39 protein-coding genes (1 of these 39 running past the window's edge) are annotated in these 57671 nt (G+C 72.5%); 6 read left to right on the top strand and 33 right to left on the bottom strand.

Features of this window, described 5'->3' with window-relative positions:
- The 22 genes from ACIGJO_RS30645 to ACIGJO_RS30540 form a co-directional block, all read right to left on the bottom strand.
- A protein-coding gene (locus tag ACIGJO_RS30645) for an ATP-binding cassette domain-containing protein (protein WP_399963804.1) crosses the window boundary here: on the bottom strand, positions 1 to 170 show its beginning. 772 nt of this gene lie to the left of the window's left edge; only the first 170 of its 942 coding nucleotides appear in the window; it begins with the start codon at positions 168 to 170; its stop codon lies off the left edge, out of view.
- 249 nt (positions 171 to 419) lie between these two features.
- Positions 420 to 1166: a 3-oxoacyl-[acyl-carrier-protein] reductase gene (fabG, locus tag ACIGJO_RS30640; RefSeq protein ID WP_399963720.1), complete on the bottom strand. Its 747-nt coding sequence runs from the start codon at positions 1164 to 1166 to the stop codon at positions 420 to 422.
- Between the two features lie 25 nt (positions 1167 to 1191).
- On the bottom strand, positions 1192 to 1677 hold the full coding sequence (locus tag ACIGJO_RS30635; protein ID WP_399963718.1) for a 3-hydroxyacyl-ACP dehydratase FabZ family protein: 486 nt from the start codon (positions 1675 to 1677) through the stop codon (positions 1192 to 1194).
- Entirely contained in the window at positions 1674 to 2072 is a 399-nt protein-coding gene (locus tag ACIGJO_RS30630; RefSeq protein ID WP_399963716.1) for a 3-hydroxyacyl-ACP dehydratase FabZ family protein, read from the bottom strand. Before ACIGJO_RS30630 ends, ACIGJO_RS30635 begins: the two co-directional genes overlap by 4 nt.
- On the bottom strand, positions 2069 to 2332 hold the full coding sequence (locus ACIGJO_RS30625) for an acyl carrier protein (RefSeq protein WP_399963713.1): 264 nt from the start codon (positions 2330 to 2332) through the stop codon (positions 2069 to 2071). The genes ACIGJO_RS30630 and ACIGJO_RS30625 overlap by 4 nt, the downstream gene beginning before the upstream one ends.
- 40 nt (positions 2333 to 2372) lie before the next feature.
- The gene (locus tag ACIGJO_RS30620) at positions 2373 to 3488 is read right to left on the bottom strand and encodes a beta-ketoacyl synthase N-terminal-like domain-containing protein (protein ID WP_399963802.1); all 1116 of its coding nucleotides are present in this window, start codon (positions 3486 to 3488) and stop codon (positions 2373 to 2375) included.
- A 19-nt stretch (positions 3489 to 3507) separates the two neighbouring features.
- Positions 3508 to 4485 (bottom strand): beta-ketoacyl synthase N-terminal-like domain-containing protein, encoded by a 978-nt coding sequence (locus ACIGJO_RS30615; protein ID WP_399963711.1) that lies wholly within the window; start codon positions 4483 to 4485, stop codon positions 3508 to 3510.
- Entirely contained in the window at positions 4482 to 5621 is a 1140-nt protein-coding gene (locus ACIGJO_RS30610; protein ID WP_399963709.1) for a beta-ketoacyl synthase N-terminal-like domain-containing protein, read from the bottom strand. The genes ACIGJO_RS30615 and ACIGJO_RS30610 overlap by 4 nt, the downstream gene beginning before the upstream one ends.
- A complete protein-coding gene (locus ACIGJO_RS30605; protein WP_399963707.1) occupies positions 5618 to 6874 on the bottom strand; it encodes a beta-ketoacyl-[acyl-carrier-protein] synthase family protein in 1257 nt (418 codons plus the stop codon). Before ACIGJO_RS30605 ends, ACIGJO_RS30610 begins: the two co-directional genes overlap by 4 nt.
- A 147-nt stretch (positions 6875 to 7021) precedes the next feature.
- Positions 7022 to 7279: an acyl carrier protein gene (locus ACIGJO_RS30600; protein WP_399963705.1), complete on the bottom strand. Its 258-nt coding sequence runs from the start codon at positions 7277 to 7279 to the stop codon at positions 7022 to 7024.
- 168 nt (positions 7280 to 7447) lie between these two features.
- Positions 7448 to 9217, bottom strand: coding sequence for a phytoene desaturase family protein (locus tag ACIGJO_RS30595; protein WP_399963703.1), 1770 nt, complete (start codon positions 9215 to 9217; stop codon positions 7448 to 7450).
- Positions 9218 to 9288: 71 nt separating this feature from the next.
- Positions 9289 to 10008, bottom strand: coding sequence for a 2-hydroxychromene-2-carboxylate isomerase (locus ACIGJO_RS30590; protein ID WP_399963701.1), 720 nt, complete (start codon positions 10006 to 10008; stop codon positions 9289 to 9291).
- A 29-nt stretch (positions 10009 to 10037) separates the two neighbouring features.
- Positions 10038 to 11039, bottom strand: a complete 1002-nt coding sequence (locus ACIGJO_RS30585) for a hypothetical protein (protein ID WP_399963699.1) — start codon at positions 11037 to 11039, stop codon at positions 10038 to 10040.
- A 15-nt stretch (positions 11040 to 11054) separates the two neighbouring features.
- The gene (locus ACIGJO_RS30580; RefSeq protein WP_399963697.1) at positions 11055 to 11840 is read right to left on the bottom strand and encodes an alpha/beta fold hydrolase; all 786 of its coding nucleotides are present in this window, start codon (positions 11838 to 11840) and stop codon (positions 11055 to 11057) included.
- Between the two features lie 309 nt (positions 11841 to 12149).
- A complete protein-coding gene (locus ACIGJO_RS30575) occupies positions 12150 to 13424 on the bottom strand; it encodes an NAD(P)/FAD-dependent oxidoreductase (RefSeq protein ID WP_399963695.1) in 1275 nt (424 codons plus the stop codon).
- Positions 13421 to 15217, bottom strand: a complete 1797-nt coding sequence (locus tag ACIGJO_RS30570; RefSeq protein ID WP_399963693.1) for an amino acid adenylation domain-containing protein — start codon at positions 15215 to 15217, stop codon at positions 13421 to 13423. The genes ACIGJO_RS30575 and ACIGJO_RS30570 overlap by 4 nt, the downstream gene beginning before the upstream one ends.
- Before the next feature lie 50 nt (positions 15218 to 15267).
- Entirely contained in the window at positions 15268 to 18357 is a 3090-nt protein-coding gene (locus ACIGJO_RS30565) for an amino acid adenylation domain-containing protein (protein ID WP_399963691.1), read from the bottom strand.
- 30 nt (positions 18358 to 18387) lie between these two features.
- Positions 18388 to 19212 (bottom strand): mycofactocin-coupled SDR family oxidoreductase, encoded by an 825-nt coding sequence (locus tag ACIGJO_RS30560; protein ID WP_399963689.1) that lies wholly within the window; start codon positions 19210 to 19212, stop codon positions 18388 to 18390.
- A gap of 47 nt (positions 19213 to 19259) precedes the next feature.
- Positions 19260 to 19961, bottom strand: coding sequence for a thioesterase II family protein (locus ACIGJO_RS30555; protein ID WP_399963687.1), 702 nt, complete (start codon positions 19959 to 19961; stop codon positions 19260 to 19262).
- 56 nt (positions 19962 to 20017) lie between these two features.
- Positions 20018 to 28867 (bottom strand): amino acid adenylation domain-containing protein, encoded by an 8850-nt coding sequence (locus tag ACIGJO_RS30550; RefSeq protein WP_399963685.1) that lies wholly within the window; start codon positions 28865 to 28867, stop codon positions 20018 to 20020.
- On the bottom strand, positions 28864 to 36654 hold the full coding sequence (locus ACIGJO_RS30545) for an amino acid adenylation domain-containing protein (protein WP_399963683.1): 7791 nt from the start codon (positions 36652 to 36654) through the stop codon (positions 28864 to 28866). Before ACIGJO_RS30545 ends, ACIGJO_RS30550 begins: the two co-directional genes overlap by 4 nt.
- A complete protein-coding gene (locus ACIGJO_RS30540; protein ID WP_399963681.1) occupies positions 36651 to 44354 on the bottom strand; it encodes an amino acid adenylation domain-containing protein in 7704 nt (2567 codons plus the stop codon). The genes ACIGJO_RS30545 and ACIGJO_RS30540 overlap by 4 nt, the downstream gene beginning before the upstream one ends.
- Positions 44355 to 44676: 322 nt before the next feature.
- On the opposite strand from ACIGJO_RS30540, the gene ACIGJO_RS30535 reads away from it, so the two are divergent.
- The 3 genes from ACIGJO_RS30535 to ACIGJO_RS30525 all read left to right on the top strand — a co-directional run bounded on the left by ACIGJO_RS30535 (position 44677) and on the right by ACIGJO_RS30525 (position 47028).
- Positions 44677 to 45900 (top strand): cytochrome P450, encoded by a 1224-nt coding sequence (locus ACIGJO_RS30535; RefSeq protein WP_399963679.1) that lies wholly within the window; start codon positions 44677 to 44679, stop codon positions 45898 to 45900.
- Between the two features lie 5 nt (positions 45901 to 45905).
- The gene (locus tag ACIGJO_RS30530; RefSeq protein ID WP_399963677.1) at positions 45906 to 46106 is read left to right on the top strand and encodes a ferredoxin; all 201 of its coding nucleotides are present in this window, start codon (positions 45906 to 45908) and stop codon (positions 46104 to 46106) included.
- A gap of 124 nt (positions 46107 to 46230) precedes the next feature.
- The gene (locus ACIGJO_RS30525) at positions 46231 to 47028 is read left to right on the top strand and encodes a hypothetical protein (protein ID WP_399963675.1); all 798 of its coding nucleotides are present in this window, start codon (positions 46231 to 46233) and stop codon (positions 47026 to 47028) included.
- A gap of 88 nt (positions 47029 to 47116) precedes the next feature.
- On the opposite strand, the gene ACIGJO_RS30520 is transcribed toward ACIGJO_RS30525, so the two are convergent.
- The 5 genes from ACIGJO_RS30520 to ACIGJO_RS30500 are packed head-to-tail and all read right to left on the bottom strand — an operon-like array spanning position 47117 to position 49527.
- Complete coding sequence (locus tag ACIGJO_RS30520) at positions 47117 to 48085, bottom strand: hypothetical protein (RefSeq protein WP_399963673.1); 969 nt, start codon at positions 48083 to 48085, stop codon at positions 47117 to 47119.
- The gene (locus tag ACIGJO_RS30515; protein ID WP_399963671.1) at positions 48082 to 48495 is read right to left on the bottom strand and encodes a hypothetical protein; all 414 of its coding nucleotides are present in this window, start codon (positions 48493 to 48495) and stop codon (positions 48082 to 48084) included. The genes ACIGJO_RS30520 and ACIGJO_RS30515 overlap by 4 nt, the downstream gene beginning before the upstream one ends.
- Positions 48495 to 48908 carry a hypothetical protein gene (locus ACIGJO_RS30510; RefSeq protein ID WP_399963669.1) on the bottom strand — a complete coding sequence of 138 codons (414 nt, stop codon included), beginning with the start codon at positions 48906 to 48908 and terminating at the stop codon, positions 48495 to 48497. The genes ACIGJO_RS30515 and ACIGJO_RS30510 overlap by 1 nt, the downstream gene beginning before the upstream one ends.
- A complete protein-coding gene (locus tag ACIGJO_RS30505) occupies positions 48908 to 49276 on the bottom strand; it encodes a DsrE family protein (RefSeq protein ID WP_399963667.1) in 369 nt (122 codons plus the stop codon). Before ACIGJO_RS30505 ends, ACIGJO_RS30510 begins: the two co-directional genes overlap by 1 nt.
- The gene (locus tag ACIGJO_RS30500) at positions 49276 to 49527 is read right to left on the bottom strand and encodes an acyl carrier protein (protein ID WP_399963665.1); all 252 of its coding nucleotides are present in this window, start codon (positions 49525 to 49527) and stop codon (positions 49276 to 49278) included. Before ACIGJO_RS30500 ends, ACIGJO_RS30505 begins: the two co-directional genes overlap by 1 nt.
- Before the next feature lie 244 nt (positions 49528 to 49771).
- On the opposite strand from ACIGJO_RS30500, the gene ACIGJO_RS30495 reads away from it, so the two are divergent.
- From ACIGJO_RS30495 to ACIGJO_RS30485, 3 genes are read left to right on the top strand one after another with little or no spacing between them, the layout of a single operon-like run.
- A complete protein-coding gene (locus ACIGJO_RS30495) occupies positions 49772 to 50929 on the top strand; it encodes a beta-ketoacyl synthase N-terminal-like domain-containing protein (protein WP_399963662.1) in 1158 nt (385 codons plus the stop codon).
- Positions 50926 to 51942, top strand: coding sequence for a beta-ketoacyl synthase N-terminal-like domain-containing protein (locus tag ACIGJO_RS30490; protein WP_399963660.1), 1017 nt, complete (start codon positions 50926 to 50928; stop codon positions 51940 to 51942). Before ACIGJO_RS30495 ends, ACIGJO_RS30490 begins: the two co-directional genes overlap by 4 nt.
- Positions 51943 to 51990: 48 nt before the next feature.
- Positions 51991 to 52953 (top strand): hypothetical protein, encoded by a 963-nt coding sequence (locus ACIGJO_RS30485; protein WP_399963658.1) that lies wholly within the window; start codon positions 51991 to 51993, stop codon positions 52951 to 52953.
- A gap of 96 nt (positions 52954 to 53049) precedes the next feature.
- Here the strand turns inward: ACIGJO_RS30485 and ACIGJO_RS30480 are convergent, their stop codons facing one another.
- From ACIGJO_RS30480 to ACIGJO_RS30455, 6 genes are all read right to left on the bottom strand, one after another.
- A complete protein-coding gene (locus ACIGJO_RS30480) occupies positions 53050 to 53808 on the bottom strand; it encodes a thioesterase II family protein (protein WP_399963655.1) in 759 nt (252 codons plus the stop codon).
- A gap of 26 nt (positions 53809 to 53834) precedes the next feature.
- Entirely contained in the window at positions 53835 to 54053 is a 219-nt protein-coding gene (locus tag ACIGJO_RS30475) for an MbtH family protein (protein WP_399963652.1), read from the bottom strand.
- Positions 54054 to 54185: 132 nt separating this feature from the next.
- On the bottom strand, positions 54186 to 54455 hold the full coding sequence (locus ACIGJO_RS30470; RefSeq protein ID WP_399963650.1) for a LysR family transcriptional regulator: 270 nt from the start codon (positions 54453 to 54455) through the stop codon (positions 54186 to 54188).
- A gap of 342 nt (positions 54456 to 54797) precedes the next feature.
- Positions 54798 to 56954 (bottom strand): MMPL family transporter, encoded by a 2157-nt coding sequence (locus ACIGJO_RS30465; protein WP_399963648.1) that lies wholly within the window; start codon positions 56952 to 56954, stop codon positions 54798 to 54800.
- A gap of 121 nt (positions 56955 to 57075) precedes the next feature.
- Complete coding sequence (locus ACIGJO_RS30460) at positions 57076 to 57252, bottom strand: acyl-CoA carboxylase epsilon subunit (RefSeq protein WP_399963799.1); 177 nt, start codon at positions 57250 to 57252, stop codon at positions 57076 to 57078.
- A 26-nt stretch (positions 57253 to 57278) separates the two neighbouring features.
- On the bottom strand, positions 57279 to 57671 hold a 393-nt coding region (locus tag ACIGJO_RS30455), incomplete at its 5' end, for a carboxyl transferase domain-containing protein (RefSeq protein ID WP_399963646.1).

Raw genomic sequence — 57671 nt, 5'->3', positions numbered from 1 at the left:
GAGCCGCCGGACGGGGGCAGCAGCGTGGACAGAATGTGCACCAGGGTGGTCTTGCCGGCACCGTTGTGGCCGAGCAAACCGTGGATCGAACCTTCGGGAACGGAAACGTTCACCCCGTTCAGCGCCTTGACGTCACCGAACGACTTGATTACGTCGATTGCCTCGATCATGGGTTTGGCCACGTGCTGGGCCTCCGTTGCTATTTCCGGTGGCCCGGTGGCAGGCCCCGGTTCGGATGTGGGCTCGGAATAGCCACCGGCGCCGGGTGGCCATAGTAAAAGTGCCCGGCCACTGAGAACCGGTGCGCTGCAGGTTGCGGAAATCCACTCACGCTTTCGGGGAAAACGCCGGAGGGATATCCGGAAGGACGCCATGGATTTCGCGGTCCGGGGCCGTTCGGACCGGCCCCGGGCCGGCGCTCAAATGGTGATGCCGCCGTCGATCTGGAGGACCGAACCGGTGATGTAGGCGGCGCGCTCGCTCGCCAGGAACGCGACGAGGTCGGCGACCTCCTCCGCCTGGCCGAAGCGGCGCAGCGGGATCTGCTTCGCCGCGTCCTTCTTGACCTTCTCGGCCAGTTCGGCGGTCATGTCGGTCTCGATGAAGCCGGGCGCCACCACGTTGGCGCGGATGCCGTACCGGCCGACCTCCTTGGCGAGCGCCTTGGAGAATCCGATGATCCCGGCCTTGGAGGCGGAGTAGTTGGACTGGGTGGCGTTGCCGTGGACACCCGCGACCGAGGAGATGTTGATGATCGAGCCGGACTTGCGCTTCATCATCTCGAAGATCACCGAGCGGCAGACGTTGTAGACGCCGTCGAGGTTGGTGTCCAGAACGCTGTGCCAGTCCTCGTCGGACATCAGAAGCAGCGGATTGTCACGGGTGATGCCCGCGGAACAGACCACCACGTCCAGCGGCCCGAGTTCGGACTCCGTCCGGGCGACCCATTCCTTGACCGAGGCGGCGTCGGTCACGTCGGCGCGTACGGCCAGCGCGCGTACGCCGAGTTCCCCGGCCTCCTTCTCCAGCTCCAGCGCGGCCCGCTCATTGGACTGATAGCCGAAGCCCACGTCGTAGCCCTCGGCGGCGAGCCGCAGTACGACGGCCCGGCCGATACCGCGCGATCCCCCGCTCACCAGGGCGACCGGCGCTTTCCTGTCTGTCATGACTTCTCTCCTCACTGGCTGCCGGTCAGCCGGACGCTGGGCCGGCGTGTTCGGGGTCGAGCTGCTCCTCGGGGCGGAAGGCCACCGTGACGGAGCCGATGGTCAGCACCGGTTCACCGCCGACCCGGCTGCTTCCTTCGAAGATCACCGTGTCGTTCACCGCGCGTTGCAGCCGGGCGTGGTGCTCGACCACGTCGCCGGGGAACACCCGGCGGTGCAGGACGACATCGCGCATGGAGCCGAACAGCATGGTCAGGCCGTCGGCCGGGCCGTCCGTCAGCCGCATGGCCAGGAGCCCCGCGGTCTGGGTCCAGGACTCGACCAGCAGGAAGTCCGGATAGGCGAAGTCCTCCTCCGCGGGCCGCGGGCCCAGCCGGGCGTACCACGGTTCGTTGAGGGTGACGGCCTTGACCGAGCGGATGCCGTCGTCGTCCGCCGACAGCACGCGGTCGACCAGCAGCATCGGGTAGCGGTGGGGCAGCAGGGCGCGGATGCCCGCCGAAGTGATCACGACGTCTCCTCCCGGCGGTAGCGGCAGCGGACCGTCGCGGCCCGGCCGCGGGCGGTCGCCGCCTTCGCGTCGCAGCGCCAGTCGTCCCCGTACGGCACCCAGGTCAGCTCGATCTCCAGTACGTCGCCGGGATGGACCGACGACAGGAACCGGGCGGACTCCACGACGGCCAGCCGCAGTTCACCCGCCCCGGGCGGCATCGCGGACCGGGCCGCGTCGCGCACGCACTCCAGCACGCACACCCCGGGGAAGATTGGGAAGTGCGGGTAGTGCCCGGCGAAGACCGGCTCGTCCCCGGTGATCGCCACCGCGAAGGACGCCGACCATTTCCCGGTGCGCGGGTCGGGTCCGGGCTCGCGCACCACGTAGTGGCCCGCCAGGACCGGACTGGTCACGGACGCTCCCGCAGCTTGCGGAGCACCGTGTCATGGGCGCTGTTCAGCGTCCGGACCGAACGCATCTCCTCCTCGGCGAACTTGATGCCGTACGTCCGCTCCAGCACCACGACGACTTCGAGGGCCATCAGCGAGTCGACACCCAGCTCCTCGACGAAGTCCGTGTCGTCGCCGACCTCGCTCGCATCGGTGTCGATGGTCTCGGCCAGCAACGCCCGCAGCTCCTCACGGTCGAGCCCGGCCACCGCGTCGATCGACATACTTTTCCTCACTCTTCCTGGTCAGCCGAAAAATGCCCGGTCAGGCCGCGAGCAGACGCAGCGCGGCGCAGGCGACGATGCCGTCGTCGTCCACCGAGGAGACGATGGCGACACTGCCCGCAGGCACCTCGCCCTGCCCGGAGAGGCTCAGCAGGGACCCGATCTGGAAGGCCGCGGAGGCCCCCGAGGTGTCCCCGATGGCGGCCAAGGACGGCGCCCGGTCCAGTGCCGCGGCGCCGAAGCGGGCGGTGAGCACCTCGCGCTCCCGCTCACCGGCGTGACCGGCGAGTTCGGAGGCCGAGACCAGCCACACGTCGCTCGCGTCCACCTCGCCGCGCCTGAGGACTCCGTCCAGGCACGCGTCGAGGACCGGGCCCACGCCGTTGTCGAAGTAGACCCGCGACTCCACGGCCAGCACCTCGGCCAGGGCCCGGCCGTCATGGCCCGCCATGGACGCGGACTCCAGCATGAACATGGCGCAGCCCTCGCCCAGCAGGGCGCCGGCGGCGTCCTCGCGCCGCCGGTGGTGGTCCAGCCACGCCCGCGCGTTCGAGAACTCCTCGACGGCGCCGCACAGCACCGTCTCGGCGCGGCCGGAGCCGAGCAGCCCGCCCGCGTAGCTCAGCGCGGACAGCCCGGCGATCCGGCCACCGGCGATCGTGGTGTTCGGACCCTTCAGCCGGTGCCAGATCGCGCACTGCCCGGCGGCGCAGTTCATCACCGCGTTGGGCATCAGCGACGGGTCCACGTAGAACGGGCGCTCCCCGACCAGCGAGGCACGGGTGAAATCCATCATGCTCTGCGCGCTGCCGGTGGTCGTGCCCAGCACGAGGGCGGTCTCCTCGTCACCGCCCCGGCGCCCGTCCCCGCAGTCGCGCAGCAGATCGCGCACCGCGGTGACGGCCAGCCCGGTCACCCGGTCCATCGACCGGGTGCCCTTCTTGCCGAGGACCTCGCGCAGCGAGAAGCCCGGCACCAGACAGGCACGGCTGTCCGGGACCGCCCACTCCTCCTCGTCCAGCAGCGCCGACGTGCTCTTCCCGGCCAGCGTGCCGGCCACAAACTCGTCCTTGCCGATGCCGTGGGGCGACACCGCGGACCACGCGGTGATCACCGGCCGGTTCAGGGTCGCGGACGCGCTCGCCGAAAGGGTCATGGTCACTTTTCCGTCCTGCTCAGTGTGTTCGGGGCCGATGGATTTCTCGGGCCGCGGCCGGCCCGGCGGCCGCCGGGGCGGGCGGCCGCAGCACGAGCGCCGCGCTGCCGTCGTCGCCGTCGCCGCCCGCGGCCAGGAACACCGGGCCGTCGGTACGGGAGCCGAAGCCGCTGATCGCCGTCGCGCACTGCACGAGGCCGAGCGCCCCGGACAACTCGCCCCAGACCTCGGCGAGATCACGGCCGGGCAGCCCGGCCGGCAGCGCCCCGGCGGCGTCGCCCGGGGCGAACCAGCCGACGATCCCCGCGGGCTCGTCCGCGGCGAGCCGCGCGAAGTTGCCGGCCACGCTCGCTCCCCGGGCGTGCCCGCCGAGCTCCGCGCGCACGGTGGCGCCGCGGGCCCCGGCGGCGTCGGCCCGTTCCAGTACGAGTGCGGCACCGCCGTCGGCGACGGGGCCGCCGACGAGCTCGCGGACGATCGCGTTGTCCGGCTCGACCCCGACGACGACCGCCTGGTCGGCGCGGCCCGAGCGCAGCAGGGCGGCGCCCCAGCGCACGGCGTCGAGGCCGGAGGCCGGCCCGTTGCACACCATCAGGTTGGGGCCGTGCAGGCCGAACCTGATGGCGATCTCGGAGGCGATGATGTTGCTGGAGGCGTTCGGGGTGTCCATCGGGCTCAGCCCGCGGGTGCCCTCGTCGGCGATGGTCCTGGCCACCCGGCAGACCGTGTCCACGTTGCCCAGGTTGGAGCTCACCAGGACCGCGACCCGGGTGCCGTCGGCCGTCAGCCGGCCGTCGTGCAGCAGCCCGGCGTCGGTCAGCACGCGGTGCCCGGCGACCAGCCCGAGCTGGGTGGCCCGGTCCTTGTAGCGCAGCCCCTTCTTGCCCAGGACGGACGCCGGTTCGACCGGGTCCCCGGGGTTCCCGGCCGCCGCCAGCGCGGCCGTGCTGTCGGCGCCCGGCAGGGCGACGCCCACACCGGTGACGAAGATCCTCATGGTGCCTCAACAATCGCCACGGCGTTGATCCCGCCGAATCCGAACCCGTGTACCTGCGCGAGGGAGACCCGGTGCTCGGCCTCCTTGTCGCGGACCAGCCGGAGACCGGCCGCCTCCTCGATCGGCTCGTCCAGCCCGATCAGCGGCGGGACCGTGCCCGTCGCCATGACCTGGAGGGCGACGACGAGGCTCAGCAGACCGGCCGAGCCGCTGGTGTGCCCGGTCATCGGCTTGATGCCGGTCACCACCGGGACGCCCGCGTCCTCGCCGAAGACCTCGGCGTACGCCGACGCCTCGACCAGGTCGTTGAGCGGAGTCCCGGTGCCGTGCAGCATCAGCAGGTCGATGTCTGCGGGCCGGGTACCCGCGTGCCGGTGCGCCTGCCGGATCGCCTCGGCGACCTGCTTCTGGTCGGGTGCGGTGGGGTGCTTGGCGTCGCAGGTCATCCCGACCCCGCGCAGCCTGCCCCACAGCCGGCCGCCCGGCGGGACGATGTCCTCGCGGCGCAGCACGACCGCGGCCGCCCCGTCCCCGAGGATCGTGCCCTTGCGGTTGATGTCGAGCGTCCGCAGCGCGGCGGGCGGTTCCGGCTGCACCCGGTCGGCCAGGCCGAACATGCTCTCGGTGATGGAGTCGACGCCCGCGACGATCACGGTGTCCGCCTCGCCGAGCGCCAGCATGTCCGCGCCCAGCGCCAGTGCGTACAGCGACGCGGAGCACGCGTTGGAGAAGGTGTGCGTGTCCGCCGTGCCGAACCGGTTGCGCAGCGCGGTGCCGAAGTGCAGCTGCTCGGGGCCGAAGGGCATCTTGTCGCGCCACCACAGCTCGGCCGAACGCAGCTCGCGCAGCCCGGTGCCCACCAGGACCGGGCAGTCCGACAGGTCCTCGCCGAGGCCGGCCGCCTCGGCGGCCTGCCCGACGGCCTCCAGCAGGAAGCCCGTCGCCCGCAGGGTGCGGTCCGCCCCCGGCTCCGGCCGGTTGTCGATCTCGAAGAGGTTCGTGCCGGTGTAGAGACCGTGGTCGAAGCCACGCATCGGGCCGAGGCCGCCGCGCCCGGCGCGGAGACTGCCGAAGATCTCGTCGGCGTCCCGGCCGATGCTCGCGACCGCGCCGAATCCGGTGATGGGCAGTCTCACCGCACACCGTCCCGGTACGCGCCGAGGATCACGATCGCGTTGTTGCCGCCGAAGGCGAGCCCGTTGTTCTGCACGATGCGCAGGTCCGCCTCGACGGAGTGGTTGGGCACGCAGTCGATCTCGCACTCGGGGTCGGTCTCGCGGTGGTTGATGGTCGGCGGTATGAAGCCGTGGTACGCCGAGAGGGCGCAGGCGATCGCGGCGAGCGCGCTGGCGGCGCCCATCGTGTGGCCGAGCATCGACTTCAGCGAGACGGTGCGCGGCGGGTTGTCGCCGTACACGTCGTGGATGGCGCGCGACTCGGTGACGTCGTTGGCCTTGGTCCCGGTGCCGTGCGCGGAGACAAGGTCGACCTCCTCCGCCTTCACACCGGCGTTCTCCAGGGCGATCTCCATGCACCGGGCGACACTCGCCTGGTTCGGGGCGACCTGGTGGTAGGCGTCGCAGTTCATCCCGTAGCCGAGCACCTCGGCGTAGATACGGGCCCCGCGGGCCCGCGCGGAGGCGAGGCTCTCCAGCATCAGCACGCCCGCGCCCTCACCGGTGAGGATGCCCTTGCGCTCGGAGTCGAAGGGGCGGCAGACGTCGGGGGCGATGGTGCCGAGCCGGTAGAAACCGGTGAACGTCTTGCGGCACATCGCGTCCGCGCCGCCGCAGAGCGCGTAGTCGACCGCGCCGGAGCGGATGGCGTCGAAGCCCTGGCCGATCGCGTAGTTGCCGGCCGAGCAGGCGGTGGCGATGGTCACCGCGTCGACGTTGGACAGCCCGAGTTCCTGGGCGGCGGCGATGGACAGCCGGTTCGGGGAGACACGGCGGGCCACGGTCGGATCCATGGCGCCGGGCCCGAGGCTGACCTCCGTCTCGACCAGCTGGTCGAGATCGTAGGACTCGCCGTCGGTGGTACCGATGGAGATCATGCCGCGCTGGGCGCGCAGCGAGTCGAGATCGACGCCGGCGGCCTCGACGGCCATCCTGGCCGCGGCGACGGAGAACTTCGTCGCCCTGCCCAGCGTCTCGACGGGCAGGTTGTGGATCCAGCGCTCCGGCTCGGCTCCATCGATCTCGCAGCCGTTGGCGTGCGCGAAACCCTCGGTGTCGAACACCGTGATCGGCTTCGCTCCGCTGCGGCCCGCGCGCAGACCCTCGGCGAATTCGTCGGCACCCACACCGATGCTGGAGAACACGCCGAACCCGGTCAGCACCACCCGGGACGCCGCGTCGTCACGCATCGCGTCAGAAAGGCTCTCAGACATCAATCTCCCTCAATACGGCCCTGGTTCACCACGAAATGGGGGTCGGGGACGGAGACCGGCACGTTGGGCCGGTGCGACCGCCGGGCCGGAGAGCCGACGGCGGTGCCGCCGGCTCTCCGCATGTGCTCGCTTCCAGCCGGAGGCGCGCTACTTGGCGTCGATGGACTCGGCCACGACGGCGTAGACGCCGTCGAGGTTGACCATGCGCTCCAGCTCGGACTGGTCGATCGTGACCTTGAACTCCTTCTCCAGGCCCGCGAGGATCTCGATGGCCCGGAGCGAGTCGGCGCCGTACTCCTCCTTGAAGAGGCCGCCGCCGGTCACCTCGTCCTCCTCCAGTTCGAGGATGTCGCAGACGATCTCCTTGATGCGGGCCTGGTGCTCAGCGGTGATGGTGGTGGTCATCTCTGCATCTCTCTCTGTTCGTGAATCGGTTGCCGGGCACGCCGGACGGCGTGCGCGGCGGAGGGTGGGCACGTCGGCCCGCGCGCACGTCGGTTCCCTGTGCGCGCCGGTCCTGGGTGCTTCGGTTGTTTCCGGCGGTCCGCGGACGGGTCGGCGGACCGCCCTTGCTCAGCCGGACGTACCGGCCAGGTCCCGGGCCGCCGCCGCGGCACCCGGACGCGACCGGCGGGAGCCGCCCCGGCAGATCTCCCTCGGGTCCCAGCCGTCCGGCCGGTCGGGGAGCAGGTCCGGATCCCCGGACACCGCCCCGTCCCGGGCGTGGGCGAGCAGGGGCCGGCCGAGGATGTCGGAGGCGCACGAGATGCCGCCGAGCATGACGCCCGCGACACCGTTGCCCGCCTGGGTACTGGCTCCGACCACGTGCAGCCCCTCGATATGGGTCGCCGTGCCCGGACGGGCGGTGCCGCCCCACTCCGCCATGCCGAACGGAGTGCCGCCGGAGGACAGGGTGTACCGCTCATGGGTGAGCGGTGTCGCCGCCTCCACGTAGGTGATGTGCTCGCGCACCGGCCCCAGCGCCTTCTCGGCCGCGCGCAGCGTCGCCTCGGTCAGTTCCCGCTTGCGGCGCAGGTACTGCGCGTTGCGGCGGTACGAGCCGCCGTCCTCCTCCAGCCCGTTCTCGACGCCCCACCACGCGTAGTCCGGCGGGCAGAGCGTCATGACCTGGAGGTTGGCGTGGCCCGGCGGGCAGAGGCTGCTGTTACCGGGGTCCTTGAGCGAGGCGAACGAGCAGAAGAGGAAGGGCACTTCGTCGACGTCGCCCGCACGGGCCCGGTCGAAGTAGCCGTCGATGTCGTCGGTGTCGTACCACCACAGATTGGCGTTCGGCCGGTCGCGGAGATCGGTGTCGAGGCCGAGGTAGAGCACCAGCCACGGCATGCCCATCCGCGCGTCGCGGGTGCGGTTCACCAGCGACCTGGAGAAGTGTTCGGCGCCGACCAGGTCGAGCACCGTACGCCGGTAGTCCGCGTTGGAGACCACCAGCGGGGCGGTGACCGTCCCGCCGCCGTCCAGGCCGACACCGGTGACCTTGCGGTCCTCCACCAGGATGCGCCGCACCCTGCTGCGGGTGCGAACCTCTCCGCCGTGCGACTCGATCACCTCGACCAGACCGGCCGCGAGTGTCTGGCCGCCGCCGGCCGGGTAGTAGGCGCCCCGCAGGTAGTGGTCGGTGACACTGGTGTGCCGGGCCACGGTGGCCTGACGCGGAGTCAGCCCGTAGTTCGGTGCCTGCGCCGCGAGCACCGTACGGGCCCGCGGGGACAGCCCGCAGTGGCGGAACAGGTCGTCCAGGGTCCGCCTGCCCCACTCCCGGACGGTGAGGGTGCCGTTCGCGATGTCCTGCGGCGACCAGGTGTGCGCCTCGAACAGCGCCGAGCGCTGCTCCGCGCCGACGGCCGAGCAGATGTCGGTGAAGGTACGCAGACCCTCCGCCTCGTCCGGCATGGCCTCGATGAGCCGCTGCCGGTACGCGGACCACCCGGCCGGCATGTCCACCGAGGCACCCGGCACCCTGATCAGGTCGAAGCCGTCCTGATCCATCTCCAGGAACTCGATCCGGTCCCGCAGCCCGACCCCGTTCAGGATGGACGGGATGACACCGCCCGGCGCGCAGTCACCGAGGTAGTGGACGCCGACGTCGAACTCGTAGCTGCGGCGCCTGCGGAAGACATGGCTGTTGCCGCCCACCACCGAGAACTGCTCCAGCACCAGTACGCGCCGGCCCTCGGCTGCCAGATAGGCAGCGGTGGTCAGTCCGCCCAGACCGGCGCCGACCACGACGGCGTCCCAGTGGCCGCCGCCCGCCGATCGCCGCACGGAGGTGCGCCCGGTGTCGTCGGAGTTGCTGTCCACAGTGGTCTCCTCGTCGATTGCCACAGTGCTTCCTCGTCGCTTCGCAGGGCCGGTGGCCGCGTTCCGTGCCGCGGCCACCGGCCGGTCTCGAAGCCTCAGCCGCAGCCGCCGGCGTGCCCCTGGTCGCCGCCGGCCGGCAGCAGTTCGGCGTGGGTGGCCGGGTCCGGCGCGGCAGCGGCCGGCGCACCGGTCACCCCGGTGCCCAGGACGGCCCGGACGAACGGCTCGACCCGGTCCAGTCCCCAGTACTTGTCCCGGCCGTTGATGAAGAACGGCACACCGAACAGGCCGTCGTGGGCCGACTCGGCGAGCAGGGCGGCGCCCCGCGCACGCAGTTCCGGGTCCTGCGCGGCCGTGGACAGCCGCTGCGCGTCCAGTCCGAGCCCGTCCGCGATCTCCGCGATCACCGCGGGCTCGGAGATGTTCCTGCCGTCCTGCCAGCGGGCCCGGTAGGCCGCCGCGACGAAGTCCTTGCCGCGTCCCTCGTCCTCGGCCGCTATCCACGCGAGGTGGGCGACCTCCCAGCAGGGGTCACGGTCGATGGGCCAGCTGATCCGGTCCAGACCGCGCTCGGTGGCGAGCCTGCGGGTGTCCTGCAGGATGTAGAAGTTCTTCGCGCGGCTCATGGCGACGATGGGAAGGGTGACCCCCTCCTGTGCCAGCAGCTTCGCGGTGCCCTCGTCCGGCTCCCAGAACGGCAGCCAGTCGATGGCGTCGAGCACCTCGGGGTGCGTGGACATCAGGTCGCGGTAAGCGAACCAGGAATACGGGCTGCGCAGGGAGAAGTACCAGCGCGGCCGGCGCTTGGGAGCCATGGGTCCTCCGGGACTGTGGTCGTCGTGGGTCACTCGCCGCGCAGCGCGCGCAGGACCTCGTCGTCGAAGACGGTCATCTGCCACTCGGCCTCCGGCGACTCCTTGTGGCAGTAGCCATGGGTGATCGAGCCGGTGGCGGTCTGGACGAGCGCGCCGTCCCGCACGACGTAGAAGTCCACGCGGGAGGTGTAGAGCATGTCCTTGAAGACGGACTCCACCGTGTAGACGGTGTAGAGGTTCTCCTCCATGACCGTCTCGTCGGTGAACTGGATCTTGCACTGGGTCACGACGGGGATCCAGCCGCGCTCGTTGAGCATCCGCTTGATGCTGATGCCGCGCGAGGCGACGAAGACGTGCTTCGCCTCCTCCATCTGGCGCAGGTAGCCCGACATCTGCATGCGCTCGGTGAAGTGGCAGTAGTAGTACGGCACCTTCCACTTCCAGCCGACCGCGTTGTCGTCGCCGATGATCTCGGCGAGCACCGGGTCCGTGTCGCCGCTCTCCCCGCGGTGGACGGCACCGGCGAAGTCGTCGACGGCGGTGGCGGCCAGGGCGGTGGGCTCCGCGGTGGCCAGCCGGCCGACGACGAAGCGCTGGAGCTCGGCGGGCAGCGGGGCGGCGTCCTCGACGTTGGTGTCACGGCGCAGGAGTACCCGCAGCTTGGAGCTGACGGCCTTCTTCGGCGCCCCGTCGCGCTGGACGGTCGCGGTGACGCCGAAGACCAGGGTGTCGTCCTTGTCCTTCGTCTTCGGAGTCACCTCCAGCAGTACGTCGTCATCGAGCGTGAGCACCGTGTGCAGCCGGGTTTCGAGGCCCGTCACGTCGAAGTTGAGGCCGTGGACGAGGAACAGCTCGGTGGCGCCGAGGCCGACCGCCCGGAAGTGGTCGAGGACGGCGGCTTCCAGCAGGTAGTTGACGCACTTGAAACCGATCGCGGTGTTGATGTTGCCGCCCTCGTAGGGCGGCCGCATGGTCACCGAACTCGGCTCGTTCAGCAGCTTCTTGAGCGCGACGTCGGACAGGGTGGTCATCGTGTGCTCCCGTACTCAGTTGACCGTCGCCGGGGATGTGTGCCCGGCGGACAGGGTGGTGAGGAATTGCTGGACAGCGTGCGCGAACCGTTCCGGCCGCTCGGCCATCGGCGAGTGTCCGCAGTCCTCGATCCGCTCGATCGAGGCGTGGCCGAGGACCCCGGCCAGCGCCTCGCCCTCGGCCGGCGGCGCGACCGAGTCGCGTTCGCCGAGGACGAGGTGAACGGGCAGACCGATCGTGCCGGCGTCCAGGAAGGGCGTGCGCAGATAGGCGTCGAGGTACCGGACCGCCCAGTAGGGACCGAGCCGCGCGCAGGCGAGTTCGGCCATGCCGGCCCGCACCTCGGGGTCCAGGCGGTCCCGGTTGCGGGACATCAGCTGGATGTTCTCCTCCGCGCTGCGCCGCATCGCTTCGAGGGTCCCCGGCAGCTCGGCCCAGGTGAAGTCCCTCGGGTGCTGCCGGAAGAACGGCGAGACCAGCACCACGGCCCGGATACCGAACTTCTCGCGCGGGTCCACGCCGTCGGCCACCGTCGAGGCGAGCAGCGCCAGCAGCAGGATCGTCGCGTAGGAATGCGCGACCACCACGTCGGCGCCGCCCGGTACCCGCCTGATCGCTTCCCCGATCCAGGCCGTCTCGTCCCGCTCGGACACCGCGTACGGGCCACCGGCCCGCCAGGGCAGCCCGGCCGTCCACAGGTCGAGCCCCGGCGGCCGGTGCGCGACGAAGGGGTCCCAGCAGCTCTCGTTGCTGCCCAGGCCGTGCAACAGCAGGGCGCGGTGGCCCGCTTGCGCGGACACGCCTCGCTGTCGGACCACGAGCGGCTCGACATCGCTGTTTCGGAACACCGGAAAAGCCCTTCCGAGGGAATGGGAACAGCAGGAGGGAAACGGGGGTAATCGCCGGAGGAAAGCTTCCGGTCCGGCAACGCGACCGCAGACGCTATCAACGCGCGGCGGTCGAACGGCCCTTTACGAGCGGCCGGTTCAAGGAATTGAAAGTGACGCGACCGCACCGGGAAGGAATGCGGGCACACCCCTCGCGAAGAGGCACGGTCAAAGCAGCCGGAAGCGACCGGCGGGTAATGGTTCGTACGGTTCGGCGGCCGGTCATCCCCGGCGCTGGTCCGATCGTGCCGGAGAATCCCCGCGGGCCGACAGAGCCATTACAGCAAGCTGCGACGACAAAACTTTCCAAGCGGCCACGACATCGGCGGCGCCGTCCGGCGCGCCCAGCGAACGCCGGGCGGCCGGCAGGGCCTTGGGCCAGTTCACGGTCAGCGCGGCGCACAGCAGCGGGCCGCGGTGGTAGGCGACGGCGAACCGCCGGCGCGGGCCTCCGGCACGCACCACGGACACCCGGTCCCCCGGTTCGGGACGGCCGATCAGGGCGATCTTGCCGCCGTACTGGTCGGACCAGACGAACAGCTCGTGCCGGTGGGCCGTCGGCACGGGTCCGAGGATGTTGCGTACGGCGATGTCCGCCTGCTCCACCGCGTCGGTCCAGTGCTCCACCCGTACGTGCCGGTCCAGCAGCGGGTCACGGCAGCGGGCGACGTCCCCGATCGCGTACACCGTCCGCCCGGGGTCGACCGCGCAGTACTCGTCGCAGAGCACTCCCCCGTCCTCGGCCAGCGGGATGCCGGAGCCGGCCAGCCAGTCCGTACCCGGTCGCACACCGATGCCGACCACCACGACGGCCGCGGGCAGCGTGGTTCCGTCGGTGAGCCGCACCCCGGTGACCTCCGGCTCGCCGACGAGCCCGGCGACCGCGGTGTCGCACAGCAGCCGTACGCCGTTGTCCGTGTGCAGCAGGGCCAGTTCGGCGGCCACCTCCTCGCCGAGCAGCCCGGACAGCGGCGCGGGCAGCGCCTCCACCAGAGTGACGCCGATCCCGCGCGCATGGGCGGTGGAGGCCACCTCGGCCCCGACGAAACCGCCGCCGACAACCACCAGTTGCCCGGACCCGATCCCTTCCATGCGGTCCCGGAGCTCCAGGGAGTCCGCCAGCGTCCGCAGGGTGTGCACGCCCCGGCGCGGCATGCCCGGCAGCGACCGCGGCGCGGCCCCGCAGGCCAGCACCAGCCGGTCGTAGGAGAGTTCCTCGCCGGAGTCCAGCCGCAGCACACGGCTCGCCGGGTCCAGGGACTCGGCGGCGGCGACGTACCGTTCGGCCCCCCACTGTCCGGGGTCCCCCAGGGACACCCGGTCCGGGGTCCAGGCACCGGCGAGTACCTGCTTGGACAGCGGGGGCCGGTCGTACGGCGCGTCCGGGTCCGGGTCGACGAGCGCGATCGAACCGGTGTACCCCGCCTCCCGCAGTCCCGTCGCGACCCGGCTGCCGCCGACCGAGGCGCCGACGATCACCACCCGCCCGACGCTCATGTCGCCGCTCCGTCCATGACGGCCCCGGTGTCCCGGACCTGGCCGGCCAGGGCGCGCGCGGTGCGCAGTTCCAGCACGTCACGCAGGCCGAAGCTCCAGCCCGCCCTACGGGCCCGGCCTGCGAGCCGGGCGGCCCGCAGGCTGTCACCGCCCCGGTGGAAGAAGTCGTCGTCGGGCCGGACCGCGGGCACGTCCAGGATCTCGGCGAACAGCGCGCACATCCGTGTCTCGGCCTCGTCGCCCGGCTCCGCGCCCACCGCGTCCTGGGGGCCGTCCGGGGTTCCGTACGGGGCCGGGGGCTCCGGGAGCGCCGCCTGGTCGAGCTTCCCGTTGGCGGTCAGCGGGAGTGCGCCGAGCGCCATGATCCGCGCGGGCACCATATAGGCGGGAAGCACCCGCGCCATGTCCGCGCGCAGCACGGCGGGATCCGGCAGGGCCCCGTCCTCGGGCACGACGTATCCGGCGAGGTACCGGTCGCCGGTGCGGTCCGCGCGGGCGACGACGGCCGCCCGCCGCACCCCCGGCCGGGAGCCGAGCACCGAGGTGACCTCACCGAGCTCGATCCGGTAACCGCGGATCTTCACCTGGTCGTCGGTGCGGCCGAGGTACTCCAGAATCCCGTCCGGCCGCTGTCTGGCGATGTCGCCGGTGCGGTACATCCGCCCGCCGCCGAAGGGGTCGGCCACGAACCGTTCCGCGGTGAGGCCGGGCCGGGCGAGATAGCCGCGTGCGACCTGGCCGCCCGCGATGTACAGCTCACCCGCCGTCCCCCGCGCCACCGGTACGAGCCGCTCGTCCAGCACGTACAGCGCGGTGCCCGGTGTCGGCAGGCCGATGGGGGTGGCGCCCGGGGCTATCGGGTCCTGGGGGCCGATCCGGAACGTGCAGCAGCCGACGGTGGCCTCGGTGGGGCCGTACTCGTTGATCACCGCCGCGCCCGGATGGGTCCGGCGCCACTGCTCGACGACATCGCCGAGCAGCATCTCGCCTCCCACCACCAGTTCACGCGCGGGCGAGAGCGAGCCCGGCAGCGCGGTCAGCAGGGGAAGGTGCGAGGGGGTCGCCTTGACGAAGCCCGGCCGGACGGACGGTGTGCCGTCGGCGGGTTCGCGGTCCAGCGGGACGACCCGCAGACCGCCGCCCAGGAGCAGCGGCCCGTACAGCGCGGTGACGGTGAGGTCGAAGGTGACCGGGGAGTGCAGCAGCGCCCCGTCCGCCAGTCCCGGATACTCCGCGCAGGCGAAGTCCAGGTAGCGCATGAGGGTGTCGTGCTGCACGGTGACGCCCTTGGGGCGGCCGGTGGACCCGGAGGTGTAGATGACGTACGCCAGGTTCTGCGGGCTGAGCGGCGCCGTCCGGTCGTCCGCGGCCGGGTCGTGGTGCGGGAGCCCGGCGGCCTCGGCCGCGGCGAGGGCGGCGGCGACGGTCGTCGTCTCCGGTTCACCGGCGGCCCCGCGCGGTGCGGCGGCCTCGCCGAGCACCAGGCCGAGCCCGGTGTCCTCCACGATGAACGCGATCCGCCCGTCCGGGGCCTCGCTGTCCATCGGCACGTAGGCCGCACCCGACTTCAGGACACCGAGCAGCGCCACCACCAGGTCGGCCGACCTGGGCAGCCGCACCCCGACCAGGTGCTCCGGGCCGACGCCTCGGGAGATCAGGTGGTGGGCCAGCCGGTTGGCCCGGGTGTTCAGTTCGGCATAGGTCAGCTCCTGTCCGCCGGAGCGGACGGCGACGGCGTGCGGGGTGCGCGCCACCTGTAGCTGGAGGAGATCGGGCAGGAGCGGAACAGCCATCGTGTCTTCCCTCTTCGGAACGGGACGCTCCGCACTCACGGGCAGGTGGTTCACCCGGCGCGGCCGGCGGCCAGCCGGCGGATCGTCGGGAACATGTACAGGTCGCGCATCGCGACCGTGAAGCCGCCGCCGTGCCGGCGCAGCGCCGCGCCGACACGCATGGCCAGCAGCGAATTGCCGCCGAGGTCGAAGAAGTTGTCGTCCGGGCCGACGGGGACACCGAGCACGTCCTGCCAGATGTCCAGGAGGACGGCGGTGAACTCGTCCTCCGGCTCGGCCCGGCCGGGATCCCCGGTCGCCGCCGCGGCGTCCGTGCCGCCGGCACGGTCCGCGCCGGTCACGCCGGTCGCCTCCGCGACGGCCGTGGGGGCGACGGCGGCGGGCGCGGGCTCGGGGAGCCTGCCCGGGTCGAGCTTGCCGTTGGTGGTCAGCGGCATCCTGTCGAGCGCGGTCACCGTCGACGGCACCATGTACTCGGGCAGATACCGGGCGGCACGCTGCCGCACGGCCGCGGTGTCCTCGCCCTCCAGCACCACGTACGCGTCGAGCCGGGCGGTGGCCGGGTCCGCCGGATCGGCCCTGTTGAGCACCACGGCGGCGGCGCCGACCAGCGGATCGTCCAGCAGGACCGCGCGGATCTCGTCCAGTTCGATACGGAAGCCGCGCAGCTTGACCTGGTTGTCCAGCCTGCCGAGATGCTCCAGCCGGCCGTCGGGCAGCAGCCTGCCCCGGTCGCCGCTGCGGTACATCCGCTCACCGGTGCGCGGGTCCACGAGGAAGCGCTGCGCGGTGAGGTCCGGCCTGTTCAGGTAGTGCGCCGCGACCCCGGCCCCGCCGACGTGGATCTCTCCGGCGACACCGGCCGGCAGCGGCCTGCCCTCCGGGTCGCAGACCCGCACCCACCAGCCGGGCAGGGCGGGCCCGACCGACTTCGATCCGGTGAGCGCCTCGGCCCGGGTGACGGTCTGCGCGGTCACGTGCACCGTGGTCTCGGTGATGCCGTACATGTTGACCACCCGGCACACGCTCTCCGGGTGCCGGTCGAACCACGGCAGGAGCATGCGCGGTTCGAGCCCCTCGCCGCCGAAGACCACCAGGCGTACGGGGACGGGCCCGGCGCCGTCCCGCTCGACGTCCATCAGGTGCGCGAAGGCCGACGGGGTCTGGCTGAGCACCGTGACCCGTTCCTGGACGAGCAGCCGGTGGAACTCCTCCGGCGAGCGCGACACCCAGTAGGGCACGACGACCAGCCGGCCGCCGGTGAGCAGACAGCCCCAGATCTCCCACACCGAGAAGTCGAAGGCGCTGGAGTGGAACAGCGTCCAGATGTCGTCCCCGCCGAGGCCGAAGTCCCCGGTGGTGGCGGCCATCAGGCCGAGCACATTGACGTGCGGGACGACGACGCCCTTGGGACGGCCGGTCGAGCCGGAGGTGTAGATGACGTACGCCGGGTCCTGCGGGCCGGCCGCCGAGGGCGGCGGTCCGTCGCACTCCTGGGGGGCCAGCTCCGCGAGCGCGGCCGTGCCGATCACCCGGACACCGCCGTCACCCGCGCCGGGGAAGCCGGGGAGGTCGGTGACCACGGTGACGAGTCCGGCGTCCGCGGTCGTGCGGGCCAGCCGCTCGCCCGGGTGGGCGGGGTCCATCGGCACGTAGGTGGCGCCCGCCTTGAGCACGGCGAGCAGGGTGACGACGAGATCGGCGGACCGCTCCAGGCACACGCCGACCCGGTCGCCGTCGGCCACGCCGAGCCCGCGCAGGGCGTGGGCGAGCCGGTCGGCCCGGTCGTCGAGTTCGCGGTAGCGGATCCGGGTGCCGTCGAAGGACACGGCGACGGCGTCCGGGCGCTCGGCCGCGACGGCGGCTATCGCCTCGTCGATCCGCCGGGGCGCGAACGCCGGGAGCGGGGCGGGGCGGCCGAGCGCCGCGGTCCTCTCCAGCTCCTCCTCGTCCAGCAGTTCCGCCCGCGCCACCTGGGTGTCGGGCGCCTCCACGAGCGTCGTGTGCACCCGGCACACATGCCGCAGCAGCTGGTCGGCGATGGCAGCGTCCAGGGCCCGCGACGAGAAGTCGCAGCGCAGCTCCCGGTTGCCCGCGCCGTCGCGGGTCACCGAGACGGTCACCGGGAACGGCGGTCGCTGGAAGGGCCGGTAGGCGACGGGGGCTGCTCCGGGGAAGCCGTCCGGGCCCCGGTCGTGCACGGTGATCCCCACGGCGGGCCCGGCGGCGATGTCGCCGCCCGCCTCGGCCAGGTGCCGCCCCAGCTCCTCGGTGTGCCAGGCCGGACCGTCCGCGAGGCCCGCGCGGACGCGTTTGTCGACGGTGCCCAGCGTGCCGGCCGGGTCGGCGTCCACGGGTATCAGCGCGATCCCCTCGACGGCGTGCGCGCCGGTGGGGTCGGTGACCAGTGCCGCGAGGACGGGCCGGGTGAGGCCCTCGTAGCGGGCGAGGACGATCCCGAGTGCCGCGGTCCAGCTCTCGGTGTCGCCCGCCGGGTGGCCGGCGGGCAGCCGCAGCACCCGGGTCCCCGTCGTCTCCGGGCCGTACGGCCGTCCCAGGCCCCAGTCCGGCCGCGCGTCGAACCGGCAGCCGGCGAGGGCGGCGGCCTGCCCGGCCTGCCCCGCGCCGCCCGAGCCCGGGGCGGCGGGGGCCGCGCCCGTACCGGCGAGCGCCTGTCCCAGCAGTGCCGCGGTGAAGTCGTGCAGCGCCCCGGCGCCGAGCACCGCGCGGTGCGCGACCACGACCAGTTCGCTCACGCCGTCGGCGTAGTCCAGCAGGACCGCGCGCACCGCCGCGTCCCGGTGGGCGACCAGCGGCCGGGTGAGCTCCCGGGCCCGCCAGCGCTCGGCGCCGGGCGCGTCGGAGCGGTCCGGCACCGGCTGCCGCCACAGCCGGGCGGGCGCGGGGAAGACCGGGCCCGTCCCGGTGGCGGACACGAGCGGGGCGGCGAGGGCGGCGAACCGCTCGGACAGCCCGTCCCCCCGCTCCGGCCCGGCCGTGCCGGTGAACCGTACGCACAGGGCGTGGCATACCGCGCCGGGTGCTTCCCGGCCGCTCTCCCGGACCCGGTCACGGGAGTGGACGAGCGTGCGCCGGGCCGGTGCGAGAGCGGCGACGGCGTCCTGTTCAGAGATCGACACGACTGGTTCCCTTGGGGTGGTTGCGGTGCCTCACCGTGCGGTGAAGCCACCGTCGACGGTGAGCACGGACCCGGTCACCTGCCGGGACTCGTCCGAAGCCAGCCAGACGGCGGCTCCGGCCACGTCCTCCGGCTCGATCAGCGAGTTCATCGGCTGCGACTGGACGAAGGTCTCCTCGTGCTCGGCGACCGGGAGGTCCAGTGACCTCGCGATCTCGGAGAGCATCCGCCCCTCGGCCCGGCCGTCGTCCCGGATCGATCCGGGACACAGGGCGTTGACCCGTACCTTCAGCGGCGCGTAGTCGAGGGCGGTCGCCTTGGTCAGGCCGATCAGCCCGTGCTTGGACGCCGCGTACCCGGCGAAGTTCCGGTAGCCGACCAGCCCGGCGGTGGAGGCCACGTTGATCACGCTGCCGGAGCGCTGGGCGATCATCAGGGGCCCCACCACGGAGGTCAGCCGCCAGGCGCCGGTCAGGTTGATGTCGATCATCACCTGCCACTCGTCCTCGCTGACCTCATGGGCCGGTTTGCCCGAAGGCGCCGCGATCCCGGCGTTGTTGAGCAGCACGTCCACGCGCCCGAACCGTTCGACCGTCCGGTCCACGGCCGCGCGCAGGGCGTCGCGGTCACGGATGTCGGCCTGCGCCGTGAGGACGGCGGCGCCCTGTTCGCGGCACAGCTCCGCGGTGTGCGCGAGCTGGCTCGTGGTCCCCAGCGGGTAGGGAACGCCCTCGATGTCACCGCACACGTCGAGCAGCGCCAGATCGGCGCCCTCCCGGCTGAACGCCAGCGCACAGGCCCGGCCGACACCCCGTGCGGCTCCCGTCACGATGACGGTCTTTCCTTGCAGGCGCACCAAGTCTCCTTCACATCGGGGGCGGTCGGTGGACTCGCCCGCTCCACTCATCCCGGGCAGACGTCCGCGAGCACCCGGATCAGGCCCTCGGCATTGTCGACCAGATACATGTGACCACCCTCGACCTCCACGAAGCCGAACTCCCGGCTGGTGGCCTTGCCCCACTCCAGGGCCTGTTCGGTGGTCACGAGGGTGTCGGTGGTGCCGCGCACCGAGGTGATCGGCACGGGCAGCGGCTCGTCCGAGAGCGCGAGGTAGCTCTCGTGCATCTCGACGTCGGCCCGCAGCGAGGGGAGCAGCAGTTCGCGCATCTCCGGGTCCTCCAGGGCCTCGTGCCGGTAGCCGGCGAACTCCTTGACCCGCTCCAGGAACCCGTCGTCGTCCAGGCCGCTCGCCCCGTTCTCCCGGCGGGTCCACGGGCCCGGAGAACCGCTGACCACCAGCCCGGCCAGCTCGACCCCGTCGGTGGCGGCCAGCCGGTGGGCCAGCTCGTACGACAGCACGGCGCCGAGGCTGTGCCCGAAGAGCACGACCGGACCGCCGCCGGAGACCCGCTGGAGCACCTCGGGCATCAGCCCGTCGACCGCCACCGCCACGTCCGTATAGGGCTCCTCCGCGAACCGCTGCTCACGGCCCGGCAGTTGGACGGCCGCCAGCTCGAAGCGGTCCTCGCAGAGCGGCACCCAGGGGCGGAAGACCGAGGCGCCGGCGCCGGCGAACGGGACACAGAGGACCGTCGTCCTTGGCATGTTCAATCCTTCTTTCTGCTGTGGGGCGGGCGCCGCACGGGCGCCGCGCACGGTCTTCAGGAGTGGTCTTCACCGGTGGTGCCGGCCAGTCTCTTCGCCAGCACCGCCCCCATCTCGGCCAGCGGCCGCGGCCGCATCAGGTCGTTGTGGGCGACGGCCACGTGGTGGACCTCCAGCTCCCCGTCGAGATGGGGCAGCCAGTCACCGGGCTCGCCCACCGGGTCGACCGTCGCGGCGAACATCAGCACGTCGGCCCGGCAGCGGCCGGTGACCGAACCGGCCTCGACCCGGAAACTGTTGGCCATCACCCGCTGGAGGCGGCGCAGCTGCTCCTCCGACAGCCCGGCCAGTTCCCTTCCGGAGGCCCGCATCGCGGCCATCACCCGGCCGAACTCCACCGGGCCGTCCAGCTCGGACACCTCCATGCCGATCGCCACGAGGACGCCTTCGAGGAAGTCGCGTTCGGAGAACGAGGCGGCGGGCTCGGCACCGGTACGCGGATAGGCGTCCAGCACGGCGAGCAGTTCGACCTCCTGCCCGGCGGATTCCAGATGTACGGCCATGGCGTGCGCGACCCGGCCGCCGAGCGACCAGCCGAGCAGCCGGTAGGGGCCCTCCGGCTGCACGGTGCGGATACGGGCCACGTAGTCGGCGGCCATCTCCTCGACGGACTCCGGCAGCGGATCGTCGTCGTCCAGCCCGGCCGACTGGAGGCCGTACAGCCCGACCTCCGCGGGCAGGTGCTCCGCGAGTCCGGCGTAGGGCCAGCTGAGCCCGCCGAGGGGATGCACGCAGAACACCGGTGCTCCGGTGCCGCCGGGACGCAGCGGCAGCAGCCGGCTCAGCGGCCCCGCTCCGTCGGCCCGCGCGAGACGGACCGCCAGGGCCGCCACCGTGGGCGCCTCGAAGAGGGACACCACCGACATCTCCGCGCCGAGCCGGTCCCGGACCCGGCTGATGAGCCGGGTGGCGAGCAGCGAGTGGCCGCCGAGCTCGAAGAAGTTGTCGTCGATGCCGACCGTGTCGTGTCCGAGCAGCTCCGCGAAGATCTCGCAGAGCGCGGTCTCGGTCCCGTCGCGCGGGGCCCGGCCCGGCTCCCGCTCCAGCAGCCGAGGTGCGGGCAGCGCCCGCTTGTCGACCTTCCCGTTGGGGGTGACCGGCACGGCGTCGATCACCGTGTAGTGGGCGGGCACCATATGACCGGGCAGCAGGGTCGCCAGATGATCACGCAGCTCCGCCGGGTCCGGGAGTTCCGCCGGGTCGGCGGGGGTGACGTACGCGGCGAGCCGGGCCTCGCCCGGGGGTGCCGTGTGCACGGTCACGATCGCGCTGCCCACCAGGGCGTGGCGCGCGAGCGCGTGCTCGATCTCGCCCGGCTCGACGCGCTGACCACGGATCTTCACCTGGTCGTCGGTACGGCCGAGGAACTCGATCACCCCGGTCCGGGTGACCCTGGCCAGGTCACCGGTCCGGTAGAGGCGGGAGCCGGGCGGACCGTAGGGGTCGGCGACGAACCGTTCCGCCGTCAGAGCGGCCCGGCCCCGGTAGCCGTGCGCCAGCTGCACACCGCCCAGGTACAGTTCGCCGACGCTGCCGGCCGGGGCCGGAGCGAGCGCGGCATCCAGCACATAGGTCCTGGTGTTCCAGACCGGCCGGCCGATCGGGACCACCGCGGCGTCCGACGCGGCAGCGCAGTCCCACGCGGTGACGTCCACGGACGCCTCGGTCGGACCGTAGAGGTTGTGCAGTGCGGCGGGGAGCACCGAGCGGAAGCGGTCACGCAGTCCGGCGGGCAGCGCCTCGCCGCTGCACAGCACCGTTCGCAGCCCGGTGCAGGCGGCGGCGGTGGGGCCGGCGAGGAACACCTCCAGCATGGACGGCACGAAGTGCGCGGTGGTCACCCCCGCGTCCCGGATCAGCTCCGCCAGGTAGGCGGCGTCACGGTGCCCGCCCGGTCTGGCGGCCACCTGTACCGCACCGGCGACCAGCGGCCAGAAGAACTCCCAGACCGAGACGTCGAAGCCGGAGGGGGTCTTCTGCAGCACGCGGTCGTCCGGACCGATCGGGTAGGCGTCCTGCATCCACAGCAGCCGGTTCACGATGCCCCGGTGCGGTACGACGACGCCCTTGGGGCGGCCGGTGGAGCCGGAGGTGTAGATCAGGTACGCCGGTGAGTCCGGCAGCGGTCCGGGCAGTACGGCGGTGGCCGGCAGCGCGGCCAGCTCCTCCCCCGTGCCGGGGCCGTCGAGCACGATCAGCTGCCCGGCGGTCGCGGCACCGTCGGGAAGGCCCTTCCGGCCTTCCTGTGTGGTGATCACGACGGCCGGTCCGGCGTCGGCCAGCATGTACGCGATCCGCTCGGCCGGGTAGTCCAGCTCGACGGGCAGGTAGGCCGCGCCCGCCTTGATCGCGGCCAGCAGGGACACGGTCAGTGCGGTGGAGCGGGGTACGGCGACCGCGACGGTGTCGCCGCGGCGCACGCCCCGGGCCACCAGGAGCGCGGCGAGCCGGGCCGAGCGCTCGTCGAGCTCCGCGTAACTGAGCAGTCCGTCCTCGGCCACCAGTGCCGGGGCGTCCGGGGTCCGCGCCACCTGGGCGGCGAACAGCCCGGCGATGGTCTCCGGCTCCGGGGCCGACGCCGTCGCCCCGGGCAACTCCAGCACCCGCGCCGTGTCGTTCCACCCGGTCAGCAGCCGCGTGCGTTCGGCGGGGTCGAGGATGTCGATCCGGCTGAGCGGCTTCAGCGGGTCCGTGGTGCCCTCGGTGAGGAGCCGGACGAGCCGTCGGCCGATGTCCTGGACGGTGCTCTCGTCGAAGAGGTCGGCGCTGTAGTCGACCGTGACGTCGATTCCGGCCGGGGCGCCGTCCAGGTCCGTGCGCTCGACGAAGTTGAAGCCGAGGTCGAACTTGGCCGCATGGCCCTCGCCGTCGACCGGACGGGCCACGAGGCCCGGCAGGTCGAGCGTGGCGACCGCGTTGTTCTGGAGCACGATCATCACCTGGAACAACGGATGCCGGGCCATCGACCGCGAAGGCTGCAACGCGTGCACCAACTGCTCGAACGGCAGATCCTGATGCGCGTACGCCGCCAGATCCGCCACCCGCACCCGGTCCACGAGCTCACCGAACCCCGGGTCCCCGGACACATCCGCCCGCAGCACCAGCGTATTGACGAAGAACCCCACCAGCTCGTCCAGCGCCGCGTCCGTACGACCCGCGATGGCCGTCCCCAACGGAATGTCCGAACCGCCGCCCAACCGCGACAACAGCCCCGACACACCCGCCTGCAACACCATGAACAGACTCGACCGCGACGACCGCGCCAGAGCGGCGAGGTCCCGGTGGAGCGCCGTACCGAGCTCCAGCGACACCGTCCCGCCCCGGTAGCTGGACACCGCCGGACGCGCCCGGTCCGCCGGAAGGCCCAGCTCGTCCGGAAGTCCGCTCAGCGCCTTGCGCCAGTGGGCGAGTTGCTGCGAGATCGCCGAATCCTCGTCGCTCTCGTCGCCCATGACCTCGCGCTGCCAGAGCGCGTAGTCCGCGTAACTCACCGGCAGCGGCTCCCACCCCGGCGCGTCACCCGCCACCCGGGCCCGGTACGCGACCGCCAGGTCCCGCGCCAGCGGCGCCTGCGACCAGCCGTCACCCGCGATGTGATGCACCACCACACACAGCACATGCTCATCGTCCGCGACCCGGAACAGCCACACGCGCAGCGGAAGTTCGGCCGACAGGTCGAAGCCGGCCGAGGCGACCCGGAGCAGCTCCGCGTCCAGTTCGCCGGCGGCGGTCTCCCTCACCTCGAAGGGCACCACCGCGTCATCGGCGGGAATCACCTCCTGCCACGGCTCGCCGCCCTCGTCGGGGAACACCGTCCGCAAGGACTCGTGCCGCCCCACCACATCCACCAGCGCCGCCCGCAGGGCATCCGCGTCCAGCGCACCCGACAGCCGCACACCCAGCGGAATGTTGTACGTCCCGCTCGGCCCCTCCATCCGGTTCAGGAACCACAGCCGCCGCTGCGCGAACGACAACGGAACCCGCACCGGACGCACCATCGGCACCAACGGCGCGCGTCCACCCGCCGACGACCCCACCACCCGCTCCGCCAACGCCACCACCGTCTGCGCGTCGAAGATGTCCCGGAAGGGAAGCTCGATGCCGAACAGGGAACGGACGCGGCTCACCAGCCGGGTGGCCAGCAGTGAATGGCCGCCCAGGTCGAAGAAGTTGTCGTCGATCGACACCGCCTCCACACCGAGCAGTTCGCCGAACAGGTCGCAGAGCGTCCGCTCGACGTCGTCGCGCGGACCGCGTGCCTCGCTGTGCCGCGGATCGGGCAGCGCCGCACGGTCGACCCGTCCGCCGGCCGTGTACGGGAGCGCTTCGAGCTCCACATAGTGCGCGGGCACCGCGTGGTGCGGAAGCGCGGCGGCGGCACGCGCCCGCAGCGCCGCGATGTCCACGGGGGACCTCGGGTCGGCGGGCGTGACGTAGGCCACCGGTACGAGGGCTCCCGAGGGGCCCGTCCGCGCGGTCACGGCCGCGGCACCGACGCCGGGGTGCCCGGCCAGGACGCGTTCACTCTCGCCGGGTTCGATGCTCCTGCCGTCGACGACGATCCGTTCGTCGGTACGGCCCAGCAGCTCGATCGTCCCGTCGCGGGTGATCCTGGCCAGGTCACCGGTCCGGAAGAGGCGGGAGCCGGGCGGACCGTAGGGGTCGGCGACGAACCGTTCCGCCGTCAGAGCGGCCCGGCCCCGGTAGCCGTGCGCCAGCTGCACACCGCCGATGTGGAGCTCCCCGGGGCTGCCCGGCGGCAACGGGGAGAGACGGTGGTCGAGCACGAGGGCGCGGGTGTTCCAGACCGGCCGGCCGGCCTGCGGGTACGCGCCGTCGGCGCCGTCGGCGCCGGACCGGGCGGTGGCGTCGGACGACGCCTCCGTCGGACCGTGCAGCACATGCAGGTCCACCCCGGACAGCCGGGACCGGAAGCGGTCGCGCAGACCGGCGGGCAGCGGCTCGCCGCCGCACAGCACCCGGCGCAGTCCGGTGAGGTCGGCGGCCTCGGGACCGTCGAGGAACACCTGGAGCGTGGACGGTGCGAAGTGGGCGGTGGTCACCCCTTCACGCCGGATCAGCCGGGCCAGGGCGACCGGGTCGCGGTGGCTGCCGGGCGGGGCGACCACCTGGGCCGCACCGAGCACCAGGGGCGCCAGCAGCTCCCGGACCGCGGTGTCCAGGTCGGCGGGCGCCTGGTGCAGCACGCGGTCGCCGGGGCCGATCCCGTGGGCGTCCCGCATCCACAGCAGCCGGTTCACGATGCCCCGGTGCGGCAGGAGGACACCGCGCGGGCTGCCTTCCGGATCCGCGGTGTGGATCAGATAGGCCGGTGAGTCCGGCAGCGGTCCGGGCAGTACGGCGGTGGCCGGCAGCGCGGCCAGCTCCTCCCCGGTACGGGGGTCGTCGAGCACGACGACCGCACGATCCGGCTCGGGGAACAGGGAGCGGAAGTCCTGTGCGGTGATGACGGCCGCGGGCGCGGCGTCGGCCAGGCGGCCCTGAATCACCGCGGCCGGGTGTTCCGGCTCGACGGGCACACACACCGCACCCGCCCGCAGCACCGCGAGGTGCGCCACGGTCAGTGCGGCGGAGCGGGGTACGGCGACGGCAACGGTGTCGCCCCGGCGTACTCCGCGCGAGACGAGGAGCGCGGCCAGCCGGGCCGAGCGCTCGTCGAGTTCGGTGTAACTGAGGCGCCCGTCCTCGGCCACCAGTGCCGGGGCGTCCGGGGTCCGCGCCACCTGGGCGGCGAACAGCCCGGCGACGGTCTCCGGCTCCAGCTCCCGCGCTGTGTCGTTCCACCCGGTCAGCAGCTGCTGCCATTCGCGCGATTCGAGCAGATCCAGCTGGCTGATGGGCATCGCCGGATCGGCGGCACCCAGGGACAGCATCCGCACCAGGCGTCGGCCCAGGTCCGCCACCGTGCTCTCGTCGAAGAGATCGGCGCTGTACTCCACCGTGACGTCGATACCGGCCGGGGCGCCGTCCGGACCGGTGCGCTCGACGAAGTTGAAGCCGAGGTCGAACTTGGCCGCACCGCCCGCACTGTCGACGGGGCGTGCCTCCAGACCGGGCAGGTCGAGCGTGGCGACCGCGTTGTTCTGGAGCACGATCATCACCTGGAACAACGGATGCCGGGCCATCGACCGCGAAGGCTGCAACGCGTGCACCAACTGCTCGAACGGCAGATCCTGATGCGCGTACGCCGCCAGATCCGCCACCCGCACCCGCTCCACGAGCTCACCGAGCCCCGGGTCCCCGGACACATCCGCCCGCAGCACCAGCGTATTGACGAAGAACCCCACCAGCTCGTCCAGCGCCGCGTCCGTACGACCCGCGATGGCCGTCCCCAACGGAATGTCCGAACCGCCGCCCAACCGCGACAACAGCCCCGACACACCCGCCTGCAACACCATGAACAGACTCGACCGCGACGACCGCGCCAGCCCCACCAGTTCCCGGTGCAGCCGGGCGCCCAGCTCCACCGACACCAGACCGCCGCGGTAGCTCGACACCGCCGGACGCGCCCGGTCCACCGGAAGGGTCAACTCGTCGGGGATTCCGTCCAGTACGCCGCGCCAGTAGGTCAGCTGACCCGAGATCGCCGAGTCCTCGTCGTTCTCGTCGCCCATGACCTCGCGCTGCCAGAGCGCGTAGTCCGCGTAACTCACCGGCAGCGGCTCCCACCCCGGCGCGTCACCCGCCGCACGGGCCCGGTAGGCGACCGCCAGGTCACGCGCCAGCGGCGCCTGCGACCAGCCGTCACCCGCGATGTGATGCACCACCACACACAGCACATGCTCATCGTCCGCGACCCGGAACAGCCACACGCGCAACGGGAGTTCCGCCGACAGGTCGAAGCCGCAGGACGCCGCCGAGGCCAGGGCCGGATCCAGCTCGTCGGCCGCCACCTTCACCAGCTCGAACGGCACCACCGCGTCACCGGCGGGGACCACTTCCTGCCACGGCTCGCCGCCCTCGTCGGGGAACACCGTCCGCAAGGACTCGTGCCGCCCCACCACATCCACCAGCGCCGCCCGCAGGGCGTCCACGTCCAGCGCACCCGACAGCCGCACACCCAGCGGAATGTTGTACGTCCCGCTCGGCCCCTCCATCCGGTTCAGGAACCACAGCCGCCGCTGCGCGAACGACAACGGAACCCGCACCGGACGCACCATCGGCACCAACGGCGCACGACCGCCCGCCGCGGACCCCACCACCCGCTCCGCCAACGCCACCACCGTCTGCGCGTCGAAGAGGGCGCGTACCGGCAGCTCGATCTCGAAGACGCTCCTGATCCGGCTCACCAGCCGGGTGGCCAGCAGTGAATGGCCGCCCAGGTCGAAGAAGTTGTCGTCGATCGACACCGTCGGGGTGCCCAGGACCTCGGCGAACAGCCCGCACAGCATCTCCTCGTGCGGGGTCCGCGGCGCCCGGCCCCCGGCGGGGGCGGCGCTCAGGTCGGACACCGAGGCGGCCTCGCCCGCACGCGGGGCGTGGCGGGGCGCCTCCCAGCCGGCGGGCGGTACGACCGACTCCAGCACGTCGGAGACCGGCCGGGTGCCGTCCTGCGCGATGGCTCCCAGCAGCGTCTCCAGATTGCCCAGCAGCCCGGCGACGGTGTCCTCCGTGAACAGGCCGCTGCGATGGCCCAGACGGAGCTGGAGGCGGTCCCCGGGGACCGCGATGAGCGTCAGCGGGTAGTGCGTGGCATCGGACCCGGAGGTCCCGGTGATCGTGAGGTCGCCCAGCGACCCGCGCATGCTGTCCGCGTCCACCGGATAGCTCTCGAAGGCCACCAGGCTGTCGAACAGTTCGCCGTGGCCCGCGGCCCGCTGGATCTCCGTCAGCCCGATGTAATGGTGGTCGAGCAGGGCCGACTGCTCGTCCTGGACGCGCAGCAGCAGGGCCCGCAGCGACTCGGCCGCGTCCAGCCGGATGCGTACCGGCACGGTGTTGATGAACAGCCCGACGATGCTCTCGACGCCCTCGATCTCCGGCGGACGGCCGGAGACGGTCGCGCCGAACACGATGTCGTCGCTGCCGGTGAGCCGGGCCAGCTGGAGACCCCAGGCGACCTGCACCATGGTGTTGACGGTGATCCCGAGCCTGCGGGCCAGGGCGGTCAGCGCCGCGCTCCGTTCCGCCGGCAGATCGACGGTGAGACGGCCGGGCAGCAGGGAGACGGTGTCGTCGGCCGCCGGGGCCACCAGGGTGGGGCCCGCGAGGCCGTCGAGGGCGGCCCGCCACTGCTCCAGTCCCGCCTGCTTGTCCTGCTTGCGCAGCCAGGCGAGGTACAGCTTGAACGGGGGCGCGGGCGGCAGACCCGTCGCGTCGCCGCCGCGCCGGTACAGCTCGAAGAGCTCACCGAGGACGAGCGGCATGGACCAGCCGTCCAGCAGGATGTGATGGCAGTTGAACATCAGCCGCCAGGAACGCGCGGCCAGGCGTACCACCGTGAACCGCAGCAGCGGCGGGTCGGACAGGTCGAAGCGCACGGCCTCCTCGGCCTCGGCCAGCTCGGCCAGCCGGGTGCGCCGCTCGTCCTCGGCCAGCGCGGACAGGTCGTGCACCGCGACCGGCGTGACGAACTCGCGCGGCACCACCTGCACCGGGCGGCTCAGGTTCTCCGACAGGAACCCGGCCCGCAGCGTGTTCCGGCGGACCAGCAGGGCCGTCACCGCGTCGCGGAAGACGTCCAGGTCGAACGGGCCCTCGAAGTCGACGGCCAGCCGGACGGTGTAGACGTCCAGCGCGTCCTCGTCGTACGTCGCGTGGAAGAACATGCCCTCCTGCAACGGTGCGAGCGGCAGGATGTCCTCAAAAAGATCCTTGCGGGTCACCGGGTCTTCCTCCACTCAGCTTCCAGTACCCCGAGATCGTCGAGTCCGAGGTCGATCAGTGACAGGTCCGCCGGCGCGAGAGCGGCCGGGTCCCCGTCGCCCGCGTGCTCCGCGAGGGCGGTGAGCGCGCGGAACCAGCCCTCGGCCAGCGCGCGTACGTCGTCGTGGCCCAGCAGGCGCCGCGGCCAGGTCCAGTTGGCGACCAGCCGGGGGCCGTCCACGTCGTCCTGGACCAGGACGTTCAGCGACAGCGCGTGCGGGGCCGGCATGTCCGGGTCGCCGCCGAGCTGCCGGAGCACCTCGGCGTCGGCGGACATGGTCCAGTCCTCGGCTCCGGACCCGCCCCGCCCGTCGTCCGGCGCGTCCGCGGCGACCGCCGCCCGGCCCAGGTAGTTGAAGCCGAACTGCGGGGAGCCGAGCGGGGCCAGCTCCTCGCGGGTACGCGGGTTGAGGTGGCGCAGCACGCCGTAGCCGATGCCCTCGTCGGGCATCTGCCGCAGCGTCTCCCTGACCCGGCCGACGGCCTTGTGCAGGGCGGCGGGATCGGTGAGGACTCGGCCCCACGACACCGGTCCGAGGTCCAGCCGCACGGGCGCGAGGCTGGTGAACCAGCCGACCGTGCGGGAGATGTCGAGGTCGGCCCCGGCGGGGATCTGCCGGCCGTGGCGCTCGACGTCGACCAGCACCTCGGTGCCGGCCCCCAGTCCGCGCCGCCGCCGCCAGTCGGCCACCGCGAGCGCGAACGCCGTCAGGAGCACATCCTCGACACCGCCGCGCGTGGCGGCGGGCACCCGCGTCAGAAGCGGTCCGGTGACGGTCTCCGGCAGCGTCAGCACCAGCGCGTCCTGGGTGCCCATGGTGTCCAGGGCCGCGTCGCGGGGCTCGGCCGTCACCGGTACGTCCTCGCCGGCGAGCTGGTCGGACCACCAGGCGACCTGGGCGGCGCGGGCGGGCTCGGCGGCGAGTTCGGTGAGCCACTGCGCCCACCGCCGCCACGAGGTGCCGACCGGCTGCGGCGCGGCCGCCGCGGACACCGAGGCCGCCTGCCACGCCTCCGCGAGGTCGGGGACGAGGATCCGCCAGGACACCCCGTCGACGGCCAGGTGATGGCCCAGGACCAGCAGCCGGCCCGCCTCGTCCGGTCCGGCGTCGAACCACACGGCCCGGACCATCGCGCCGTCCTCCGGGGCCAGGCGCGACACGGCCCGCTCCGCCTCCTCGGCGATGACGGTGCGGACCTTGTCCCGGTCCGCGCCGGTGATGTCGACCCTGCTCACGCGGTCGGCCGGATCCACCGCGCCGCGCGGCAGGACCTCGTAGGACCACTGACCGCCACCGACCGTCAGCCGCAGCCGCAGCGCGTCGTGGTGGTCGAGGACGGTCCCGAACGCGGTGGTCAGGGAATCCAGCGTGACCCGGGCGGGCACCCGGAGCAGCACCGACTGGTGGAACCGCCCGATCGGGCCGCCGTTCTCGCGCAGCCAGTGCGTCATCGGGGTGAGCGGCACCTCGCCGATCCCGGCGTCGGGGTCCTGCGGGGGCAGTTCGGCCACGGGGCGGGCGACCGCCGCGAGTCCGGCGACCGTCTTGTGCTCGAACACGTCGCGGGGAGTGATGACCAGCCCGCCCTTGCGCACCTCGCCGACCAGCTTGATGGAGACGATGCTGTCGCCGCCCAGCTCGAAGAAGTTGTCCCCGGCGCCCACCTCGGACAGCGCGAGCACCGATCCGAAGGCCTCGGCGAGCACCTTCTCGGCGTCCGTGGCCGGCTCGACGGCGCCGTCGCCGGAGGCGGTGAACCCGGGTACGGGCAGGGCCGCGTGGTCCAGCTTGCCGTTCACCGTCAGGGGCAGTCCGTCCACCACGACGACCGCCTGCGGGACCATGTACTCCGGCAGCCGCCCGGCCGCCCAGGCGCGTACGGCGGCGGCGTCCGGGCCGGTGCCGGTGTTGGTGCCGGCGTCGGGCACCACATAGCCGACGAGCTGCCGGACACCGGGCCGGTCCTCCCGTACGACGACCGCCGCGCTGTCCACCCCGGTACAGCCCGCGAGCACGGACTCGATCTCGCCGAGCTCGATCCGGAAGCCGCGCAGCTTCACCTGCGAGTCCCGGCGGCCCACGAACTCCAGCTCCCCGCCCGGCCGCCACCGCACCACATCACCGGTCCGGTACAGCCGCGAACCCGGCTCACCGAACGGGTTCGCCACGAACCGCTCCGACGTCAGCGCCGCCCGCCCCGGATAGCCACGGGCCAGCCCCGCTCCGGACACGTACAGCTCACCGGGCACCCCCACCGGACACAGGTTCAGCGCGGTGTCCAGGACGTAGACCCGGGTGTTGGCGATCGGCCCGCCGATCGGCGGGGTGACGGTGCCGTCCACCGGGTCGCTCGCCGTGGCGCAGACGGTGGTCTCCGTGGGCCCGTAGGCGTTGATCACCCGCCGGCCGGGCGACCAGCGGGCGGCCAGCTCGCGCGGGCACGCCTCACCGGCGGTCACCAGGGTCAGCCCGGCGGGCGCGGCCTCGGGCTCAGCCCCGGACAGCGCCGTCGGGGTGAGGGTGGCATGAGTGATCCGCTCCTCGGTCAGGAAGCCGGTGAGGTCGGTGCCCAGCACCGGACCGTCGGCCGGTGCGAGGACCAGCGCGGCGCCGTTGAGCAGGGCCATGACCGTTTCCCAGGCGGCCGCGTCGAAGCTGGGGGCGGCGAACTGCCCCACCCTGCTCTCCTCGTTCACCCCGAGCCGCTCGGCGTGCCACGCCGCGAGGCTGCCCAGCCCCCGGTGGGTGACCGAGACGCCCTTGGGCTGCCCGGTGGAACCGGAGGTGTAGATCACGTACGCCGGGTTGTCGCAGGACAGCGGCGTACGCCGGTCCGCGTCGGTGACCGCGGCCCCGGACCGCTGCCCGAGTGCCGCGAGGACCTCGGGGCTGTCCAGCACGAGCGGTCCGGTGACCTGCTCCGGCAGCCGGCCGGCCAGCGGCCCGACGGTGATCACGACCGTGGGGGAACTGTCGCGGAGCATGTAGGCGATCCGGTCGGCCGGATGGTTCGGGTCGACCGGGACGTAGGCCCCGCCGCTGATCATCACGGCCAGCAGCGCGGTGGTGAGTTCGGCCGACCGGGGCAGGACCAGCGCGACCCGGTCCTCCGGGCCGACACCGCGCTCGATCAGCAGCCGGGCGAGCCGGTTGGCGCGGCCGGCCAGTGCGGCGTAGTCGACGGTGACGCCGCCCGAGACCACCGCGGGCCGGGCGGGCACGGCGGCGGCCCGGCGGGCGAAGAGGTCCGGAACGGTCCCGGCGGGCACCGGCCGCCCGGTGTCGTTCCGGCCGACGAGCAGGTCCGCGCGCTCGTCCGGCGTCAGGATCTCCAGCAGGCGTACCGGCCGGGCCGGGTCCGCGACGACGGCGCGCAGCAGCGCGAGCAGGTGACCGGCGATGCGCTCCGCGCTCCCGCGGTCGAACGTGTCGGTGCTGTAGTTCAGGATGCCGGAGATCCCGCCCGACGCGGCGTCCTCGGCCAGGCTGAGCTCCAGGTCCACCTTGGCGACCGGCAGCAGCATCTCCTGGACCCCGACCCGCAGTCCGGGCAGCTCCAGTTCCCCGGAGGTGTTGTTCTGATACGCGAGCAGCACCTGGAACAGCGGGTTGTGCGACAGCGAGCGGTCGGCGCCGACGAGGTCGACCAGCCGCTCGAAGGGGAGGTCCTGGTGCGCGTAGGCGTCCAGGGCGGTCCGGCGGGCCCGGCGCAGCAGGTCGACGAAGCGCGGGTCGCCGGACACGTCGGTGCGCAGCACCAGGGTGTTGACGAAGAACCCGATGAGGTCGTCGGTCGCGGTGTCCGTCCGGCCCGCGACCGGCGTACCGATGGGGATGTCCGTCCCGGCGCCGAGGCGGGACAGCAGCGCGGCGAGAGCCGCCTGGAAGACCATGAACGGTGTGGTGTCGGTGGCCGCGGCGAGCTTCCGCAGGCCCGCGGCGAGTCCGGCGTCGATGGTCACCGGCACGACGGCGCCCCGGTGGGTGGCCACCGGCGGGCGCGGCCGGTCCGCCGGGAGTTCGAGCTCCCGCGGGGAACCGGCGAGCTGTTCGGCCCAGTAGGCCCGCTGCGCGGCGGCCAGGCTGCTGCCGTCCGCCTCGTCGCCCAGCAGCCGCTGCTGCCACAGCGTGTAGTCCGCGTAACTCACCGGCAGCGGCTGCCATCGCGGTGCCGCGCCCTCCAGCCGGGCCCGGTAGGCCTCGCCGAGGTCGCGGGCCAGCGGCGCCTGCGACCAGCCGTCCCCGGCGATGTGGTGCACCACGACGCACAGCACGTGCTCGTCCGGCGCGGTCCGGAAGATCCAGGCCCGTACCGGCAGGTCGCGGGCGAGGTCGAAGCCGGCCGAACCGGCCGCGTCCAGCGCGGCGTGCAGCCCGGCACCCGGTACGTCCGAGACCTCGATGTCCACCGTCGCCGACCCGGCCGGGACGACGCGCTGCCACGGCTCGCCGTCGGTGTCCGGGAACACGGTGCGCAGCGACTCGTGCCGTTCCAGCAGGTCGCCGAAGGCGGCGGTCAGCGCCGGGACGTCCAGTTCGCCGGAGAGCCGGACGGCGAAGGGGATGTTGTAGGTGGCGCTCGGCCCCTCCATCCGGTTGAGGAACCACAGCCTGCGCTGGGCGAACGACAGCGGCACCCGCTCCGGCCGGACGGCCGGGCGCAGCGGGATCCGGGCCGGGGAGGCGGTGTCGGTGAGCCGGAGGGCCAGCCGGGCCACGGTCGGTTCCTCGAAGACCCGCCGGATGGAGAGTTCGACGCCGAGGACCGAGCGCACCCGGCTGACGAGCCGGGTGGCGAGCAGCGAATGGCCGCCGAGTTCGAAGAAGTTGTCGTCGACCGACACGGAGGGCAGCCCGAGCACTTCCTCGAACAGGCCGCACAGCAGCTCCTCGTGCGGGCTGCGCGGTCCCCTGGCGTCCTGCGCCGTGTACGCGGGAGCGGGCAGGGCCTTCGTGTCGAGCTTCCCGTTGGTGGTCAGCGGCAGGGCGTCCAGGACGACGACCGGCCGCGGCACCATGTACTCCGGGAGCCGCTCGGCGGCCCAGGCGCGCAGCTCGTCCGGGTCGAGCGCGGCGCCCGCGGCCGGTACGGCGTAGCCCACGAGCTGGCGTACCCCGGGCCGGTCCTCGCGGACGAGCACGGCGCTCTGGCCGACCGCGTCATGACCGGCGAGCACGGACTCGATCTCGCCGAGCTCGATCCGGAAGCCGCGCAGCTTCACCTGCGAGTCCCGGCGGCCCACGAACTCCAGCTCCCCGTCCGGCCGCCACCGCACCACATCACCGGTCCGGTACAGCCGCGAACCCGGCTCACCGAACGGGTTCGCCACGAACCGCTCCGACGTCAGCGCCGCCCGTCCCAGGTAGCCACGGGCCAGCCCCGCTCCGGACACGTACAGCTCACCGGGCACCCCCACCGGACACAGCCGCAGGTCGCCGTCGAGGACGTACACCTGCTTGCCGTCGAAGGGGCGGCCGATCGGCACCGGGTCCGGCACGGGCACACCGGCGGTCAGCGGGTGCGCGGCGGCGATGACGGTGACCTCGGTCGGCCCGTACGCGTCCACGACCGTGATGCCGGGGCAGGCCTCCAGGACCTGGCGCACCGACGCGGCGGGCACCGCCTCACCGCCCGCCCACACCTCGCGCAGCGGCCGGAAGGTCTCCGGTGCCTCGGCGGCGATCAGCCGGAACAGGCCGGTGGTGAACAGCGCGGCGGTGACGCGGCCCTCGGTGATGGTCCTGGCGAGGGTGGCCATGTCCAGCTCGCCGGGCGGGCCGATGACCAGGGTGCCGCCGTTCAGCAGCGGGGTCCACATCTCGTACGTCGACGCGTCGAACGCGTGGGCCGAGTGCATCAGCACCCGCTCCTGCGCGCCGCCCGCGAACCGGCTGTCGGCGACCAGGTCACCGATGCCCCGGTGGGTGACGGCGACGCCCTTCGGCCGGCCCGTCGAGCCGGAGGTGTACATGACGTAGGCGATCCGCTCGGCGCCCGGCGGCATCGGCACACCGCCCTCGGGGACCGGGTGGCTCGCGGGCAGGTCCCCCTGCTCCAGGACCAGTGCGGTACCGCTGTCGCTCAGCACGTCCTCGCGCCGGGAGCGCGGCCAGCGGTGGTCGATGGGCACGTACACCGCACCGGCCCGCAGCACACCGAGCACGGCGAGCACGAAGTCGGCGGAGCGGTCCATGGCGATGCCGACGGGCTCCTCGGGGCGCACCCCGCGCTCCAGCAGCCAGGCGGCGATCTCCTCCACCCGGGCGGTCAGCTCCGCGTACGTCAGCGAGAGGCCGCCGCAGAGCACCGCCTGGCGGTCCGGGGCCTCGGCGGTGCGCAGCGCGAGCAGCTCGGGGACCGTGCGGGCCGGTACGGGGGCGGGGGCCGGGTTCCAGCCGTCGAGCAGCCGCGACCGCTCCTCGGCGGCCAGCAGTTCGATCGCCCCGGTCCGCACGGACGGGTCGTCGGCGAAGGACGTGAGCACGGCCGTCAGCCGCTCGGCGAAGCCCTCGATCTCGCTCTCGCCGAAGGCGTCGGACCGGTAGGTGAAGCGCAGTTCGAGCGAGGAGCCGGGGATGACCATGAGGGCGAGCGGGTAGTGCGCGCCGTCCGTGGAGAAGAAATCGGCGACCGACAGCCCGCCGGGCAGGGACAGCGCCGCCGGGTCGACCGGGAAGTTCTCCAGCACGGTGAGGGTGTCGAACAGGTCGCCGTGCCCGGCCGCCCGCTGGATGTCCGCCAGTCCGAGGTGCTGATGGGCCATCAGCGTCTGCTGCTCGTCCTGGAGCCGTCCGCAGAGCGCGAGGAGCGATTCCTCGCGCCTGATCCGGACCCGTACGGGCACGGTGTTGAGGAAGAGCCCGACCATGGTGTGCACACCGGGGATCTCCGGCGAACGCCCGGCCAGCGTCATCCCGAAGGTGACGTCCCGGCGGTCGGTGAGCCTGCTCAGCACCAGCCCCCACGCGGCCTGCACCACGGTGTTGAGGGTGACGCCGTGCTCGCGGGCCCGCTCGGTCAGCCGCCGTGTCGTTTCCGGCGGGAGGAGGCGGCCGACCCTGCTGGGCAGCACCGACGTGGAACGGTCGTCGGACATCGCGGCCAGCAGCGTCGGCTCCTCCAGACCGTCCAGGGCCCGGCGCCAGGCACCGGCGGCGGCTTCGCGGTCCTGCCGGGCGAGCCAGGCCAGGTGGTAGCGGTAGGGAGTCACCGGGGGCAGCGCGGAGGCGTCGCCGCCCGTCGCGTACAGCTCGAACAGCTCGCGCACCAGGACCGGTGCCGACCAGCCGTCCAGCAGGATGTGGTGGTTGGTCACCAGCAGCCGGTGCCTGCCGTCCGCGACCCGGACCACGGTGAACCGCAGCAGCGGCGGAGTGCGCAGGTCGAAGCGGGCCGCGCGGTCGCGTTCGGTGATCCCGCGCAGCTCCGCCTCCCGCTCCTGCTCGGGCATCCCGGTCAGGTCGTGCTCGTGCCAGGGCAGTTCGACGGCCTTCGGGATGAACTGGAGCGCACGCGGGCCCTCGTGCCGGAACCCGGCGCGCAGGTTTCCGTGCCGCTCCAGCAGGGCGCCCGCCGCGGAGCGCAGGGCCGGCACGTCGAGCGGGCCGTCGATGTCCATGCCGAGCTGCATGACATAGACGTCCGGACCCGACCGGTCGTCGTACTGCGCGTGAAAGAGGAGGCCCTCCTGGAGTGGGGTGAGCGGCAGTACGGCTTCCAGCGACGCGTTGTCCTTCGTGCTCATTCCGAGATGCTCCATTTCGACTCGAACTGATCGAGTTCGTCCTGCGAGACCAGGTCCATGTCCCATTCGCCGCCCGCCACCGGGTCCGGCCCGCCGGCCTCCGGCACGGCGATCGCGGCGAGGGCCCGCACGGTGCGGTGGGCGAACACGTCCTGCGGGGTGAACCGGAGCCCCTCGGCGCGGGCCCGGCTGACGAGTTGGATCGACACGATGCTGTCGCCGCCCTGGCGGAAGAAGTCGTCGTCCACACCGGCCCGGGGAAGCCCGAGCACCTCGGCGAAGAGCCGGGCGACCGTCTTCTCCTGGGGGGTGACGGGTGCCGCGTCCGAGGCGGGCGCCGTCGCCTCGGGAGCGGGCAGGGCCCGGTGGTCGAGCTTGCCGTTCAGGGTGACGGGCAGGGCGTCCAGCAGGACCAGCGCGGCGGGCACCATGTGGTCGGGCAGCCGCTCGGCCAGCGCGCCGCGCAGCTCGGCGACCAGGGCGCCGCTCCTGCGGCCCACGAGCGGGTCGTTCGCGTACCGCCGCGGCGCCTCGCCCGGGAGGTACAGGTCCCGGTAGGCGGGCACCGCCGCGCTCGCGGCACCGTCCGTCCCCGCACCGTCCGCACCGGGCTCCGGTACGAACACGGCGTCCAGCCGGCCGTCGTCGGCCCCGGGCGTCCAGGTGATCAGCGCCCGGTAGCCGTGGGGCGAGCCCACCTCGTGCAGGGCCGTGACGTCGACGTCCGCCGTCGCGGGTCCCCCGGTCCCGGCCGCCAGGGCCAGGTCCGCGCCGAGCCGGCCGTTGGGGATGCCGGTCACCCGCAGGGCGGCCGGCTTCTCCTCGCGCAGCCGGGCGGCCAGCCCGTCCAGGCCGCCGGTCCGCTCCCAGGCGAGGGAAGGTGCCGCCGCCAGGGAGACCGGGGCGGCCGGCCGCTTGTGCAGCACCACGTCGTAGCGGTAGCGGCTGAGCTCGTTGGCGTACTCCCCGCGCTTGATCCGGATGTCCGCGCCGCCGAAGCCGTCCAGCACGGCGCCGAGCGTGTCGAACAGGCCCGGATCGACGAGGAGTTCGGTCTCGCGCTCGACGGCGCGGTCCACCGCGTGCCGGGTGGCGTCGGCGCCGTCCCCGGGGTGGGCCAGCAGATGGACGGCCGTCCGCATGCGGCGCAGCAGCCGCAGGTCACGGATGTCGCCGAGGAAGACCGCGCCGGTGTCGCCGAGCAGGGAGAAGGCCTTCTCGATGACCTCGGTCAGGTAGTCCACGCCCGGGAAGTACTGCGCCACCGAGTTGATCACCACGGTGTCGAAGGTCCCCGCCGGCAGTTCGTCCAGCGCATGGGCCGCGGCGGCGGTGAACCGGGTGCGCTCCGCCAGGACCGGATCCTGCCCGGTCTGCCGCCGCAGGGTGGCGATCACCTCGCCGGACAGGTCGGTGCCCCAGTAGAGATCCACATGGGGCGCGACCGGGGCCATGATCAGCCCGGCGCCGACGCCGATCTCCAGCACCCGGCGCGGCCGCAGCTCCAGAATCCGGTCGACGGTCGCGGCACGCCAGGCCCGCATCTGAGCCTCCGGCAGCTCCGAACCGTCGTAACTGCTGTGCCAGCCGCTGAAGTTCTCACCCAGCGCCGGTCCGTCCTGCCGGTCCGACGCGCTGTACACCTCGTCGTTGATGACCTGCCACTTGTCGACCTGGTCGGTCTCCAGGCCGGTGTCACGGGCGCCGTCCCCCTGTCCGGCGGGCACCACATAGCCGACCAGCCTGCGCTCGCCGGGCCGGTCCTCCCGGACCACGACGGCGGCCGACTCCACCTGCGGCTGATCGGTCAGCACTCCGGTGATCTCGCCCAGCTCCACCCGGAAGCCGCGCAGTTTCACCTGGTCGTCGGCCCGGCCGACGAACTCCAGCGTCCCGTCGGCACGTCGGCGCACCACATCGCCGGTGCGGTACATCCGCTCCCCGGCCGCGCCGAACGGCGCGGCGACGAAGCGCTCCGAGGTGAGTCCCGGGCGCCCGAGGTAGCCGCGTGCCAGGTTGACCCCGGACACGTACAGCTCGCCGAGGACACCGGGCGGGACCGGGCTGAGCTTCGCGTCCAGCACGTACACCCGCGCGTTGCTGATCGGGGTGCCGATCGGCGGGGCGAGCGCCCCGGCCAGCGGCTCGCTCATGGTGGCGCAGACCGTCGTCTCGGTGGGGCCGTACGCGTTGATCATGCGACGGCCGGCCGACCAGATCCCGGCCAGTTCCGCCGAGCACGCCTCACCGGCGACCGTCAGGACCATGTCCGCCGGTACGGCGGCCGGGTCCAGGCCGGTCAGCGCGATCGGCGGGATCGTGGCGTGGGTGATCCGCCGGGCGGTCAGGAACCGGGCCAGCTCGTCGCCGAGCAGCAGACCCCGGTCCACCGGGAGCACCAGCGTGGCACCGGTGAGCAGCGCGATGCAGGTCTCGGACACCGCGGCGTCGAAGCTCGGCGCCGCGTACTGGATCACCCGGCTGTCCGGCCGGACCGCGAACCGCTCGCCCTGCGCGGCGGCCAGGTTGCCGATGCCCCGGTGCGTCACCACGACGCCCTTGGGCACCCCGGTCGAGCCGGAAGTGTAGATGACGTAGGCGGCGTGGCCGGGAACGGCGGGCACCCGGCGGTCCGCGTCGGCGGGCGGGGCCGCGGGCCGGGCCGCGACCACGGCGGCCGTCCCCGGATCGTCGAGCACGGTCACCGGCACGTCCGGCACGACCTCGGCGGCCAGGTCCGCCACCGCGCGGGTGGTCAGCAGCAGCGCGGGCGCGGAGTCCCGGGCCATGAAGGCGACCCGCTCGCGCGGGTAGCCGGGGTCCACCGGTACGAACGCGGCGCCCGCCGTGACCACGGCGAGCTGCGCCACGAGGAGGTCCAGCGACTTCGGCATGACCAGCATGACCCGGTCCTCGGCGCCGATGCCGAGCGAGATCAGGTGCCGGGCCAGCCGGTTGACCCGCTCGCCCAGTTCGGCGTACCGCAGCTCCTGCTCACCGGCCACCACCGCGAGGGCGCCGGGGGTGCGCAGCACCTGGGCGGCGAAGAGTCCGGCCAGCGTGCCGGAGGGGACCTCGCACGCGGTGTCGTTCCAGGTGACCAGGATCCGCTCGCGCTCCTGGGCGTCCAGCACCTCCAGCTCGCCGAGGCGGGATTGGGGCGCTCCGGTCGCCTGGTCCAGCAGTCGCGTCAGCCTGCTGATGAGCAGTTCGACGGTCTCCCGGTCGTACAGGTCGGTCGCGTACTCGACGGCGCAGGTCGTGTAGGCCGGGATGTCGCCCTCGGCCGGCACCTCGCGGAAGTCGAAGAGCAGGTCCAGCTTGGCGGTGTGGGTGACGGCGGGCTCGATCCACGCGTCGAGACCGGGCAGGTCCAGGGCCGGGGTCCGGTTGTTCTGGAAGCCGAGGCCGATCTGGATGAGCGGGTGCCGGCCGGCCGAGCGCTCCGGGTTGACGGCCTCCACCAGCCGTTCGAAGGGCAGGTCCTGGTTGGCGAAGGCGGCCAGACCGTCGGCGCGGGCCCTGCCCAGCAGATCGGCGAAGGTGGGGTCACCGGTGAGGTCGGTACGCATCACCAGGGTGTTGACCAGGAAGCCGACCAGATGGTCGAGCGCCTCGTCGGTCCGCCCCGCGATCGAGATGCCGAGCGGGATGTCCGCACCCGCGCCGAGCTTGCTCAGCAGCGCGGCCAGCGCGGTCTGCACCACCATGAACGGGCTCACGTCGTGCTCGCGCGAGCACCGGGTCAGCCGCTGGTGCAGTTCGGCCGGGAGATCGAAGCGCAGCGTCTCCCCGCGGTAGGACGCGACGGCCGGCCGGGGCCGGTCGGTGGGCAGGGTTACCTCCTCGGGCAGCCCCCGCAGGTACCGCTTCCAGAAGGCGAGCTGGCCCGCGATCGCGGAGCCCGGGGTGTCCTCGTCGCCCAGGATCTCGCGCTGCCACAGGGTGTAGTCCGCGTAACTCACCGGCAGCGGCTCCCACTCGGGGAGCTCGCCCCGGCAGCGGGCGGTGTAGGCGGTCTGGAGGTCGCGGGTGAGCGGCACCAGGGACCAGCCGTCGCCGGCGATGTGGTGCACCGGCATGAGCAGCGCGTGTTCCCGCTCCGGCATGACGAACAGGTGCGCGCGGACGGGCGCCTCGGTGGCCAGGTCGAAGCCGATGGCGGCACGCGCCGTCATCGCCCCGGCCAGGTCGCCGGGGGCGATCTCGGTGACGCCCATGACCGGTGTCGCCTCCGCGGCGGACAGGATGTGCTGGCGCGGGGTGCCGTCACGGTCGGGGAAGACGGTGCGCAGGCTCTCGTGGCGGGCGACCACGTCACCGATCGCGGCCTGGAGCGCCGCACGGTCCAGGGAACCGTTCAGCCGGATCACCAGCGGGATGTTGTAGGTGCCGGAGCCGCCGTCGATCTTGTCGATGAACCACAGCCGCAGCTGGGCGAAGGAGAGCGGGATCTCCTCCGGCTTGTCCCTCGGGGTGAGCGGCCGGCGGGCCTCGGGCATGTCACCGTTGCCGGCGAGCCAGCCGATCAGCGCCGCCGGGGTGGGCGCCTCGAACACGGTACGGATGGCGAGTTCGACGCCGAACGCCGCGCGCACCCGGCTGACCAGCCGTGTCGCCAGCAGCGAATGCCCGCCCAGGTCGAAGAAGTTGTCGTCCATCGAGACCGAGGGCACGCCCAGGATCTCCGCGAAGAGACCGCAGAAGATCTCTTCCTCGGGGGTACGGGGCGGCCGTCCGCCGAGACTGCCCGTGAGGTCCGGGGCGGGCAGCGCCCGGGTGTCGAGCTTGCCGTTCCCTGTCAGGGGCAGCGCGTCCAGCTGCACGAACCAGCTCGGCACCATGTGCTCGGGCAGGGCGGCGGCCGCGTGCTTGCGCAGGTCCGTGGTGTCCAGGACGGTCCGGCCGCCCACGACATAGGCCACCAGCCGCTGGTCGTCGGGGGTGTCCTCGCGGACGACGACCGCCGCCTGCCGGACATCGGGGTGCCGCAGCACGGCGGCCTCGATCTCGCCCGGTTCGATCCGGAAGCCGCGGATCTTGACCTGCTGGTCCGCGCGCCCCAGGTACTCCAGGCTGGCGCTGCCGTCCACGGCCCAGCGGGCCAGGTCACCGGAGCGGTACATGCGCTGCCCCGCCGGGCCGAAGGGGTCAGCGACGAACCGGGAGCAGCTCAGACCGGGCCGGCCCAGATAGCCGTCGGCCACCCCGGGTCCGCCGACGTACATCTCCCCGGCCGTACCGGGCGGGACCGGGCGCAGCGCGGTGTCCAGCACATAGAGGCGCAGATCGCCGAGGCCCAGGCCGATCATGCTGCCGGCGCCGGCCGACGCGTCGGCCGCCTCCAGCGTCAGCGCCGTGGTGTGCACCGTGGTCTCGGTGATGCCGTACATGTTGACCAGTCGCGGCGCGTCCTCGGCGTGCCGCCCGTACCACTCGGCCAGCCTGCCGAACTCCAGCGGCGCACCGCCGAACACGACCAGCCGCAGACTGAGCGCCTGTCCGGTCTCCGGGTCGTCCCGGTCCGCCTGGACCAGCTGGTGGAACGCCGAGGGCGTCTGGTTGAGGACGGTCACCCGCTCCCGCACGAGCAGCCGCAGGAACTCCTCCGGCGAACGGCTCACCGCGAACGGCACCACCACGAGCTTCCCGCCGTGCAGCAGGGCGCCCCAGATCTCCCACACCGAGAAGTCGAACGCGTAGGAGTGGAAGAGCGACCACACGTCGTCCGGCCCGAAGCCGGTCCAGCCCGCGGTCGTCCCGAAGAGCCGGATCACGTTCCGGTGGGCGACCACGACCCCCTTGGGCCTGCCGGTCGATCCGGAGGTGTAGATGACGTACGCCGCCTGGTCGGGCAGGACGGGACCGCCGCGCTCGTCGTCGCGCACCGGGGTGTCCGCGAGGGCGTCGAGCTCGGCCGCCGTCTCCGGGCGGTCCAGCCCGATCTCCGGTGTCCGCACATCCAGCCGGGCGAAGGAGTCGCGCCGCGCGGTGACCACCGCGGCGGGGGCGGCGTCGCCCAGCATGTACGCCACCCGGTCCGCGGGGTACTCGGGGTCGATCGGCAGATACGCGGCGCCCGCCTTCAGCGTCGCCAGCAGCGCCACCGCCATGTCCACCGAGCGCGGCATCGCCAGCGCGACGAGCTGCCCGCGGCGGACGCCCCGGGAGATCAGCAGACGGGCCAGCCGGCTGGAGCGCGCGTCCAGTTCGCGGTAGGTCAGCCCCGGGCTGCCGGAGCCGTCGGGGCAGACCACCGCCGTGCGGTCCGGGTACGCGGCGGCCGCGACGGCGAACCGCTCGGGCAGGGTGGCGTCCGTGGCCGCGGCCGGGGTGCGGCCGGCGCCGCCCCACTCGCCGACCAGCCGGTCCAGTGTCGCGGGCTCCACGACGTCCAGGGCGCCGATCGGACGGTCCGGGTGCGCGGCCAGCTCGCCGAGCAGCCGGATGATCAGCCGGTGGTGCTGCCGCACCGCGTCGGTGCTGTAGACGTCCGGGTTCGCCGAGACGTCCAGCTGGAAGCCACCGTCCGTCCGGCCGACGACGATCAGCGAGAAGTCGTCGTCGTGCCCGGCCATCAGCGGGTGCAGGGTCGTCGGCAGATCCGCGAAGCGCAGCGCCGGAGCGACGACGTGCAGATTGAGCCGGGGTCCGAGCAGCCGGCCGTCGGAGCCGAGGAGCCTGAGGTCGCGCCGCAGGTCCTCGTAGCGGTAGCGCTTGTGCCGCGAGACGGCCCGCATGCGCTGATGCGCGTGCCGGACGAGCTCCGCGGCCGTCATGTCGGGGCGCACGGTCAGCCGCACCCCGACCACGTTGGACACCATGCCGGGCACGGTGCGCCCCGCGGCCGTCGTACGGGCGGCGACGGAGAGGGCGATCACCACATCGCTGTTGCCGGTGATCCGGCTGGTGTACGCGGCGACGGCCGCCAGCATGGCGGCCGGCCAGCCGACACGGCCGGCGCGGGCGACGTCGCGGACCTGGTTGCCCACCTCGGCCGTGACATGACGGGTCCCGCGCACCAGGTCGGCCGGCAGCGCCGTGGGGCGGTCGCCGAGGCTCACGGCGACCGGCCTGTCCGCGAACTCCCCGGTCCAGAAGTCCCGGTCGGAGGTGAACTCCTCGGATCCCCGGTAGGCCCGCTCGTCCTCGATCAGCTCGCGCAGCGGCGGGAACGCGCCTTCGGCGGTGTCCTCCCCCGCGACCAGACGGGTGTAGACCTCGGCCAGCCGGGAGGCGATGAGACTCGCGCCGAAGCTGTCCATCAGCAGGTGGTGGTAGCGGTAGTAGAAGCGGAAGCGGTCCTCGGCGACCTTGATGAGCGCGAAGCGGTACAGCGTGCCGCCGACCACCTCCACCGGGGCGCCCGCGTCCGCCCACATCCAGGCGTCGGCCTTCTCCTCCGGGCGCTCCTCGGCCGTGAAGTCCAGGACGTGCACGGGCTGCGCCGACCAGTCGGTGACCGGCTCGATCACCTGCACCGGGCCGGAGCCGTCGTCGGCGAAGCGGGCCCGGACGGCCTCGGTCTCGATGACGATCTGCCGCATGGCGGCGGTGAACAGCGGGGCATCGACGGCTCCCGCCATGTCCAGGTAGAGAGCCGCGTTGAACGTCGCGTTCGGACCGCTCAGGCTCTGCGCGTACCAGATTCCGGCCTGGCCGGCGGTCAGCGGCAGAACCGTGGCTGACGAGTCAGACATCTGTCCTCTGTTTCTTCGGGCCGGGCCGGCCGGGGCTCGCGCCGCTCTCATGAGGCGTACGCGGCAACGCCGTTCGTCTGTGAACCGGTTCCGCCGACGGCGGTCGATCAACGTTCAGTAAACGAATACACGTCCGGACAAGCCCTGTCGCAGGCCGCTGCAATTACCGGAAACGGATCTTCTCCCCGGCGCCGAAGGAATTCAGATTCTTCGAACCGGGCCGGGTTGCAGCAAGTGGCAAGCGTCCGGGGCGGGCGGGAATTCCGTCCGTAGCATCACGTCGAGCAGACCCATGACCACGACAAAGACAGGGAATACCCCTATGACCGACGCCATGGAGAAGCAGGCAACCTGCCCCGTCGCCCCGCGCGGCTGGCCCAACCCTCTTCTGCCTGAGTACGACCAGGTGCCGGCGGGACGTCCGCTGACCCAGGTGACCATGCCGTCGGGCAGCAAGGCGTGGCTGGTCTCGCAGCACGACCACATCCAGCGGCTGCTGGCGGACAACCGGTTCAGCGTGGAGCCGCACCCCACGTTCCCCATCAGGTTCCCCGCGCCGCAGGAACTGCTGGACATGATCGCCCGCGACTCGAAGAACCTGCTGGTGACCATGGACCCGCCGCGGCACACCCGCGTGCGTCAGATGGCGCTGCCGGACTTCACCATCAAGGCCGTCGAGAAGCTGCGCCCCGGGGTGCAGGCGCTCATCGACCACTACCTGGACGCGATGGAGACCGCCGGCGGTCCCACCGACCTGGTCCAGGCGCTGGCCCTGCCGCTGCCGGCCCAGGTGATCTGCGAGCTGGCCGGCATACCCGAGTCCGAGCGGGAGGTGTTCACCCGCAACGCCGCGATCATGGTGGGCACGCGGCACTCGTACACCATGGACGAGAAGATGGCCGCCAACAACGAGCTGATGGCGTACTTCGCGACCCTGGTGACCGAGAAGCGGCAGAACCCCACCGACGACATGCTCGGCAACTTCATCACCCGGGCCGGAAAGACCGACGAGTTCGACCACCACGGTCTGACGCTGATGACGAAGATGCTGCTGCTCGCGGGTTACGAGTTCATCGTGAACCGCATCGCGCTCGGCACCCAGACGCTCCTGGACCACCCGGAGCAGCTCAAGGCGCTCCAGGCCGATCCCGCGGGGCTCATGCCGAAGACCGTGAACGAGGTGCTGCGCTACTTCAGCCTCGTCGACGAGGTCCTCGCCCGGGTGGCGCTGGCCGATGTGGAGATCGACGGTGTGACCATCAAGGAGGGCGAGGGCATCCTCGTGCTCAAGGGTCTCGGCGACCGCGACCCGTCCAAGTACGCGGACCCGGACGCGTTCGACATCCACCGCGACTCGCGGGACCACCTCGCCTTCGGCTACGGCGTCCACCAGTGCCTCGGCCAGCACGTCGCGCGGCTGATGATGGAGCTCTGCTTCACCTCGCTCTTCGCCCGGTTCCCCGGGCTGCACGTGGTGGAGTCCGACGAGCCGATCGAGCTCATCGACGGGCTGCCGCCGGTCCACAAGCTCGTGGTCGGCTGGTGAGCGCGATGAAGGTACATGTGGACCGTGACCGCTGCATCGGAGCCGGACTGTGCGTGATGAGCGCACCCGCGATCTTCGACCAGCGGGAGGAGGACGGCCTGGTGGTCCTGCTGAACGACAGCCCTTCGGACGCCGACGCCGAGCACACGCGCAAGCTCGTCGAACACATCTGTCCGTCGAAGGCCATCCGCTTCACCGACGGCTGAGAGCCCCTCGGGTCCCACCTCCCGGAGCCGATCCCGCGGGTCCGCTGCCGCACCCGCGGCACCGGGCCCGCCGCCCTGCCCGTACCGCACCCCTTCGGGGCGTCGACCAGAGTGGACCGCACACATGACACGACCCAGCAGCTGGAAGGTCCTCAACGCGGGCCAGGGCGGTGACCTCGTCCTCGCCGTCGACTTCGCGACCACGGGGCGTTCCGACTCCAGCTTCTCCGACCTCGCCCCGCTGCTCGACCCGCGGCTCACGGTCTGGGAGACCCGTCAGCCGGACACCGGCAGCGCGATGTCCGCGCGGGACTACATCGCGCTGTGGGCCCGGGAGGCCGAGGACAGCGGCCGCACGGTCCGGGCGGTGCTCGGCTACTGCGCGGGCAGCGTCTTCGCCGGTGAGCTGGCCGCCGGGATCGCCGGGCGGCAGGCCGAGCCGCCGCGCCTGGTGGTCTTCGACCCCGAGGTGCCCACCCCGGACGGCCTGGACCGGGACTTCGCCGCCATGATGGGCCAGTTCGCCTCGGTGCTCTCCGCCGACGAGGTGAGCGCCGCCCGGCGGGCCGCGGCGGCCGCGCGGACGAGCACCCCCGACTTCGCCGCCTTCGGCGACGAACTGGTGCGGATCTTCCGGGAGCAGGCCGGCGCCGCGTTCGCCCGCGAGGAGCTGGACACCGACCTGCTGGAGGAGTTCGCCGCCGTCTTCCGGTCGTTCGTGTCGTACCTGGACGCGGCGCGGCAGATCGACCCGGCCGCCGCCTGGCGCACCGCCACGGCGGTCGGCTCCCGGCAGCCGTCCGAGGGCGCCCTGCTGGCCGCACGGTCCGTGGACATCCCCGTCGACCACGTGGACATCCTGCGCAGCCGTCTGACGGCGGACGCCGTCGGGGAGATCCTCACGGGCGCCGCCGCGACCTGACCGATGACGGGAAACGGCCCGCCCCCGCGGTCCGGGAGATGTTCTCCCGGACCGCGGGGGCGGGCCTCTCCGTCCACCCGGCGGGCTCTCAGAACGCCCCGGCCGTCCGCCGGTCGACCTGTGTGCGCGGCCTGCTCGAACCGATGAGCGCGCCGACCGTCATGACGCAGCGGTCCCCGTCCCAGGTCTGCCCGGACACGAAGACGTTGTTGGCCATCAGCCGGTCGATACGGGCCACATGGCGCAGCACCGCCCCCGGCCGGACCTCCCCGGCGAACCGGCAGTGCCGGAAGGCCGCGGCCACCGGCACGCCCTCGGCGGTGCCCGTCGCCAGCCACAGGAGCACCGAGGACTGCCCGAAGGACTCCAGCATCAGCGCCCTGGGGAACATGTACCGCGACAGCGGCAGACCGTCGGCCATCGACGCGTAGCAGGGCTCGGAGCCGGAGACGGCCTTGACCGTCGTGATCTCCCGGCCCGGCCGGAAGGACTCGACCCGGTCCACCAGGAGCATGGGGTGCCGTACGGGCAGCCGGTCCAGGATCTCCGTGTAGTCCGGTCCGCACACGGCGGCCGGCGCGGGAGCGTGCTCGCCCTCCGCCGCCAGCGACGCCCCGGCCGGCCCGGCGTCGCCGAGCACCACCTTCACCGCCACGACCGGGGTGCCGTCCTGCCGCACCCCGTCGGCGGTGACCCGCCACCGCCCCGCGCCGTCCTCGCCCGCCGTGACGTCCAGGCAAATCTCGTCGCCGCCCTGCATGGGCGCCAGCCACCGGCCGGACACGACCTCCACCAGGTTCAGCGGTTCCCCGGCGCCGAGCAGACCCGTCACCGCCTGCCGGATCCCTTCGAGCACGAACACGGCGGGCAGCAGCGTGAGTCCGGGGAAGTGCCCGGACATGTAGGGGTCCTCGGGATCGACGGTCTTGAACACCCGGAAGCGGTGCTCGGGTGCGCCCCGGAGCACTTCCAGCCGGTCGACCGCGCGCAGCGGTGTCGCGAAGGTCCGGGGTGCCCCGTCCGGCGGGGCGGTCCGGGGCACGGCCGTGCCGGTCACACGAACCACACCTGGTCGTACTCCGGCCAGCGGACCGCCAGGTCCGCCGAGGCGATGCAGGTGACTCCGGGCACCAACCGGTCCTTGGAGACGCCGAGTCGGTCCAGGGCCTCCTCGTCCACGAAGACCTCGAAGCCGGCGGCGATCAGATCGCGCACGGAGCCGCGGTAGTCCGGCAGCGTGTCCAGGACCATCGAGCCGATCGTCACGGACGGGACGTAGACGCTCTCCTCGACAGCCATCGTCACCGTCGCGCCGCGCAGCGCCAGATCCACCCGCTCGAACTGGCCGTGCAGATCGAGCAGTCCGTACAGCGGGTGGAAGAACTGGACCTCGACGGCGCCCCGGTAGGCGCGGTCGATGACGCAGAGCACGCGCTCGCGGGGCTTCGCCCCCTGGGTGGTGGTCATCAGGCTCCCCCGAGGTAGAGCGTCTGCCGGGCACCGGCCATGGTTCCCGCCAGCCGGAGCGGTGACCGGTGCCGCACCTGCGGGATGTGGTGGGTCGCGCCGCGTTCCTCGCTGCACGCCGTGCACGCGATCCACGCGAAGCGGCCGCCGCTGTCGGCGGTCAGCCGCCGGACGATCGCGGCGGAGGAGGGGTAATGCCCCTCGGGGTCACGGGTGTTCGGCAGCTTGGTGTCGCCGAAGGTGTCCTGGGTGAGCATGTTGGCGTAGCCGCAGGCCCAGACCCGTACCGAGCCGCCGTTGTCAAGGACCGCGTGCGAGAGCCGCAGCGCGGAGGTCACCACGTCACCGGAGTGCGGGGCGGCCGTCAGGATGAGCAGCAGGTCCCACATCCGGCGTTTCATCGGGGTCCCCATCAGTGCCACACACCTCTGCAGTCGTCCTCGGCCAGTGCCGCCGCGACGGTCCCCATGCCGGCGAGTCTCACGTGCGGCGACAGCTTCGTGCCGCCGAGCGCGCGCTGCGCCGCCGAGAAGTCGTCCACGAGGATCTCGACCCCGGCTTCGGCGAGCCGCTCGATCTCGGGCGCTCCGGTGCCCGCAGCACTGAGCACACCGTCCTCGACGAGATAGACCCGGACACGGTGGCCCGCCGCGGCGAGCGCCGCGGCGTCCAGCAGGAAGGTGCCCGCGTTCGGCCCCGCCCAGTTCCCCTTGCTCTCGATCAGGAAATAGGAGACGGCATTCCCGCCGGTGTCCGGCGAACCGGCCGGCCGCGTGTCCATCAACCGGCCAGCTTCCTGCTGAGCAGGCCACAGATATCGGGAAACGTACGGAGCTGTACGAGCTCCTCCTCGGGAATCCTGATCTCGTAGCGCTGTTCCAGCGTGACCGCGAGTTCCAGTGCCACCACCGAGTCGACCCCGAGTTCCTCGATGAAGAGGGCATCGTCGGTCAGCGCCGAGGATTCGACGTCCAGGGTGTCCGCCACCAGCTCCCGGAGCTCCGACGTGTTCAGCGCGCTTTCGACACTCACCGGATTCCCTTTCTTTTAGGGCTATGCACATGGAATTCGCGGTGTTCCGCGCCCATCACTTCCGGACAGCCCTTACGGTGCCGGATTCTCGCGCCGATGGTATTGCAGGGCCATGACGGGCGAGGAGGTATGCGAGTGATTACTGCAGGTACTTGCAAGCACGGCCGCCGCGCCTCTTTACCAAAGGCACCCTGATCCGTATCGGTCAATTGTTTTCGCATGTTCCAGGAAGCGAGGTGCACCGGTGACGGTGGTGATCACGGGGCTGGGAGCGGTCACCTGCTTCGGCGCCGGAGTGGACAGGCTGTGGGACGGTCTGCTGCGCGCCGACCGGCTGCCGGTGCCCGCTCCGGACGCCTGCGGTCTGCCGGAGCACCCGCGTCTGTACGCGGCGGCCGTGCCCGCGGGGAGCCGTGACGAGCAGGGCGGCGATCCGCCCGGCCGGACCGCCGCCCTGCTCGTCACGGCCGTGGCGGAGGCCGTCGCCGAGGCCGGGCTGACCCGCGAGGACCTGTCCGACGCGGGCCTGACCGTCGGCACCTCGCTCGGCGACATCGACCTGGCGGAGGGACCCGGCTCCCCCGGCCGCCCGCTCGCCACGCACCGTGTGGCCGCCGTGGTCGCCGGCCGCTTCGGGATCGGCGGGCCCGGCCACACCCTCTCGACGGCCTGTTCCGCCGGGACCTACGCGGTGAGCTGGGGCGCCGAGCTGATCGGGACCGGGCAGGCCGATATCGTCATCGCCTGCGGCGGCGACGCCTTCTCGCGGGTCGCGGTCGGCACACTGCACCGGTTCGGGCTGCTGGACCCCGAGTGCTGCCGCCCCTTCGACACGGACCGCGCGGGCATGGTCACCGGTGAGGGCGCGGCCGCCGTGGTGCTGGAGTCGGCCGAGTCCGCCCGGCGCCGGGGCGTCACCGCGCAGGCGGTACTCGCCGGGCAGGGCTGGAGCTGCGACGCCCACCACCCGATGGCCCCGGAGCCGTCCGGCGAGCAGCTGAGCCGGTCGGTCGCCCAGGCCCTCGCCACCACCACCGGCACCCCCGGGGCCGTGGTGCTGCACCGCGCCGGGGTGGCGCTCAACGACTCCGTGGAGAGCACCGCCATCAGCGAGGCCGTGGCCGCCGCCGGGGGCGACGCCGGAAGGATCGCCGGATACGCGCCGAAGGCCGTGATGGGCCACACCGCGGGCGCCGCGGGGGTCTTCGGCTGTGTGATCGCGGCCCGGATCCTGCGCCACGGACTGGTTCCGCCGAACGCCCATGTCGCCACCGTCGACCCCGCGTCACCGATGGCGGTCCCCCTGAACGCGCCGGTCGCGCTGGACCGGCCGTCCGTGCTGGTGAGCGGGACCGGTTTCGGGGGCAACAACGCCGTGCTCGCCTGGGAGGCCGCCGGATGAACATCCTGATCACCTCCGCGGGCGCCGTCGCCCAGGAACCCCCGGCCGCCGGGGCGGACGGGGAAGGGGCCGACGCGCCCTGGTTCGATCCCGCCGGACATCTCGGCCGGCGTGGATGGAAGTACTTCAGTCCGGCCACCCGCTACCTCCTGGCGGCCGGCAACCGGGCACTCGGCAGGCGCCACGACGACCCGCCCCTCACCGGCCGGCCGAGCCTGCGCCTCGGTGTGGTCACCGGAACCCAGTACGCGATCGCCCATGTGCACCGGCGGATGGACGGCATCCTGCGCACCGAGGGCGTACGGGGCATCAGCCCGGCCGAGGTGCCCGGCTTCTCGATGAGCACCCCCGGCAGCCAGCTGGCCATCACCGCCGGCGCCCGCGCGTTCTCCGTCACCCTGACCAACCCGGTCACCGCGGGCCTGGAGGCGGTGCACTTCGCGGTGACCGCGCTGCGTACCGGCCGGGCCGACCGGGTGGTGGCCGCGGCCACCGACCGGGCGCCCACCGGGGACGGCCGCGGCGGCCAGTACGACGCCGCCGCCGCGGTCGTCCTCTCGGCGGCGGCACCGGACGTGGCCGGCCCGGCCACCGCTCTCGCCGGGATCACCGGCGGGCTCTCCCGGTTCGTCCCCCGGGGCATCGACGGCTCCTGGGACCCGGCCGCGCTGCTGGTGACCGGCAGACGGCTCGCGGCCCTGGCCGACGGCCCCGCCGGGACGGACGGCGTGCGGGTGGTCGTCAGCGCACCCGCCGGCGCCGCGGAATTCGGCGCCGCGGTCCTCGACGCCGTCGGGGCGGCCCGCGGTCCCGTACGCGCGCCGGACGGGGCGCTCGTCGAGGCCCGGCACTGCTCGGTGTCGGGGATGCTGGAGCTGATCGCGCTGGCACGGTCGGGGGGACCCGCGCTGCTGATATCCGTATCGGAGTCCGGGCATCTCACCGCCATAGCACTCGACGGTCCCGCCCGAACCCGATTTCACAAAACCAGTGAAAAGCACATACCGCAATAAGCGGGTAGAAACTTTGACCGTGGATCATGGCTCGGATATTGTGCCCGCATGACAGTAATGGTGGCTCAGCCGACCTCACGACTGCTCAAGATACGCAGAATCGCCGGATACGGAACCGCCACCGCGGTCATGCCGTACATGCTGATCAAAATTGCCTGGACGTTCGGTCTCTTTCTTCCGACCGAGGAAATGGGCGAGGCGGACTGGCGTGCCATCAATGGGACGACGGCGGTTCTCGCCGCGGTGGGCATCCTGCTGGCGGTGGCGTTCATGCGCCCCTGGGGCGAGCGGCTTCCCGCCTGGCTGATCACCCTGCCGGTATGGGTGGGCACCGGCCTGCTCGTGCCCATGCTGGTGCTGGCGCCGATCCTCGGCCCGGCCGCCATGTCCCGGGACGAACAGGCGGACTCCTCCACCGACCTCTGGGTCTACGAGCAGGTCTTCGTCATGATCTCGCTGGTGGGCGTCGGCATCGGACTCCCCCTCGCCCTGGCCGGATACGCCAGGGCACGCTGGCCGGAGGCGCTGAGCGGTCCGGTCGACTGCGGGGACGCGCCGGGAGGCACCCGGGCGTTGCAGACGACCGTGGCCCGGCTGCTCGCCGCCGGCTGCGCCGTGCTCGGCGTCATCAAGCTGTTCTGGGCGGCCGGCGGTACGGCCGGGCTCGACGCCGGCAGCCTGGTCCACCGCGACATGTGGTGGCATCTGCTGTCGCTGAGCACCGGTGTCTGGGCCTTCGCCGGGGCCTGGGGCCTGCTGGTACTGACGAGCCGTCGGGGAGCGAAGAAGTTCCTGCCTCCCATGGCGGCGGCCTGGATCTCCTCGGGCATGCTCTTCTCGTACAGCCTCTACAGCCTGCTCACCAATCTCGGCACGAAGCGGCCCGCCCCGGAGAACGAACTGTCGCACCTGCTGACCGGCCAGCTCGGCACGGTCCTGGGCGTGCTCATGGGAATGGTCATCCTGCTGGTGCTCCACGACCGCAGGCGCGCTCTGGCCGAGGCGGCCTGAGGCGCACGGGACGAGCACGCCCGAGGAGCGCCGCACCGGTCATTCCGGTGCGGCGCTCCTCGTCATGGTCCGGGGCGCGGGGATACGGGACGGCCCTCAGGGCCCGGCCGGGGCGGACCGGCCGCACCAGTCCGGCATCCTGGACCACAGGTCCGCCCGGTAGAAGTGCCCGCCCGGAAGCTCGAACGCCTCGAAAGGACCGTCCGCGAGGGACCTCCAGCCCCGCTCCACCTCGGTGAAGGCCTCGCTGTCCTCGGATCCGTACAGCACCCGCAACGGCACCGACACCCGGGTGCCCTCCACGAAGCGGTAGGACTCCGACACGGTGAGGTCCGCGCGGAGCAGTTCCACCGCGAGTTCACGGAGATCCGGTTCATTGGCCACCACCGCGGACATCTGCCCGAACTCACGCATCCAGGCGACGAGATCGTCGTCGCTGTCGCGCGAGCGGGGCACATCGGTGCGCTCCTGGCGCCTGTGCGGTGCCACCCCGCCGGAGACGACGAGCGCCGAGGGCGGGGCGATACCGAGGCGTTCGAGCTGGGCCGCGGTCTCGAAGGCCATCCAGGAACCCATGCTGTGGCCGAACAGCGTGTACGGCCGGCCCGCGAGACCGCGTACGGCGTCGGCCACGTCGTCCCGCAGGGACACCCAGTCCCGGGCGAACGGCGTCCCGAAGCGCGCCTCCCGGCCCGGATAGCAGACCAGCGCCAACTCGGTGTCCTCCGGCACCACTTCGGCCCAGCGACGGAACGGCGCGGTGCCTCCGCCGCAGTAGCTCAGGCACACCAGCACCCGGTCCGCCCACGGGCGTGGCCGGGGCCGGTGGACCGCGGCGGCGGAAAGCGTCTGCATGGTCATCCTCTCCGGCCACCCACCGCCTACTTGGCGTCGGCCATCTGACGCACCAGGCTCAGCGGGCGCATGTCGGTCCAGTTCTCCTCGACGTAGTCCAGGCACGACTGCCGGGTGTCCTGTCCGTGCCGCACGGTCCAGCCCGCGGGGACCTCGGCGAAGGCGGGCCACAACGAGTACTGGCCTTCCTCATTGACCAGGACGTAGTAGCTGGCGTCGTTGTCCTCGAAGGGATTTGTGCTCATCGCTGTCTCTCCAACGTGTTCGGCATGCGGCGGTATCCGCCCGGCCGGAAATCACCGGACGGCTGATCCATGAAAGGGCCACGCCCATCGGGCGCACGGCGGGACTTCGCGGACACGGCCCGGGAATGCCCCTCAGGCGGTGTTCTGCCGGGCCATCGGCACGACGGCGCCGGCGGACGGAACGGCCGCCTCGGTGTCCTCGCCGCCGCGCAGGTTGCGGATGTTGTCGATCAGCATCACCACGGCCTGCGCGGAGGACAGGATCATCCGTCCGTCGCCGGTCAGCCGTGCGCCGCTGGGGTGCCGGGTGAACAGCTTGAAGCCGAGGGACCGCTCCAGGCACTTGATCTGATACGTGATCGCAGGCTGGGAGTACCCCAGTTGCCGTGCGGCGGCATCCATCCGCCCGGTTTCCGCGATCGAAACGAATGCTCTGAACTCACGCTCGTGCATCACACCTCGTATCTGGCCGACACCGCGGCTGAAATCCTGATGGCCAAGGACGCCGTACAAAAACCCTACAGACAGCGAAGGGGCTCCCCGGCGCCCCTTTCAGGAAGCTGCACGGGACGGCCCCGGGCACGGGAATCGGCACCGGAAAGGGGCGGGAAAAGGTGGGGGAAACCGGTGCCGGAAAAGGATGCGGGAATCAGGGCCGGCGGTGAACAGCGCGCGGAACGACAGCGCCGCCCGTCCCCCCGGCACTGCGGCCGGGGGGACGGGCGGCGGGCCGCGCGGGCCGGGCTACTGGCTCCGGGCGGTGACGAGGGAGTCGGAACCCTGCTCGGGTGCCGGCCGGGCCCCGTCGTCCCCAGGCGTGTCGTGACGGTTCCCCGGCCACCAGGCGGGCCGTCCCACGAGCGTGGTGATCGCCGGGACCAGGAGAATCGCCATCACGAAGGCGCTCAGCATGATGCCGAACGCGACCGCGAAGCCCATCTGCTTCAGCATGGAGTTGTCGGCGAGCATCAGCACCCCGAACGTACCGGCGAGGATCACCGCGGCGGCGCTGATGGTGGGAGCGGACTGCGTGACGGCCAGCCGGACGGCCTCCGCCGGCTCCTTGCCGCTCCGGATCTCCTCACGCAGCCGGGCCACCATCAGGATGTTGTAGTCCGTTCCGATGGCGACCACGAAGAGATAGACGATGACGGGCAGCATGAACAGCAGCCCGTTCGAGCCGTCCTGGAACAGCCAGACGGTCGCGCCCAGCGTCCCGCCGAAGCCCAGGCCGACCGAGATCATCAGGTACACCGGCGCGATGAAGCTGCGCAGCATCAGCCCGAGGATGACCATGATCGCCACGGCTGCCACCGGGAAGACCAGCTTGTAGTCACGGTTCACGGCGGTCTGGACGTCCGCGAGCACGGCCGTGCTGCCGCCGACGTACTGCTTCGTGCCCTTCGGCGCCGCGCTGTGCACCGTGTCCCGCAGCTCACCTCCGACCAGGCTCAGCGCCTCGTCGGCGGAGGGGCGGAAGTCGAGCACGACGCTGTACTGCGCGACATCGCCCTTCGGGCTGACCAGGGGCGGGGACACCGTGTCCACACCGTCGACGTCCGCCAGCTTCGCGCCGTACGCGGTGAGTTCGCCCTGGTCGAGCGCGCCGCCGGTGGACTTCACGTAGACGGACGTCGGGTCGGACTGCCCCGCGGAGAAGCCGCGCTGGAGCTCCTCCATCGCCTGGACGGACTCCAGGTTGCCGGGGAGGGAGCTCTCGGTGTCGTACTCCGCCTTGAAGCCGAGCACGCCCAGGGCCATCACGACCAGCAGGCCACCGGAGACGGCGGCGATGAGGGCGGGCTTGCGCGCGGCGAAGCTCCCGACGCGTCCCGAGAGCGCGTTCCTGGGCTGCGTACGCCACGCCTTCGACGGCCAGAACGCCTTGATGCCCAGCAGGGAGAAGACCGCCGGCACGAGCGTGAGCGCGGCGATCAGGGTGACGGCGACGGCGATGCCCAGCGACATGCCCATGCTGCTGAGCATGCCCATGGAGGACAGCAGCAGCGAGAGGAACGCGGCGATGACGACACCGGCCGCGGACGCGATGGTCTCGCCGACCTTGCCGGCGGCCGAGGCCAGTGCCTCCTTGGGCTGCTGCCCTTCGCGCAGATGCTCGCGGTACCGGAACAGCAGGAAGAGCGTGTAGTCCGTACCGACGCCGAACAGCACCACGATGAGGATGGCGGAGATGGAGGCGGGCGCCTCCAGGCCGGCCAGTTCGCTGGCGGTCGCGATGACCCCCATGGTCACCATGAAGACGACCCCGATGATGAGGACGGGCATCAGGGCGATGACCGGGCTGCGGAAGATGGCGAGCAGCAGCACGATGATCAGTACCAGGGTGGCCATCATGACCATGGCGTCGGTGCTGTCCGATGCCTCCTGCGAGTCCAGCACCGTGGCGGACGCGCCGGTGAACGCCAGCGTCAGTGTGTCGTCCGGCAGTTGACCGGCGGCCTCGGTCCGCAGCTTGCCGACGGATTCGACCAGCGTCTCGTCGTGCGGCGTCTTCGTGGACGCGAACACATGGATGAGACTGATCCTCCCGTCCGGCGAGAGCGCCTTCGGGTCCGCCACGACCTCGGTGATCTTGTCGAACTTCTTGCTCTGGAGTCCGGCCGCGACCTCACCGGCGGCCTTCTTGTCGGCCTCGGTCAGTTCGCCGCCGTCCTTGCGCTGGACGACGCCGATGGCCATCGGCTGGCGGCTCTGCGGGAAGGCCTCCTGCTGGATCTGCGCGGCCTGCACCGACTCGTAGTGCGACGGGAGGAATTCCGCCTGGTCGTTCGTCGGCTTCAACTGCGGTGCCAGCGCGATCAGGGCGGCGGTGGCCACCAGCCAGAGAGCGATGACCAACCATGGGCGGTTCACCGAGAACCGCCCGATTCCTTGGAACATGACATTCCTCCACGTCGTGACCTGCGACTTCGGCTACCGCCGAGTACCTGTACTTGGACCGCCACGTTCCGCAAGGCGGTGACCGGGTTCAAGGAGCCGTGCAGCTACCTGCATCCGCCCCTCAGCGCCCTCCCCGCCAGGAGACCCGCGGCGAGGGCGGGGCCTCCGCCCGGCGCCACTGAGCCGGCGTCGGTGCGCCCGACCCGGCCGGTCCGGAACCCTGGAGCGCGGCGAGAACCACCGCGACCGCCGCCGCCAGTTCCTCGGGGGTCGGGCAGCCGTGGACCACTCTCAGCAGGGACCCGTCCTGCCCGGTCGCGGTACTCACGCGGGCTGGTTGCCGTGCTTGCGCGACGGCAGCTCGGCGTGCTTGAGGCGCAGCATCTCCAGGGAGCGGATCAGCAGCTCCCTGGTCCCGGCCGGGTCGATGACGTCGTCGACGAGACCGCGCTCCGCGGCGTAGTAGGGGTGCATCAGCTCGGTCTTGTACTCCTTGACCAGCTGTCCGCGCAGCCCCTCGGGGTCGTGGGACTCGGCGATCCGGCGGCGGAAGATGACGTTGGCGGCACCTTCGGCGCCCATCACGGCGATCTCGTTGGTGGGCCAGGCGTAGGTGAGGTCTGCGCCGATGGACTGGCTGTCCATGACGATGTAGGCGCCTCCGTAGGCCTTGCGCAGGATCAGCGAGATCCTGGGCACGGTGGCGTTGCAGTACGC

The sequence above is a fragment of the Streptomyces sp. NPDC079020 genome (assembly GCF_044542225.1).
In the GTDB taxonomy this organism is placed as follows: Bacteria; Actinomycetota; Actinomycetes; order Streptomycetales; family Streptomycetaceae; genus Streptomyces.
This window is presented reverse-complemented; position numbering and strand designations above follow the sequence as displayed.

Bases quoted from the DNA above. Each gene is read 5' to 3' on its own strand.
- fabG (WP_399963720.1), bottom strand. From the start codon at position 1,166: ATGACAGACAGGAAAGCGCCGGTCGCCCTGGTGAGCGGGGGATCGCGC.
- ACIGJO_RS30625 (WP_399963713.1), bottom strand. From the start codon at position 2,332: ATGTCGATCGACGCGGTGGCCGGGCTCGACCGTGAGGAGCTGCGGGCG.
- ACIGJO_RS30620 (WP_399963802.1), bottom strand. From the start codon at position 3,488: ATGACCCTTTCGGCGAGCGCGTCCGCGACCCTGAACCGGCCGGTGATC.
- ACIGJO_RS30615 (WP_399963711.1), bottom strand. From the start codon at position 4,485: ATGAGGATCTTCGTCACCGGTGTGGGCGTCGCCCTGCCGGGCGCCGAC.
- ACIGJO_RS30605 (WP_399963707.1), bottom strand. From the start codon at position 6,874: ATGTCTGAGAGCCTTTCTGACGCGATGCGTGACGACGCGGCGTCCCGG.
- ACIGJO_RS30600 (WP_399963705.1), bottom strand. From the start codon at position 7,279: ATGACCACCACCATCACCGCTGAGCACCAGGCCCGCATCAAGGAGATC.
- ACIGJO_RS30590 (WP_399963701.1), bottom strand. From the start codon at position 10,008: ATGGCTCCCAAGCGCCGGCCGCGCTGGTACTTCTCCCTGCGCAGCCCG.
- ACIGJO_RS30585 (WP_399963699.1), bottom strand. From the start codon at position 11,039: ATGACCACCCTGTCCGACGTCGCGCTCAAGAAGCTGCTGAACGAGCCG.
- ACIGJO_RS30575 (WP_399963695.1), bottom strand. From the start codon at position 13,424: ATGAGCGTCGGGCGGGTGGTGATCGTCGGCGCCTCGGTCGGCGGCAGC.
- ACIGJO_RS30570 (WP_399963693.1), bottom strand. From the start codon at position 15,217: ATGGCTGTTCCGCTCCTGCCCGATCTCCTCCAGCTACAGGTGGCGCGC.
- ACIGJO_RS30555 (WP_399963687.1), bottom strand. From the start codon at position 19,961: ATGCCAAGGACGACGGTCCTCTGTGTCCCGTTCGCCGGCGCCGGCGCC.
- ACIGJO_RS30545 (WP_399963683.1), bottom strand. From the start codon at position 36,654: ATGAGCACGAAGGACAACGCGTCGCTGGAAGCCGTACTGCCGCTCACC.
- ACIGJO_RS30540 (WP_399963681.1), bottom strand. From the start codon at position 44,354: ATGTCTGACTCGTCAGCCACGGTTCTGCCGCTGACCGCCGGCCAGGCC.
- ACIGJO_RS30535 (WP_399963679.1), top strand. From the start codon at position 44,677: ATGACCGACGCCATGGAGAAGCAGGCAACCTGCCCCGTCGCCCCGCGC.
- ACIGJO_RS30530 (WP_399963677.1), top strand. From the start codon at position 45,906: ATGAAGGTACATGTGGACCGTGACCGCTGCATCGGAGCCGGACTGTGC.
- ACIGJO_RS30525 (WP_399963675.1), top strand. From the start codon at position 46,231: ATGACACGACCCAGCAGCTGGAAGGTCCTCAACGCGGGCCAGGGCGGT.
- ACIGJO_RS30515 (WP_399963671.1), bottom strand. From the start codon at position 48,495: ATGACCACCACCCAGGGGGCGAAGCCCCGCGAGCGCGTGCTCTGCGTC.
- ACIGJO_RS30510 (WP_399963669.1), bottom strand. From the start codon at position 48,908: ATGGGGACCCCGATGAAACGCCGGATGTGGGACCTGCTGCTCATCCTG.
- ACIGJO_RS30505 (WP_399963667.1), bottom strand. From the start codon at position 49,276: ATGGACACGCGGCCGGCCGGTTCGCCGGACACCGGCGGGAATGCCGTC.
- ACIGJO_RS30490 (WP_399963660.1), top strand. From the start codon at position 50,926: ATGAACATCCTGATCACCTCCGCGGGCGCCGTCGCCCAGGAACCCCCG.
- ACIGJO_RS30485 (WP_399963658.1), top strand. From the start codon at position 51,991: ATGACAGTAATGGTGGCTCAGCCGACCTCACGACTGCTCAAGATACGC.
- ACIGJO_RS30480 (WP_399963655.1), bottom strand. From the start codon at position 53,808: ATGCAGACGCTTTCCGCCGCCGCGGTCCACCGGCCCCGGCCACGCCCG.
- ACIGJO_RS30475 (WP_399963652.1), bottom strand. From the start codon at position 54,053: ATGAGCACAAATCCCTTCGAGGACAACGACGCCAGCTACTACGTCCTG.
- ACIGJO_RS30470 (WP_399963650.1), bottom strand. From the start codon at position 54,455: ATGGATGCCGCCGCACGGCAACTGGGGTACTCCCAGCCTGCGATCACG.
- ACIGJO_RS30465 (WP_399963648.1), bottom strand. From the start codon at position 56,954: ATGTTCCAAGGAATCGGGCGGTTCTCGGTGAACCGCCCATGGTTGGTC.